The following is a 56,602-nucleotide window of genomic DNA, read 5'->3' as shown; positions in this document are numbered from 1 at the left end:
TGGACCTCTTCGGTGCTCAGGTCGTGGTGGGTGCGTGCGCTGAGCATGGCGAGCACCCAATGGAATCGAACCTCCGCGCTGTCGTGGCCGCGGGAGATCGCATCAGTGATCATTTCTCGGGCTCGGCTGGGTACGCCGTCCTCCAGGAGCTGCACGCCGACCCGGTACCTCTCCTGCGGCGAGGCGTCCGGGTGGACGATGTAGATGTTGGAGTCGTGTACGGTCTCGGCCTGGATCCCAATGGTGGAGTTGTATGCGGCCGAGCTGTACGTGGCACCTTCGGTGGGGCTCATGCCAGGTCACCAGCCGCTGCGACCATGGAAGCCAACGTGGCCACCAGCGCGGGGCACTCCGCGACCAGCCCACGTAGCCTCTTGAGCGTCATGACCGTCCGTTTCGACGATTCAGGTGTGCGCTCCTCGGCCGACCGGAGGGCGGAGTCCAGATCGTTCAGAGCCTCCCGGTAGCTGTCCTCATCGAGGGCGCCCTCGGCGCGGTGCCACCCCAGCTGATCGCGGAAGCTGTTCAGTTCCGTGATCAGCTCCGCCGGTCCGGATGCCTTAGGGGCCGCATTCATGTGGACACTGCTGCCAGTGACTGAGCTGGCCATGATGCCGACGGTGCTGTTGTGGACGGTGTTGCTGACGTTCCGGTCAAACCGGTCGGACGAAGGGGCCCTGCCATCCTGGGGCATTGCGGCCTCCTCCTGCTCGCGTATCAGTTCCACTGCCAATCGGACGGCGAACGCCGCCGCGTTCGCCGCGGCCCGCGGCTGCCACCGGCGGTCCTCCGAGCTGCTCTTCGTGCCGTCCGCCCGGTCGCTGATCCCCCGGACGATGGCCACCGGCGCTCCGCTGAGATGGCCGGCCTGGGCCACACCGGCCGCCTCCATCTCGATGGCGAGGGCGTCGTTGTAATGCTGTCGGATCCATTTCGCCTCGGCCGAGAGCCGCGAATTCTGGACGATCTCGCCTGCGGCGATCGCTCCGAAACGCACCTGCGGTCCATCTTCGTGACCGGGTGTGGGGTCGGTCCAGTCGCCCAGACGGGCCAGGTGCGAGGCGACCTGACTGATGCCGTGCGGCGCTTCCCACGCTCGGGGGCGGGCTTTGAGTCCGTCGTCCTCGCTGGTCCCGCCGTGGTAGGCATACACGTGTGACGCCATCACCACGTCACCCAGCCTGGTGGCGTCCCACAGGGCGCCGGCGACGCCGACGAAGATTACGGTCAACGGCGAGAACTCCTGGATCGCGCGCTCTGCGATCACCGCGGCGGAATGGTTCCCCTTGTGTGTCAGGCCGAGCGCTACGCGGCACGATGTGCCGCGTACGGTGCCCACTTCGAACCGGGTACCGCGCTCATGGCGATGCACCTGAAGATCTGCCAGTCGCTGGCGCACGGACTGATATTCAAGATTGAGGGCGGTGAGAATCACCACCGGGCCTTTCGGCATCTACTCCTCTTCCCGTCTCGTGTTCTCTTCCGTCGCAGTTGGCGCGGGTCGGATCAGCGGTGGGAACAGCACGGTGTTCGGACCGGCCCGGTACAGCCGTGCGGGCCGTCCTCCCGTGGTCCTGCGGTCAGTGCCGGTGGGGACGATGAATCCCTTCGCGGCTTGGACCTTTCGATAGAAATTGCGGGTGTCGAGCGGTGTGCCCCAGACGGCTTCGTACACCTGCTGAAGCTCTGCGATGGTGAAGCTCTCCCCGCAGAACGCAGTCGCCAGCGCTGAAAATTCGATCTTGGTGCGCGCCCGTTCGATCGCATCTGCGGCGATTCGACGGTGATCGAAGGCGAGGGCAACCTCGCCGGACAGGACGGCTTCTGCGGGAGTCCAGGCGGCGTCGGTGGCATCCGTCCCCGCGACAGGGTCGGGCAGCCCTGGTGCGATCGCCAGGTGAGCTACGGAGACGACTCGGCCCCGCGGGTCGCGACCCAAGCTTCCGTAGACGGCCAGCTGTTCAAGGTGCACCGAGCCGGAGGTCAGGGCCGTTTCCTCCCGTAGTTCGCGGTGGGCGGCGTCCAGGATCTCCTCGCCGTCGTGGCTGAGGAATCCTCCGGGTAGCGCGAGCATGCCCCGGAAGGGGTCCTCGCCCCGCTCCACCAAGAGGACATGCAGACGACTCTCGCGCAGCGTCAGGATCACGAGATCGACCGTCAGTAGGACAGCAGGCGGTGACCAGGCCTCATCTTGCATGCGCAGCAGGGTACTTCAGTTACTGTCACACGTACAAGAAGTGGGTTGTGGAGGCCGGCCCATCGCTCGATGCTGGGGTTATGGTGCACCCGGATGGTCACTGGTGGTCGGAAACGTCAACCCGCACCCGCCCGCGACGGCGCGCGACTGGCGGTGCTGGTGGAATCAATAGAGCGGGGCGGCCGTAGCGCTTCGCGTCGATGAACCGCGACCAGATCCTGAAACTTGGCGCGGTTGCGTAAGGAGCTGCTCCGTGGGTGAAATCTTCCGTCGGTGCGACTCAGATGTCGACAGAGGGCCCCCTTCGTCCTTGCGTGTCCCCGACGAGACTCGGCAGGTCCGGCGCTGCTGTGCCCAGCCTGCTGAGGGGTCGGGCAGCCCGGTTCGAAGGAGGCATAGGCTGGCCGCCACGAGATGGCCCACACGTGCGAGTCGGCCAAGCCAAGCGATCCCCGTGAAGGCTTCGCCGGACGCGCCGGACGTTGTGAGAGGCTGGGTCTCATGAACCGGCTGGCTGGTGTGACCTCGCCTTATCTGCTTCAGCACGCTGACAATCCGGTCGACTGGTGGCCGTGGGGACCCGAGGCGTTCGAGGAAGCGCAACGGCGCGATGTACCCGTTCTGCTATCGGTCGGATACTCTGCGTGTCACTGGTGTCACGTCATGGCGCACGAGTCCTTCGAGGACCAGGAGACCGCCGAGTACCTCAACGCGCACTACGTGAGCGTCAAGGTCGACCGGGAAGAGCGTCCCGACGTCGACGCCGTGTACATGGAGGCCGTGCAGGCGGCGACGGGGCACGGTGGCTGGCCCATGACCGTCTTCCTCACGCCGGACGCCGAGCCGTTCTACTTCGGTACGTACTTCCCGCCCGCTCCCCGCCAGGGCATGCCGTCCTTCCGGCAGGTGCTCCAGGGGGTGCACCAGGCGTGGGACGAGCGGCGGGACGAGGTGACCGAGGTCGCCGGGAAGATCGTCCGGGACCTGGCCGGGCGGGAGATCTCCTACGGCGACGCGCAGACCCCCGGCGAGGAGGAGCTCGCGCAGGCGTTGCTCGGGCTGACGCGGGAGTACGACCCGCAGCGCGGCGGTTTCGGCGGGGCGCCGAAGTTCCCGCCGTCGATGGTGCTGGAGTTCCTGCTGCGCCACCACGCCCGCACCGGTGCCGAAGGGGCGTTGCAGATGGCGCGGGACACCTGTGAGCGCATGGCCCGGGGCGGAATCTACGACCAGCTCGGGGGCGGGTTCGCGCGCTACTCGGTCGACCGTGACTGGGTGGTGCCGCACTTCGAGAAGATGCTGTACGACAACGCCCTGCTGTGCCGGGTGTACGCCCATCTGTGGCGCTCCACCGGTTCGGAGCTGGCGCGCCGGGTCGCCCTGGAGACCGCCGACTTCATGGTGCGTGAACTGCGCACCGCCGAGGGCGGGTTCGCCTCCGCGCTGGACGCCGACAGCGATGACGGCACCGGCAGGCACGTCGAGGGCGCGTACTACGTGTGGACGCCCGCGCAGCTGCGGGAGGTTCTGGGTGAGGAGGACGCCGAGCTCGCGGCCCGGCACTTCGGTGTGACCGAGGAGGGCACCTTCGAGGAGGGCGCGTCCGTGCTCCAACTGCCGGTGCGCGACGGTGTGTCCGACGCCGGGAAGGTCGCCTCGATCCGTGAGCGGCTGTTCGCCGAGCGGGCCGAGCGGCCCGCGCCCGGCCGGGACGACAAGGTCGTGGCCGCCTGGAACGGGCTGGCGATCGCGGCGCTGGCCGAGACCGGTGCCTACTTCGACCGGCCCGATCTGGTCGAGGCCGCCGTCGCCGCCGCCGACCTGCTGGTCCGGCTGCATCTGGACGAGCAGGCCCGGCTCACCCGCACCAGCAAGGACGGGCACGCCGGTGCCAACGCCGGTGTCCTGGAGGACTACGCGGATGTCGCGGAGGGTTTCCTCGCGCTCGCGTCCGTCACCGGCGAGGGCGTGTGGCTGGAGTTCGCCGGGTTCCTCCTCGATCACGTCCTGGAGCGCTTCACCGATGCCGAGTCGGGCTCGCTGTACGACACGGCCGCCGACGCCGAGCGGCTGATCCGCCGCCCGCAGGACCCGACCGACAATGCCACTCCCTCGGGCTGGACGGCGGCCGCGGGCGCCCTGCTGAGTTATGCCGCGCACACCGGCTCCGAGCCGCACCGCACCGCCGCCGAGAGGGCGTTGGGTGTCGTCAAGGCGCTGGGGCCGCGGGTGCCGCGCTTCATCGGGTGGGGTCTCGCCGTCGCGGAGGCCGTGCTGGACGGGCCGCGCGAGGTCGCGATCGTGGGTCCGTCCCTCGACCACGAGGCCTCAAGGGCTCTGCACCGCACGGCACTTCTGGGCACCGCGCCGGGTGCGGTGGTCGCCTTCGGCGCCCCGCAGAGCGAGGAGTTCCCGCTGCTCGCGGACCGTCCGCTGGTGGGTGGTGAACCGGCCGCCTATGTCTGCCGTAACTTCACGTGTGATGCCCCGACGACCGAGCCTGACCGGCTGCGTACGGTCTTGAGTGGCTGAAGTCACGTATCAACGGAAACATGGTCTTTATCTGAACAGCCCCCCTGCTTCACAGTTCCCCCCTAATCTCTGCACAGTGACGTGGTGGACGAGGCCGCACCGGCCCTCCGCCGCGTCAGGGGGCTCTGGGATCTGGGGGGATCTGCTTGCTGACGTCTGTCTTCATCGCTGCCGTTTCACTGGCCTTGTTCTGGATGGCGGCGTTCACCCTGTGGTGGCAGATGCACGCCTGGCGTACGCCGGAAGTGCTCGCCTCCACCCGGTTCAGCAGTCCGGACGGGGACGAGCACGTCTCGTTCTCGCTGTTACTGCCCGCCCGGCACGAACAGGCGGTGCTGGACCACACGATCCAGCGGCTGCTGGAGTCGAGCCACACCGACTTCGAGATCATCGTGATCGTCGGGCACGACGACCCGGAGACCACGGCGGTGGCCGAGCGGGCCGCCGCGCGTGACCCCCGGGTCCGGGTGGTCGTCGACACGCATGAGAAGAAGAACAAGCCGAAGGCCATGAACACGGCGCTGCCGCACTGCCGCGGCGATGTCGTCGGGGTCTTCGACGCGGAGGACCAGGTCCATCCCGAGCTCCTCGCGCACGTCGACCACGCCTTCCGCACCACCGGCGCGGACGTCGTCCAGGGCGGGGTGCAGTTGATCAACTTCCACTCCAGCTGGTACAGCCTGCGCAACTGCCTGGAGTACTTCTTCTGGTTCCGCTCGCGGCTCCACCTGCACGCGCAGAAAGGTTTCATTCCGCTCGGCGGCAACACCGTGTTCGTCCGCACGGACGTCCTGCGGGAAGCCGAGGGCTGGGACCCGGACTGCCTCGCCGAGGACTGCGACCTGGGCGTGCGCCTGTCCAGCGTCGGCAAGAAGGTCGTGGTCGCCTACGACTCCGACATGGTGACCCGGGAGGAGACCCCGGGCTCGCTGATGTCCCTGCTCAAGCAGCGCACCCGCTGGAACCAGGGCTTCCTCCAGGTGTACCGGAAGGGGGACTGGAGGCAACTGCCCACGCTCGGGCAGCGGTTGCTCGCCCGCTACACCCTGATGACGCCGTTCATGCAGGCCTTCACCGGCCTGATCATCCCGCTCAACGTGGCGATCGCGCTGTTCCTCGACGTGCCCGTCGGCATCGCCTTCATCACCTTCCTGCCGGCCGTCACCGCCCTGGTCACCTTCGTCTTCGAGGTCGTCGGACTGCACGACTTCGGCAAGCAGTACGGGCTGCGTGTCCGCTTCGCGCACTACCTCAAGCTGATCCTGGGCGGCCCCTTCTACCAGGTCCTGCTCGCCGGCGCGGCCGTGCGGGCCGTCTGGCGCGAGCAGCGCGGCCGCAACGACTGGGAGCTGACCAGCCATGTCGGGGCACACCTCGACGAGACGGCCGCGCACCGGCAGGACGTTCCCGTGACCCGAGAGGACGTTCCCGCGTGACCTCCACCCTTCCCGCGGTGACCGCCCCGAAGGTCCCCGCGCAGCGCCGGCCCGCGCCCCGCACCGGTGCGCACCGCCGCGTGGAGCCGCCGAGCCGGCTGCGCTCCTCCCGGCCCGACCTGCTCCTGTGCGGTGTGCTGCTCCTGGCGATCCTCGTCGTGCAGGGCTGGAACATCGCCGACTACCCCGCCCTCAGCGACGACGAGGGCACCTACCTCGCCCAGGCCTGGTCGGTCCAGCAGGGCAATGGGCTGGCCCACTACACCTACTGGTACGACCACCCGCCGCTGGGCTGGATCCAGCTCGCCGTGCTGACCTGGATCCCCGCGCTGATCAGCCCCGAGTCGATGACCGTGGGCACCATGCGCGCCACGATGCTGGTGATCAGCGGCATCAGCGCGGTCCTGGTCTTCGTGCTGGGCCGGCGCCTGGCGCTGCCCCGCTGGGCCGCCGCGCTCGGCATGGTGTTCTTCGGGCTCTCGCCGCTGTCCGTCGTGCTCCAGCGGGAGATCTTCCTCGACAACCTCGCGGTGATGTGGACGCTGCTGGCCTTCACGCTGGCCGCCTCCCCGAGCCGCCACCTCTGGCACCACTTCGGCGCGGGCATCGCGGCCGCCACGGCCGTGCTCACCAAGGAGACGATGCTCGTCGTCCTGCCCGCCCTGTTCCTCACCATGTGGCGCCACAGCCACCGGGACACCCGCAAGTTCGCCCTCACCGGAGCCGTCACGGCCTGCGCCCTGATCGGCTTCTCGTACCCCCTGTTCGCCCTGCTCAAGGGCGAGTTGCTGCCGGGCGCCGGGCACGTGTCCCTCTGGGACGGCGTCAAGTACCAGATGACCAGGCCGGGTTCGGGCTTCATCCTCGACCAGGGCTCCGGCTCCTGGGGCGTGCTCCAGTCGTGGCTGTACTACGACAAGATCCTGCCCCTCGGCGGCCTGGCGGGCGCCCTGCTCCTGCTCGTCACCTGGCGCTGGTCGGTCACCGCCCGCGCCCTGGCCGGGCCGGCCCTGGCCGTGGCGATCTTCGCCGCGCTGGCCCTGCGCCCCAACGGCTACCTGCCCGCGATGTACGTCATCCAGGCCCTGCCGTTCCTCGCGCTGGTCCTCGCCGGAGGAACCGCCTCCGTCGCCCACGCGGTGCTGAGCCGCTGGCGCGGCCAGGCGGAGCGGCGGTACGTCAGCGTGGGCCGGTACGCGCTCGCCGCCGTGCTCGCCCTGGCCGCCGGTGCCTACGTGGTGCCGCGCTGGTACGACGGCGCCCGCACGGCCGTCACCACCGACGCCAACGCCCCCTACGTGGCGGCGTCCAAGTGGCTGGCCACACAGGTCGAGGACCCGGAGCGCACCCGTGTGCTGGTCGACGACGCGCTCTGGCTGGACCTGGTGCACCAGGGCTACCGGCCGGGTCTCGGCGTCATCTGGTTCTACAAGGCCGACCTCGACCCCGCGGTGACGAAGACGATGCCGCGCGGCTGGAAGGACCTCGACTACGTCGTCGCCTCGCCGACCGTGCGGCGTGACGCGGCCGACCTGCCCAACGTCAAGGCCGCCATGGAGCACTCGGACCCGGTCGCCACCTTCGGCACCGGCGAGGACCGCATCGAGATCCGCCAGATCCAGACCACCGCCGGAGGCGCGCGATGAGCCAGGAGTCCACCGTCCCCGGCGAGGTCGTCGAAACCGCCGAGATCCCCGAGCCCGGCGCGGTCACCATCGTCGTACCGACGTTCAACGAGGCGGCGAACGTACGGCAGTTGCTGCACCAGATCACCGAGGCCGTGCCGGCCCGGCTGCCCTGCGAGGTCGTCTTCGTGGACGACTCCACCGACGACACGCCCGAGGTCATCGAGAAGGCGGCGCAGGACTGCCCGTTCCCGGTGACCGTCCTGCACCGCGAGGAGCCGGTGGGCGGGCTCGGCGGCGCGGTCGTCGAGGGCCTGAAGGCGGCCACGTCCGACTGGATCGTCGTGATGGACGGCGACTGCCAGCACCCGCCGTCCCTGGTGCCCGACCTGGTCGCCACCGGCGAACGGGCCAACGCCGGACTGGTCGTCGCCTCCCGGTACATCAAGGGCGGCAGCCGGGCCGGACTCGCGGGCAGCTACCGCGTGTTCGTCTCGCGCGGGGCGACCTGGCTGACCAAGGCGCTGTTCCCGCGCCGGCTGCACGGCATCAGCGACCCGATGAGCGGTTTCTTCGCGATCCGCCGCAGCGCGGTCACGGCGGAGGTGCTCCAGCCGCTCGGCTACAAGATCCTCCTGGAACTCGCCGTCCGCAGCCGCCCGGGCCGGGTCACCGAGGTGCCCTTCGTCTTCCAGGACCGGTTCGCCGGGGAGTCCAAGTCGACCGCGCAGGAAGGCTTCCGCTTCCTGCGCCACCTGGCCGGGCTGCGCGCCGCCTCCCCGGTGGCGCGCATGATCGGCTTCGGCCTGATCGGGCTGACCGGCTTCCTGCCGAACCTGGTCGGCCTGTGGGCGCTGACCGCCGTGGGCATGCACTACGTACCGGCGGAGATCCTCGCCAACCAGCTCGGTGTCGCCTGGAACTTCGTGCTGATCGAGCACCTGCTGTTCCGCGAGCGGCGCCGCCACCGTCGCTGGGGGGACCGCGCCGGGCGGTTCGCGCTGCTCGCCAACGCCGATCTGGTGCTGCGCATCCCGCTGATCGCACTGTTCGTACACCAGTTCCACCTGGGTGTGCTGTCGGCCACCGCGCTCGCGCTGGTGACGACGTTCGTCCTGCGCTTCGCCGGGACCGAAGCGCTGGTCTACCTGCCGCGCCGGGGGCGTGAGAAGCCCGCGCGCGGGAGCCGCACCGCGAGGAGAGCCGTGTGAACAAGTACCGGAGAAGAACCGCACTCGCCGGCGTGGGCGCCCTCACGGCCGGTCTGCTGATGACCGCGCCCCAGCCCGCGTCCGCCGCCAACCTCATCAAGAACCCCGGCTTCGAGACGGCCGGCGGCGACGGCATGCCGTACTGCTGGGAGAAGTCCGGCTGGGGCGACAACGACTTCACCTTCACCACCACGGCCGACGCGCACACCGGTTCGAAGGCCATGAAGGTCGAACTGACCCGCCGCGTCGAGGGCGACCGCAAGGCGCTGATCACCGAGTCGGCCGCCTGTGCGCCGGTGGTGACGGCGGGCAAGCAGTACGACCTCGGCCTCTGGTACAAGACGACCACGCCCGACGCGGCGATCACGCTCTTCCGGCACGACACCACGGCCGGCTGGCAGTACTGGACCGACCTCAAGACCCTCGACATGGCGGCCGGCTGGACCGAGGCCACCGTCCGCACCCCCGAGGTCCCGGCCGGCACCGACCGCATCTCCTGGGGCGTGTCCGTCTACGGCACCGGCTCCGCCACGACCGACGACTACACGATGGACCAGGTCCCCGAACCGGCCCTGCCGCCGCAGTGCACGGGCACCGCCGAGCAGTGCGCCGACGGCAGGTGGGACGTACTTCCCACGCGGAACCCCGTCCGCTCCATGCACTCGGTCGTCCTGAACAACGGCAAGGTGCTGCTGATCGCGGGCTCCGGAAACGACGAGTCGATGTTCAAGGCCGGCACCTTCACCTCGGCGGTGTACGACCCGCAGAAGGGCACCTACAAGGTCATCCCCACGCCGAAGGACATGTTCTGCGCCGGCCACGTCCAGCTCCAGGACGGCCGGGTGCTGGTGATGAGCGGCAACAAGGCGTACCCGGTCCCGGGCGGACACGGCTACGAGGGCTTCAAGGACTCGTACGTCTTCGACCCGGCAACCGAGACCTACTCCAGGACCAACGACATGAACGACGGTCACTGGTACCCGTCGGCGACGATCCTCGGCAACGGTGACGTCATCTCCTTCGGCGGACTGCGCGAGGACTCCACCGGCTCGGTCACCGCCGAACTGTTCTCCGAGGCCGAGCAGCGGTGGCAGCCACTGTGGAAGGTCAACCAGACCTGGTCGTACTGGGGCCTGTACCCGTCGATGATCCTCATGCAGGACGGCCGCCTCTTCTACTCGGGCAGCCACGTCTTCGGCAACAACATCCCCGGCACCGGCTCGGCGATCTACGACTACGCCGCCAACACCACCACCCAGGTCCCGGGCCTGCGGAACAAGGACGAGCGCGACCAGTCGGCGAGCGTGCTGCTGCCCCCGGCGCAGGACCAGAGGGTCCTCACCCTCGGCGGCGGCAACATCGACTCCAACCCGGAGGCGAACCGGCTGACCGACATCATCGACCTCAAGCAGCCGAACCCGTCGTACGTGGCCGGTCCGCCGATCCCGCAGGGCACGGTCGACCTGGGCAACGGCCGGGTCCCGCAGACCGGGAACCAGGGCAAGATGTACGTCTCCGCGGTGCTCCTGCCCGACGGCAAGGTGCTGGAGACGGGCGGCGCCCTGCACAACCGGGCCGACCCGGTCCACGAGACGTCGATCTTCGACCCCGCCTCGGAGACCTTCGACCCGGTGGCCGCCGACCCCGAGGCCCGCGGCTACCACTCCTCGGCGTTCCTGCTCCCCGACGGCCGTGTGATGACCACGGGCGACAACCCGGGCAACGGCACGTGGAACCACGACGTGTCGGTCTACAGCCCGCCCTACCTGTTCAAGGGCCCCCGTCCGGCCATCACTTCCGTCATCGACACCGAGTGGAACTACGGCGACACCCAGCGGATCACCGTCGACCGGCCCATCGCCAAGGCCGAGCTGATCCGCCCGGCCGCCGTCACCCACTCCTCGGACCCGAACCAGCGGTTCGTGGACCTGCCGCTGTCCATCGACGGCAACAACGTCGACCTGAACGTGACGAGCAACCCCAACCTGGCCCCGCCCGGCTGGTACATGCTCTTCGCGGTCGACGCGAACGGGGTGCCCTCGGTGGCGAAGTGGGTGCACCTGGCGGGCCCGCAGGCACTCAAGGCGACGGACGCCTCGGCCCATGTCCACGACTTCGCGGACCGGCCCACGGGCAAGGTGACCGAGCCCGGCAGGAAACGGGTGTCCCAGAAGGTCAGCCCGACGATCTCCGGCTGCGACCGGCACTACGGCTCGGTCAACGTCTGCGTGCCGACGAACTTCCCGGCGGAGGTGAAGAAGTCGGCGACGGCGCGCTGCGCGTGGCTCAAGGCCAACGACTACGGCCGCCTGAAGGTCAACGGCAAGGACGACCCGCTGGGCCTGGACAGGAACCGGGACGGCGTCGCCTGCGCCGAGGGGGACCTGACCAGGCGCTGAGACGTCCCTCAGGGGCGTGGGGAACCGCACGGCCGGTCACGACGGCCGCGCGGTTCCCCGCGGCGCCCGACCCTCAGCGGCGCTCGGAGCGAAGCCCGACAGCCCGCTCCACGATCGCCTCCAGCTGATCGTGGTGCGCACCCTTCCAGTACGCCCGACCGCACTGCGCGCACTGCGCGAACACGTCGTACGTGGCGTGCGTGCCGTGCTTGAGCTGGTCGGCGACCTCGTCCTTGGTCGCCTCGCGCAGCAGCCCGTTGCAGGCCGTGCACCGCGTCCAGGGGCGCAGCTCCGGATGGAACCGGTCCAGGATGTCGTCGAGTTGCTCCTCGGGCCGCGTGCTGTACACGAACGCCCCGGCCCACAGCTCGCGCCTGCGCAGCAGCCCCCGGTCGCGGCTCAGCATGACCCGCTGCTCGGCCGCCGAACGCGCGGCCAGCGCCGGGTCGCCGATGTCGGTCGACTCGTACGCCGTGTCCACGCCGAGCAGGCGCAGGCGGCGGGCCAGCGTGCCGAGATGGACGTCGAGGAGGAAACGGAGAGGAGCCCCGGGCACCTGCTGGGGGCGGGCGACGGCCCGTACCGTCACCGCCTCACCGGCGGCCGGCACGTGCGAGAACGGCACCTCCCGGCCGTCCACGACCAGCGGGCCCACCTCGGTCAGCGGCACCCCCAGCGACTCGATGACATGGCCGAGGCTGGAGACGCCGTCGGTGGGCGCCCGCACGGTGCCGTCCCTGCGGGCCCGGGTGACGAAGACGTGCAGCTCGGGGGCGAACTCGACGTGGATCTCGGGACCGTTCACCCGGTCAGGATGCCACGGTGAGGGGCGCCGGAATCAGTGTTTTCCGCTCGGCAGGCCCTGCTCCATGACGTCCAGCGCGCGGTCGACCAGGTCCCGGATGTCGTCCCGGTGGCCGGTCTCGGCCCAGTAGCGGGAGACCTCCATGAGCCCGCCCATCACCGCCATGGAGAACACCCGCAGCTCCAGGCTGTCCGGGTCCAGCCCGGAGCGCTCGGCCAGGGCCTGGCGCAGGAGGTGGCCGGTGGCGGCCATGCTCTCCGTCATCCGGGCGCGCACGGCCGGCACCTCGACGCCCAGCCGGGTCCGCAGCCGCGTCACCTCGGGTTCCTCGGCGAGGCTCAGGTCGAGGGCCGTGCGCATCACATGCCGCAGGACGTCCGCCCACGACTCGTCCCGGGGCCGGGCCCGCAGCTCCGCCAGCATGAACGGATCCCACTCGTCGGTGACGACGATGTCTTCCTTGGTGGGGAAGTACCGGAACACCGTCGACGGCGACACCTCGGCGCGCTCGGCGATCTGCTCGACCGTCGTGGCGTCGTAGCCCCGCTCCTCGATCAGCGCGTAGGTCGCGCTGCGGATCGCCTGGCGGGTCTTGATCTTCTTCCGCTCCCGGAGCCCCGGCTGGGGGCGGTCGGCGGGGGTGGTGCGTGGGGCCGTCATGAAGGTCATTGTCGGGCATCGGCCTCGGGCGGGACCAGGGCCGTCAGCGCACATCAGCGACAGGGATCGGCGAAATGACAGTGGCTGTGAAATATCAGTGGCTCTCAAAAGAGAGGGCATAGCAAAAGGCCACGGCCGGAAAGCCGTGGCCTTGGGGGCCTGGGGGCCCAGGAGGCGGGGCAGCCCTAACCGTGCTGGTACGCCACCAGCGAGATCCCCACGTAGTGCGCGATGAAGGCCGCGAGCGTGAAGGAGTGGAACACCTCGTGGAAGCCGAACCAGCGCGGGGACGGGTTCGGCCGCTTGATCCCGTAGACCACGCCGCCCGCGCTGTAGAGCACACCGCCGACGACGACCAGGACGAGGACCGCGACGCCGCCGTTCCGCATGAAGTCCGGCAGGTAGAAGACGGCCGCCCAGCCCATCGCGATGTAGCACGGCGTGTACAGCCAGCGCGGGGCGCCGACCCAGAAGACGCGGAAGAGGATGCCGGCCGCGGCCGCGGCCCAGATGCCCCACAGCAGCCACTCACCCTTGCTGCCCGGCAGGAGCAGCATGGCCAGCGGCGTGTAGGTGCCCGCGATGATCAGGAAGATGTTGGCGTGGTCCAGCCGGCGCAGGACGCCGTCCATGCGCGGGCTCCAGTCGCCCCGGTGGTACAGCGCGCTCACGCCGAACAGCAGGCATGCGGTCAGGGCGAAGATGCCGCAGGCGATGCGCGCTCTGGAGGTGTCGGCGAGGGCGGTCAGCACCAGGCCGGCGATCAGGGCGGCCGGGAACATGCCGAGGTGCAGCCAGCCGCGCAACTTCGGCTTCACCGGATGAGGCAGGGAGAGCGCCTGTGGACCGTGGCCGTCGGCCGCCGAGTCCGAGGGCGCGTCGGGGACGAACGCAGTCATGGCCGAATGGTAGCTACGGAACCGTAAGTGACCCATCAGTGGCTCGGTTTGACCGTCGAAGAGTGGCCATCCTCTCACCCACGCCCGACGGCGGTCACGCAAATGAACCGTCAGGTGAACGCAATGTGCACGTAAAGAGGGCCCGAGAAACCGTGGCGAGCCTCACGTCGCTCACTTGTGCACTCCTCTGGACAGATGGGCGCGAGCATCGGATGATCAAATGAGTGCGGTCGGCACCGGATGAGCGCCAAGATCCACCTGAAGCATCCGGGTCGCAGCCCCCACGGGGCCTCCACATCACAAAAAATCCCTCATTTAGGAGCAATCGTGGCGCGCGACATCGCGGCTCCCACCGTCCCCACCACTCATCAGGGGCTGATCTCGTGGGTCAACGAGATCGCAGAACTGACGCAGCCGGACAACGTGGTCTGGTGTGACGGGTCCGAGGCCGAGTACGAGCGACTGTGCGAAGAGCTCGTGGAGAAGGGCACCTTCCGCAAACTCGACCCGATCAAGCGCCCCCACTCGTACTACGCGGCCTCCGACCCCACCGACGTCGCGCGCGTCGAGGACCGGACGTTCATCTGCTCCGAGAAGGAGGAGGACGCGGGCCCGACCAACCACTGGAAGGCCCCCGCCGAGATGCGGGAGATCTTCCAGGGCTCCGGGGGCCAGGGCGGTCTGTTCCGCGGCTCGATGCGCGGCCGGACCATGTACGTCGTGCCCTTCTGCATGGGCCCGCTCGGCTCGCCGCTGTCCGCACTCGGCGTGGAGATCACCGACTCCGCGTACGTCGCCGTCTCCATGCGCACCATGACGCGCATGGGCCAGGCCGTCCTGGACGAGCTCGGCTCCGACGGCTTCTTCGTCAAGGCCGTCCACACCCTGGGCGCCCCGCTGGAGCCCGGCCAGGCGGACGTCCCCTGGCCCTGCAACCAGACCAAGTACATCTCGCACTTCCCCGAGGACCGCGAGATCTGGTCCTACGGCTCGGGCTACGGCGGCAACGCCCTGCTCGGCAAGAAGTGCTACGCCCTGCGCATCGCCTCCGTCATGGCCCGGGACGAGGGCTGGCTCGCCGAGCACATGCTCGTGCTGAAGCTGACCCCGCCGCGCGGCGAGGCCAAGTACGTCGCCGCCGCCTTCCCGAGCGCCTGCGGCAAGACCAACCTCGCCATGCTGGAGCCGACCATCCCCGGCTGGACGGTCGAGACCATCGGCGACGACATCGCCTGGATGCGCTTCGGCGAGGACGGCCGCCTCTACGCCATCAACCCCGAGGCCGGCTTCTTCGGCGTCGCCCCGGGCACCGGCGAGCACACCAACGCCAACGCCATGAAGACGCTGTGGGGCAACTCCGTCTTCACCAATGTCGCCCTCACCGACGACAACGACGTGTGGTGGGAGGGCATGACGGAGGAGACCCCGGCCCACCTCACCGACTGGAAGGGCAACGACTGGACGCCCGAGTCCGGCGTCCCGGCCGCCCACCCCAACGCCCGCTTCACCGTCCCGGCCTCGCAGTGCCCGATCATCGCGCCCGAGTGGGAGGACCCCAAGGGCGTGCCGATCTCGGCGATCCTCTTCGGCGGCCGCCGCGCCACCGCCGTACCGCTGGTGACGGAGTCCTTCGACTGGAACCACGGCGTCTTCCTCGGCGCGAACGTGGCCTCCGAGAAGACCGCCGCCGCCGAGGGCAAGGTCGGCGAACTGCGCCGCGACCCGTTCGCCATGCTGCCGTTCTGCGGCTACAACATGGGCGACTACATGGCCCACTGGGTCGACGTGGCCAAGGACAAGGACCAGTCCAAGCTGCCGAAGATCTACTACGTCAACTGGTTCCGCAAGGACGACGAGGGCAAGTTCGTCTGGCCCGGCTTCGGCGAGAACTCCCGCGTCCTGAAGTGGATCGTGGAGCGGCTGGACGGCCGGGCCGAGGGCGTCGAGACCCCGATCGGCATCCTGCCGACCAAGGAGGCCCTCGACACCGACGGCCTGGAACTGGCCGAGTCCGACCTGGAGTTCCTGCTCACGGTCGACAAGGAGATCTGGCGCGAGGAGGCCGCCCTGGTCCCCGAGCACCTCAACACCTTCGGCGACCACACGCCGAAGGAGCTGTGGGACCAGTACCGCGCCCTGGTGGAGCGCCTGGGCTGAGCCCACTCCCTGAACTCCGCGGCCGGCTGGAACCGACAGTGCCCTGACCAGCAACATCGTCACGGCCGGCCGCGGGACCGACAGGCGGGGCCCGCACAACGGCGTGCGGGGTTTCCGGGCCCGTCGCCGCCCTCCGATCGCCTCGACGGAAACCGGCGGCGACAGGCCCACTCCCGCCCGCTTCGGCGCGGCCCGCTCCGCGGGCTCACGAACGTGCCGATGGATGACCGAGCGCTCCGGCCGACCGCCTACGTCGACCGGGGCGCTCGGGCGTTTCCTCCGGAACCTCGGGCGTTTCCAGCGTTCTCAGAGCACGGACGAGCAGCTCGCACCACACCGTCTTGCGGCCGGCCTCCTGCTCCACACCCCACCGCACGGCCAGCGCGTCGAGCAGTGCCAGCCCGCGGCCCGACTCGTCCTCGGCGCCGACGGCCCCGACCAGGACGGGCAGGGCCCGCGGGTCGGGATCGGTGACCCCGAGCCGGACGCGTCCGCCCTCCTTCTCCCACACCCGTACCGTCACGGGGACGCCCTCTCCGACGTGCCGGATCACATTCGTGACCAGCTCACTCGCGCAGAGCTGCACGTCAATGCCGTGCGCGCGCAGGGCCCGCCGCACGCCGGACACCGCGGCCGGAGCCGCGAGCAGCTCCAGCGTCACCACCGGCCGCATCACGCCGCGCCCTTGCGCAGGGCGGCGGTCAGGGCCCGCGCGGTCAGGAGGTTGCAGTTGCCGAGCGCGATCAACGGCCGTGTGGGGCAGCGGGAGGCGAAGGCCGGGAGGTCGATGCCGAGGGACGGCAGGGTGATGCCGTGCGCGGCGAGCGCGGCCCGCAACTCCTCGACGCAGGCGTCGGCTTCGGCTTCTGCTTCGGCGGGGCTGTGCATGGGGTTTCACACCTTCCAGTGCGCTGAGTGACGAACTCCTCACACTCTGGCGCCGACCGCCGTAGCGTGACAGCCCATCGGCATCCCGCGCCTGAACTGCGCGTACGCGCGGCCGGCTCCGGTAGCGGGCGGTAACGGCACACCAAGGACGGTGAACGATGGGTCAGCGCAAGGACATCGACGGTTCGACGGGCGTCCCGACCTTCTACGGCAGTGAGTTGCGCTGGAAACGGGAGGAGGCGGGCCTCACCCTCCAGCAACTCGTCGAGGGCAGCTTCTACGGCCCGAGCCACCTCAGCGAGATCGAGCGCGGCACCCGCCGGATGCCGGCGGAGCTCGCGGAACACGTGGACAAGGTGCTCGGCACGGACGGCTTCTTCAGGCGGCGGTGCGAGGACGTGCGGCGGGCGAAGCGGCGGGGGCATGCGAGTTACTTCGAGAGGGTGCTGGAGGCGGAGCAGCACGCCAAGTCCATCGAAGAGTGGTGTCCGACCTTGATCCCCGGCTTGCTGCAGACGGATGCCTATGCCCGGGCGCTCGTCCAGGCGGCCATGCCACTGGCTCAGGAGGAGGAGGTAGAGGAGAAGGTCAGTGCCCGACTGGCGCGGGCGCGCCTATTCGAGGACGACCACAAGACGCCCATGTACTGGGCGATCCTTTCCGAGGTGCTGCTGCGGCAACCGGTTCTTCCCCCGGAGCAGACCGCCGAGCAGTTGGAACACATCGCTGCGCTGGCACGTCGCCGTCGGATCGTTCCCCAGGTTCTTCCGTGGAACTGTGGGCCGCACCCACTCATGATGGGGATGGCCAAGGTCATGACCTTCGTCGACGCCCCACCGTTGGTCTACTTGGAGTCTCAGCACAGCGGGGACACAATCGACGATCCGGCTCTCGTGGAGGAGTACCGCCGGTCGTACGATCTGCTCAGGGCCGCCGCACTGCCACCCGAGGCGTCCCTCGCCCTGATTCGACAAACGGCTGAGGATGTACGAAATGGCAAGCAGCGCGATTGATTTGAGCACTGCCGTCTGGCGTAAGAGCACCTACAGCAACGGAACGGGCGGCGACTGCGTGGAGGTGGCCGAGGCCTTCCCCGGCGCTGCCCCCTGGCGCAAGAGCACCTACAGCAACGGCGACGGCGGCGACTGCCTCGAAGTGTGCGACGCTCACACCGCCGTCGTCCCCGTCCGTGACTCCAAGGTCCCCCACGGCCCGGTCCTCACGCTCACGGCCCCCGCATGGACGTCCTTCGTCACGTCCCTCAAGTCGCCCGTCACCGGCGTGTGCGGAGGCCCTGCGCCAGGCAGATGACGGCCATCATGATGACTCCGGTCTCTGCCGCAGCACCAATTCTCTAGGCGGCCGACGGTCCCGGTGGCGGGTGGTCGTCGCCCGCGAGAGGCGTGACCGGCTTCGGGTGGGGGTACCCGGGGGCCCTCACGGAGGGGTTAGTGGCGCCCGGTCCGCGCGTCGCTGCGGGTGCGCGCGGACCGGGGCCGTCAAGGGGAGCCCAGCGGGCTCAGTGGGACGCGAGTTCCCGGGGCCCCAGCGCCGCGGTGTGGGCGTCCATCCGCTCGGCGGCCAGGATCGCGGCCGCCGTGTCGGCACGGGAAGCGGCCACGACCAGTGCCCGGCCCGCCAGGGCGTGCGCCCGCCGGTGCAGGGCGGCGGCGTTCTTCTCGCGTCGGCCGCTCAGCGGCGCCCGTACGGGGGTGCGGCCTCCCCGCAGCCTGCTCACCTGCTTCGCGAGCCGCTCCGCCGCCGTGTCCAGGTCGGCCGAGGCCTGCGTCGCCCGCAGCTCGTCGGTGACGGCGAGCAGCGCGGCGAGGTGGCCCGCGAGCTGGATGTCCAGCTCTTCCTCACGCGAACGGTGGGGGAAGTCCGGGTTGGGGCCGTCCACCGTGCTGTGGACCGACTTGGTGCGGATCGGTTCGTACATGGGAAGGCCTCCTGAGTCCTTGCAGGAAACCATCCTAGCTTAGAATTCGTCTAAAGTTGAGTTGTTCACAAGACCGGACTGCCCGCGCACATAGCGTGAGCGGGCAGGTCGGGGAGGTGTGGCCTGGGTGGATCAGGGCTGGCTGTAGCCGTCCAGGAAGTGCCCGATCCGCCCCATCGCGTCGGTCAGGTCCCCGACCGTCGGCAGGGTCACGATGCGGAAGTGGTCGGGCTCCGGCCAGTTGAAGCCCGTGCCCTGCACGACCATGATCTTCTCGCGCCGGAGCAGGTCCAGGACCATGCGGCGATCGTCCTTGATCTTGAACACCTTGGGGTCGAGGCGCGGGAAGAGGTACAGCGCCCCCTTCGGCTTCACGCAGCTCACACCGGGGATCTGGGTCAGCAGCTCGTACGCCGTGTCCCGCTGCTCGCGCAGCCGCCCGCCGGGGAGCACCAGGTCGTTGATCGTCTGCCGTCCGCTGAGGGCCGCGACGACTCCGTGCTGCCCGGGCATGTTCGCGCACAGGCGCATGTTCGCCAGGATCGTCAGACCCTCGATGTAGGAGTCGGCGTGGGCGCGCGGCCCGGAGATCGACATCCAGCCGACCCGGTAGCCCGCCACCCGGTACGCCTTCGACATGCCGTTGAAGGTGAGGGTGAGCAGGTCGGGGGCGACGGAGGCGGTGGGGGTGTGCGTGGCGCCGTCGTAGAGGATCTTGTCGTAGATCTCGTCGGAGCAGACGAGCAGGTTGTGCCGGCGGGCGATGTCGGTCAGGCCCTTGATCATCGCCTCGTCGTAGACGGCACCCGTCGGGTTGTTCGGGTTGATGATCACGAGCGCCTTGGTGCGGTCGGTGACCTTGCGCTCGATGTCGGCGAGGTCCGGCATCCAGTCGGCCTGCTCGTCACAGCGGTAGTGCACGGCCGTGCCGCCGGAGAGGGAGACGGCGGCGGTCCACAGCGGGTAGTCGGGCGCGGGCACGAGGACCTCGTCGCCGTCGTCCAGCAGGCCCTGCATCGCCATCACGATCAGCTCGGAGACGCCGTTGCCGATGAAGACGTGCTCGACGTCCGTCTCGATGCCGAGGGTCTGGTTGTGCATGACGACCGCCCTGCGCGCGGCCAGCAGGCCCTTGGCGTCGCCGTAGCCGTGGGCGGAGGAGACGTTCCTGAGGATGTCCTCCAGGATCTCCGGGGGGCACTCGAAGCCGAACGCGGCCGGATTTCCGGTGTTCAGTTTGAGGATGCGATGCCCGGCAGCCTCCAGTCTCATCGCCTCCTCGAGGACCGGGCCCCGGATCTCGTAACAGACGTTGGCGAGCTTGGTCGACTGGATCACCTGCATGTCTGGGAGCTTACGGCCCGGTAATGCCTCTCGGGCCGTGTTTTCCGCCACGTGAGACGCGGGGATTTGCGGCGATATCGGTGCGCGCTGTCCCACCAGCACCTTCGGTCCCTAGAATCCCCCGGCATGTCCAAGCCATTCGATTACGCCGAGCGAGCGACGGGCGGCGAGCCACAGGGCCCGCCGAACGTGTACCTGCCGCAGGGGGTCGCCCCTCCGGTGTACGACGCCTACGCGGATCCGGCGGCGGCGCACGGATGGCAGGACGTGTACGGCCACGGCGGCGGCCCGGCCGACGCCCCCGATCTCCATGCGTATCCGGGGGAACCGGGGAATCCGGGTGGTCCTGTGTACTCCGGGGGTGGCGCGGGTGCCGCCGGTGGTGCGCATGGTGCCCCTGGTGCGTACGGGGGTGTCGGCGGCGGTCATGGGACTGCGGGGAACGCCGGGGGCTCCGGCGCTCCCGCGTACTCCGGCGATGCCGACGGCGCCCATGAGGGGCGTGCGTACCCGGGGGACCCCGGCGTTCCCGCGTACTCCGGCAGCGATGTGGACGGCGCCGCCCAGGGCGCTCGCTCCGACGGCATCGGGGAAACCCGTGAGCTGCCGGTGATGCCGGTGCCGGGCGGCCGGTCCGGGGCCGGACACCGGGCCCGGCGCAAAGCCCCTGCCTCGCGGTCGCGCCGCGTGGCGGTCGCGGCCGGTGCCGTGGGGGCCCTGTCCGTGGCCGTGCTCGTCGCCGGGTTCTCCTTCTCGGGCGCGCCTTCCGGCGGGCCGCGGGGCGTTGAGAGCGGCCGTACGGATCCGGCGACGGAGGACTCCCCGACGGCTTCTGTCTCGGACACCGGTCCGGTGGCGAGCTCTGGCGCCCCGCTGGCGGCCCGCCCGGAAGGCTCTGACGACCCGTCCGGTGCGGCGTCCCCGACTCCGCCTCCCACGGTGAGCCGGACCCCGTCCGCGTCCCCGTCCCCGTCCGCCACGGAAGACGCGCCGCCCCCGGCCGGTGACTCCACGACCACCGCACCCGTGAACTCCGGCCCCACCGCCACGACCTCGGCGCCCGGCAGGTGGGACGGGAAACCGGGACATGGACCCGGCGGCACCAAGGGCCCCAAGTGAGCGCCGTGTAAGGGCGGTTGAGTAGGGTCGGTACAGGACTCCGGGATTCCGGTTGTGGAACGGGTTCTTGTGCCACTCCCTTGCGACGATCACAATGCACATGACAACAGTGCAGGCGGCCGGAAGATTTCCGGCCGCCTCCGTCGCAAGAGGGGACCCCCCATGAGAAAACCTCTCGCCGCCGCGTTCTTCGCCCTGGCGATAGCCGGGGCCGGCGCGGCCCCCGCGGCCGCTGCCGATGCCGCCCCCACGGGCGTCGGCAAGACCGCGGACACGGGCTCGGCCACGTCCGCCGTCTCGGGAGTGGTCACGTCCGTGGAGCAGACGCTGTCCGGGCTCACCGCCCCGTCGGCCAAGGCCGTGAACTTCGCCGGCACCGTCGCGCTCAGCAACTGCTCCGGCTCGGTCGTCCGGATGCCGGACTCCGAGGCCGACGACCCGGCCCTGGTGATGACCAACGGCCACTGCCTGGAGTCCGGCTTCCCCGGCCCCGGCCAGGTCCTCGTCGACAAGGCCTCCAGCCGCACCTTCAGCCTGCTCAACTCCTCCGGCTCGCGCGTCGCCACCCTGCGCGCCGCCAAGCTCGCCTACGGCACGATGACCGACACGGACGTCGCGCTGTACCAGCTCACCACCACGTACGCGCAGATCAAGAGCTCGTACAACATCAACGCGCTGACGCTGAACGACACCCACCCGGTCGCCGGCACCGCCATCAGCATCCCCTCCGGCTACTGGAAGCGGATCTACAGCTGCTCCATCGACGGGTTCGCGTACCGCCTGAAGGAGGGCGACTGGACCTGGAAGGACTCGGTCCGCTACACCTCCGCCTGCAACACCATCGGCGGCACGTCCGGCTCGCCCGTCGTCGACCAGGCCACCAACAAGGTCGTGGCCATCAACAACACCGGCAACGAGGACGGTGAGCGCTGCACGGTGAACAACCCGTGCGAGGTCGACGCCAACGGCACCGTGACCGTCCGCAAGGGCATCAACTACGCCCAGGAGACCTACGGGATCCCGGCCTGCTTCGGGATCGACAACAAGCTCGACCTGAGCGCGAGCGGCTGCACCCTGCCCAAGCCGTAAGGCAGGGTGCCGGCCGGGCGGTCACGGGGGAGGAGTCCCGCGGATCGCCCGGCCCGCCAGCACGTCGGTGCGCCGGCCGTCCTCGATCACGAACCGGCCGTCGACCAGGACGTGCGGGATGCCCGTCGGGAGCGTGCGCGGCTGCGCGAACGTGGAGCCCGCCGCGATGGTCGCCGGGTCGAACAGGACCAGGTCGGCCACGTACCCCTCGCGGACCAGGCCCCGGTCCGGCAGGCGGAGCCGCGCCGCCGGGCGGGACGTGAGGTGCGCGACGCACTCCTCCAGCGACAGCACCCCCGACTCCCGCACGTAGTGGCCGAGATAGTGCGGGAACGTGCCGTAGGCGCGCGGGTGCGGCTTCGCGCCCTGGAGGATGCCGTCCGAGCCGCCGGTGTGGACCCGGTGGCGCATGATCGCGCGGACGTTCTCCTCGTGGCCCACGTGCTGGAGGATCGTCGGGGCCAGCCGGTCGGCCAGCAGCAGTCCGCGGGCGGTCACCCAGGGTTCCTCGCCCCGGACGGCCGCCGACTCGGCGATGGTCCGGCCGACGAAATCGGCCAGGGCCGGATCGCCCACGCCTGAGATCTCGACGGTGTCCCATTCGATCGGCACACCGTGGCAGCCGTCCGAGCCGGTGACCTCCAGGTGGTGGCGGATGCGCTCCGCCGTGCCGTCGTCCGCCAGCCGCCGGAGGGTCTCCTCCGGGCCGCCCTCGCTCGCCCAGCTCGGCAGGACCGCCGCCAGCGTCGTGCAGCCCGGGGTGTACGGGTAGGTGTCGAGGCTGATGTCCGCCCCGTCGGCGAGGGCCTCGTCCAGCAGGGACAGCAGCTCGGGCGCCCGGCCCCTGTTCACGCCGAAGTTCATGGTGGCGTGGGCGAGATGGAGGGAGCAGCCCGCCTCACGGCTCAGCGCGATCATCTCCCGGTAGGCCTCCAGGGCGCCGGCCCCGTAGGAGCGGTGGTGCGGGCAGTAGTAGCCGCCGTAGGAGGCCACCACCCGGCACAGCTCCGTCAGTTCGGCGTCGCGCGCGTACATGCCCGGGGTGTACGTCAGCCCCGAGGACATGCCGACGGCGCCCTGCTGCATGCCCTCCGCCACCAACCGCCGCATCCGGTCCAGCTCCTGCCCCGTGGCCTCGCGGTCCTCCCAGCCGACGGCGAGCGCGCGGACCGTGCCCTGCGGGATCAGGTAGGCCGCGTTCACGGCGATCCCGCGGTCCAGCCGGTCGAGGTACTCGCCGACCGTGCGCCAGTCGAAGTCGATGTCGTCGCCCGGGCCGTTCCACCCGGCGATCGCGCGGCGCACCTCGGCGAGCGTGCGGTCGTCGACGGGCGCGTACGACAGGCCGTCCTGGCCGATGACCTCCAGTGTGACGCCCTGCGCGGCCTTGGCGCTGTGGTCGGGGTCGCGCAGCAGCGCCAGGTCGCTGTGCGCGTGCATGTCGATGAAGCCGGGGGAGAGGACCAGGCCCTCCGCGTCCAGCTCCCGGCGGGCCTTCGGCCGCTGGCAGCCCGCCGCGGCGGCCTCCTTCACGATCCCCACGATCCGGCCGCCGTCCACCACGACATCGGCGCGGTAGGAGTCCCCGCCCGAGCCGTCGACGACGTCCGCGTCCCGGATGACGAGCTCTTCCATCGCTCCCGGCCTCCTAGAAGAACGTGCGCACGTAGTCGACGACCGTGCCGTCCGCCTCGGCGACGGGGATCAGCTGCCACTTGTCGAACGAGGTGCACGGGTGGGACAGGCCGAGCCCGACCCAGTCGCCGACCTCCAGGTCCGCCTCCGGCGCGGTGGCGAGCCAGGCGTGCTGGTCGGACAGGGCCGTCACCGAGACGCCGGTGGCCGGGCGCTCGGCGCCGTCGCGGCGGATCACCTGGGCGAAGGGCAGGCCGAGGTCGTAGGCGGCGTCCCGCTTGCCCGCGTTGACGAAGGCCTGCTCGGCGCAGGGGCGTGACACCACCTGGGTCCACAGGCGGAACGCCGGCTCCAGCGCGCCCTCCTCGGGGACCCGGTTGAACGGGGTCAGCTTGCGGTAATGACCGTCGTCGTGCGAGACGTAGGCGCCCGAGCGGAGCAACTTCAGGACGGGGGAGGAGAGTTCGGGGATCTCGGCGAAGACCTCGGCGACCGCGTCGAACCAGGCGCTGCCGCCCGCGCTGACCACGATCTCGTCCAGGCCGGTGAAGCGCCCGCCCTTGTCGAAGTCGGCGGCGAGGGCGACCAGCCGTCGCAGCCACGCCGTCACCCGCTCGGTGTCGGCCTTCGGCACCTCGCCCTCGTAGCCCGCGACACCGACCAGACGCAGGGTGCGGGTGCCCGCCACCGCGTCCGCGACCGCCGCGCACTCCGCCTCCGACCGCACCCCGGTCCGGGCGCCCTCACCGGCGGCGAGCTCGACGACGACGTCCACCGGCCGCGAGGCGTCCCGCAGGGCGGCGTCCATCAGCTCGACTGCGCGCACGGAGTCGACGTAACAGACGAACCGGAACTCCGGGTCGGCGTCCAGCTCGGCGGCGATCCAGCGCAGGGCCGCCGCGTCGACCAGCTCGTTGGCGAGGAACACACGCCGGGTGCCGAACGCCCGCGCCACCCGCACCTGATGCGGCACGGCCAGCGTGATGCCCCACGCCCCGTGCTCGATCTGCCGCTGGAACAGCTGCGGTGCCATCGAGGTCTTGCCGTGCGGCGCGAACGCCAGGCCGTGCCGGGCCGCGTACGTCTCCATCAGCCTCAGGTTGTGCTCCAGCCGCTCGGCGGACAGCGCGAGCACGGGCGTGGCGAAGCCGCCGGTGAACAGGTTGCGACGCTGTCCGGCCAGCTCGGCGACGGTCAGGCCGTCGGCGTCCGGCGGGAGGCCCTTGAAGCGGTGATCGACGCGCTCGGCGGCGAGCCGGGCGAGGGACTGGGCGGAGTCGGCCGTCATGGAGCCTCCCTGATCTGCGGTGTTGCAGTAGATGCAACATCCATTGCGTATGTCGCTGACCGCTGTCTAACATCTCGGCCACCGCCGGTCAATGAAACCGCCCCCCACCGACCTCGCCGAGGAGCTACGAGCATCGTGACCCCCACCGGACCCCGCGACGCCCCCGATGTCGTGGACGTCGTCGCGCTCGGCGAGTCCATGGTCACGTTCCTGCCCTCCCGGCCGGGACGCCTCGCCGACGTGCCGTCCTTCGCGCGGGGCATCGGCGGGGCGGAGTCGAACGTGGCCTGCGTACTGGCGACGGCGGGGCACTCCGCGCGGTGGGTCAGCAGGGTGGGGGCCGACCCGTTCGGCGATCATCTGGTGGAGGCGATCGGCGGGTACGGGGTCGACGTGGCGCACGTCCGGCGCGACCCCGACCGCCCCACCGGCATCTACTTCCGCACCGCCGGGGACCGGGCCGGCGACACCCACGAGGTGGCGTACTACCGGGCCGGTTCCGCGGCCTCCGCCATGAGCGCGACCGATCCTGACCCGGCGGCGGTGCGCGCCGGGCGCGTGCTGCACCTGTCCGGCATCACTGCGGCGCTCTCCGGAACCTGCCTCGACCTGATGCGCGAGCTGACCACCCGCCGCCCCGGCCGCCCGCTCGTCTCCTTCGACGTCAACCACCGCCCCGGCCTGTGGCGCGGCGCGGACGCCCCCGAGGTGCTGCGCGACCTCGCCCGCGGCGCCGACCTCGTGTTCGTCGGGCAGGACGAGGCGTGGGGACTGCACAGCGCCGAAGCCGTCCGCGCCGCCCTTCCCGAACCCGAGGTGCTGGTCGTCAAGCAGGGCGCCGCCGGAGCCACCGTCTTCCACGAGCGGGACGTCACCTTCGTCCCCGCGCCCCGCGTCGACGTCGTCGCCGCCGTCGGTGCCGGGGACGCCTTCGCCGCCGGGTTCCTCTCCGCCACCCTGCGCGGACTGCCCGTGCGGCAGCGGCTGCGGCACGGGCACCTGATGGCCGCCGCCGCGCTGACCGTGCCCGGCGACCTCGCGACCCCGCCCGCCCGCGACCACGCCGACCGCCTCGCCGCCCTGGACGACGGCACATGGGGGAGACTGCGACTCGGCCCGGGCTGGACCGAGGGGACACAGCGGGCCGACGAGGAGGTACGTACGTCATGAGCCAGACCGTCGACCGCGCGCTCAGCATCCTGCCGCTGCTCGCCGAGGGACCCGCCGACCTGGGGCAGGTCGCCGACCGCCTCGGCGTCCACAAGTCCACGGCCCTGCGCCTGCTGCGCACCCTCCACGAGCACGGCCTCGTCTACCGCCAGTCCGACCAGCGCTACCGCCTCGGAGCCCGGCTCTTCGCCCTCGCCCAGGAGGCGATGGAGAACCTCGACGTCCGCGAGATCGCCCACCCCCACCTGGTCCGCCTCAACGAGGCCTGCGGGCACACCGTGCACCTCGCCGTGTACGAGGAGAACGAGGTCCTCTACATCGACAAGGTCGACAGCCGCTACCCGGTGCGGATGTACTCCCGCATCGGCAAGCCCGTCGCCATCACCGTCGCCGCGGTCGCCAAGCTGCTGCTGGCCGACCTGCCCGAGCAGGAGCGGCGCGCGGTCGCGGAGAAGCTCGACTACCCCGCCTACACGTCCCGTTCGACCCCCGGCGCGAGCGCGTTCCTGCGCGAGCTGGAGAAGGTGCGCGAACAGGGCTGGGCCACCGACCTCGGCGGCCACGAGGAGTCCATCAACTGCGTCGCGGCGCCCATCCGCGGCGCCGACGGCCGGGTCGTCGCCGCGATGTCGGTCTCCGCGCCGAACGTCGTCGTCACCGCCGACGAACTCCTCACCCTCCTGCCGCTGGTGCGCCGCACGGCGGACGCCATCAGCGGGGAGTACTCCGGCAGATCACCAGTGAAGGGCACCGTATGACGGACAAGACCGCACTCACCCCGAAGACCCACACCACCCCGCCGGCGAAGTTCTCCCACGGTGTGAAGAAGGGCAACATCCTCCAGGTCGCCGGCCAGGTCGGCTTCCTGCCCGCCGAGGAGGGCAAGGCCCCCACGCCCGCCGGGCCGACCCTGCGCGAGCAGACCCTCCAGACCCTCGCCAACGTCAAGGCCGTCCTGGAGGAGGGCGGCGCCTCCTGGGACGACGTGATGATGATCCGCGTCTACCTGACGGACGTGGCCCACTTCGCCGAGATGAACGAGATCTACAACGCGTACTTCGAGGAGCAGGGCCTGACCCAGCCGCCCGCCGCGCGCACGACGGTCTACGTCGGCCTGCCCGCGGGTCTCCTCATCGAGATCGACGCGCTGGCCGTCCTCGGCTGACCCACCCCCGCACCCGCACGTCCGTGAGGCGCGGCGCCCCGATGCGCCGCGCCGCGCTCCCCCCTGCCCAGAAGCCGTATGCCTTTACGCAGAGGACCCCCGCATGTCCCATCCGCTCGCCGCGTCCGCCCCCGCCGAAGCCCCGCCGCACACCGGAGGACTGCTCCTCCTCGTCGACGGCACCGCCGGACTCCTGCTCACCGCCGCGCTCGGCATCGCGCTGCTGCTCCTGCTCATCATCAGGCTGAGACTCCAGCCCTTCGTCGCCCTGCTGGCGGTCTCCATAGCCGTCGGCCTCGCCGCCGGTCTCTCGGTCACCGAACTCTTCGGCACGGTCCAGAGGTCGGACGCCGTCTCCACCATCGAATCCGGCATGGGCGGCATCCTCGGCCATGTCGCCATCATCATCGGCCTGGGCACCATGCTCGGCGCGATCCTCGAAGTCAGCGGCGGGGCCGAGGTCCTGGCGGGCCGTCTGCTCGGCCTGTTCGGGGAGAAGCGCGCACCCCTCGCCATGGGCCTGACCGGCCTGATCTTCGGCATCCCGGTCTTCTTCGACGTCGGCATCTTCGTCCTCGCCCCGATCGTCTACGCCGCGGCCAAGCGGTCGGGCAAGTCGATCCTGCTGTACTGCCTGCCGCTCCTCGCGGGCCTGTCCGTCACGCACGCCTTCCTGCCGCCCCACCCCGGCCCGGTCGCCGCCGCCGGTCTGCTCCACGTCGACCTCGGCTGGGTCATCCTCATGGGCGTCGTCTGCGGCCTGCCCGCGGTCCTGGCCGCCTGGGGCTACGCCGCGTGGATCGGCCGCCGCATCTTCGTCCCCGTGCCGCAGGACATGGTCGAGGCGGCGGAGGAGGCCAGGCAGGCCGTCGTCGACGAGCAGCGGGCCGCCGGGGTCGCGCCCAGCGAGCAGCCGGTCTCCCTCGGCACGGTCCTCGGCATCATCGGCACGCCCCTGGTGCTCATCCTCGCCGCGACGTTCTCCTCGATCGCCCTGGACCCTCCCCCAAGCTCTCCGACAGGCTCCGAGCAGGGGGTACCCCCATCACTCCGCTCGGTGATCGAGTTCTTCGGCAACCCGTTCGTGGCGCTGACGATCGCCCTGTTCCTCGCGTACTACCTGCTGGGCATCCGCCGCGGCTGGTCCCGCAAGTCCCTGGAGAGGGTGTCGACCGCATCCCTCAAGCCGGTCGGCAACATCCTGCTGGTGGTCGGCGCGGGCGGCGTCTTCGGCGCCGTCCTCAAGGCCAGCGGCGTCGCCCAGGCCCTGTCGGACACGTTCAACGGCGTGGGCCTCCCGGTGCTCGTCCTGTCCTACCTGATCTCCGTCGTCCTGCGCGTGGCCCAGGGCTCGGCGACGGTCGCGATCGTCACCACGGCGGGCATCGTGGCGCCCCTGCTCTCCGAGGGCGACCACTCCCAGGCGTTCGTCGCCCTGGTCATCATGGCCATCTCGGCCGGTTCCATTTTCGCCTCGCACGTCAACGACGGCGGCTTCTGGATGGTGGCGAAGTACTTCGGCATCAGCGAGCGGGACACGCTCAAGACCTGGACCGTGCTGGAGAGCGTGCTGTCGGTGGCGGGGTTCGCGGTGGCGGCGGTGCTCAGCCTGTTCGTGTAGACGGCCGAATCTTGTAGGCGTCTGATAACGAAGTCGGGGTCGACTGTGTGCCGCACAGGTTTGTCGACCATACTGCTGCGCTGTGGAGCAGCGCATAGGTTCGAGCAGCCAGCCCCTGGAAGGCGCCGGGTTCGACCCGGCCTTCGTTCCCGGGCTCACGTCACCCGTGTCCGGACGGACGGAGGAGGACGCGCCCGAGAAGGAGCCCGAGGTCGCGGACGCCGAGGCGGCCGAGGAGGCCGCCGACGAGCCGGAGGACACGGCCGAGGCGGCCCCCTCCGAGCAGGAGGAGGACACCGAAGCCGTCGACGGCCCCGTCTTCGAGGCGTCCGACCGCCGCGCCAGGCTGGTCGCCGACCACCGGGGCGTACGACTGTGCCTGGACGACCAGGAGTGCGAGTTCCGCTGGGACGAGATCGGCGCGGTGGAGACGGAGACGGCCCGCTTCGGCAAGCGGTACACCGTCACTGTCCACACCCCTGACCGGCGTTGGTACCCGATCGAGATCGAGGCGCCGGCCAGGAGCCACTTCAAGGTGTGGGACGAGCAGCTGGACGCCGTCCTCGACGCCTACTTCGAGGACGGCGAACCCGAGGCGGGCGAGGAACCGCGCGCCTAACCGCAGTACTGGCTCTCCTTGCCGATCGACCGGTACATGCAGTCCGCGTTCTCCAGCAGTTGCAGCACCGCATCGCGGTTACGGGAGGTCTCCCGCTCGATCACCTCGTCGGGCGGGTAGAACCCGCCTCCGCCGGAGCGGGGGTACATCTCGAAGGTGTACGCGAAGATCTTGTGCGCGCCCCAGAGGTAGTCGTCGATCGACCCGTCCGTGATGTACAGGTCGCTGGACTGCTCGGCCGTGTAGCCGTTGCTCGCGGCCATCTTCCGGCCGACCGCCTTGAACGCGGCGTTGTCGTCCGCGGTCATCCCCGTCGCCGTGTCGGAGTACGTGTAGCCGAACGGCCACAGCACCAGCTCGCTGTAGGTGTGGAAGTCGACGCCGGCCTTGATCTGCTGTGTGCCGCCGACGACCCGGCTGCGCACGAAGTCCGCCACGACCTTCACCTCGGGCGCGGACTCGGCCGACGGTCCCCGGTAGGTCTCCGACGACGTGGAGCCCGAGGAGCCGCCGCAGCAGCCCCAGCGGTAGTTCCAGTTGCGGTTCAGGTCCGTACCGACGTATGAGGAACCGGAGTTGGGCTGCCGGTTCTTGCGCCAGGAGCGGTACGAGCCGGTGGCGATGTCGTACTCGCCGCCGTCGGGGTTGATGTCCGGGACGATCCAGATCTCACGGTTGTTCACCATGCTCGTGACGCGTGAGTCGGAGCCGTAGCCGGAGGTCAGCTCGCGCAGCAGGTAGAGCGCCATCTCGACGGTCAGGTGCTCGCGGGCGTGCTGGTGGTGCGTGAACAGCACCTCGGGCTCGGACTCGTCGGAGGCCACGTTGTCGCTGATCTTGACGGCGACGATGTTCCGGCCCTGGTACGACTTGCCGATCACGCGCTGGCTCGCGATGGACGGGTTGGCCGCCACGATCGCGTTGATCTCGCTCGTCATCTCCGCGTAGTTGTGGTACTTCGAGTCGCCCGAGGGGAAGTCGAAGAGCCGGAGGCCGTCCTCTCCCGCGGAGCGGTCGGGGACCGCGCCGAGCCGGGTGACCTCGTAGCCCAGCGCGCGCAGCTTCTTGATCTGGTCCGCGCGGCCGGAGACCACGACCCCGTGGCCGTGCACCTCGTCGACGGTCACGCCGGTGCGCTGAAGTGCCGTGCGGTCCTTGGCCGTCGAGTGCAGATGGACCTCGTACTGCCGGATGTCGTCGGCCGAAGCGGCCGTCCTGCGGGCGCCGTCGGCGCTGGCGTCGGTCGTGGTCGCGGACAGGGGCGCCGCGAGCGCGAGGGCGAGGAGGCCGGCGAGGGCGGCGGTGCGTCTGCCGGTGCGGGCACCGGATCCTCGGATGCGAAGTCGCATGAAATCTCCTTGTGGGAGGTGGGGTTGCTCCGTGCGACGTACGTGGTGCGGGTGGCGCACATCGTTCTGCCAATGGCATGAGCAGGTCAAGACCGAAAGCAGCCGCGCAGTGTACGCGCGCCGCTCCGACGCTGAGGGGTCCCGGCGGAAGTGCACCCGCAGGGGTGGCTCCGGCGTGCATATATGTACGGAACGGGAGAAGGTGTGGGTCCGCGTAAGGGGAGCCGGAGTGTCCGGATCCCCCGGACCACACCCCCTCAGAGGACTGGCTGATCATGGGCGGATCAGCGCCACGACGGGACCACCATCTGCCGGCCGAGACGACCAGCTTCGTCGACCGGCGTGGCGAACTGACCCTGGGCCGCGAGCTGCTGGCCCACGCACGGCTGGTGACGCTCACCGGGCCCGGCGGCGTCGGCAAGACCCGGCTCGCCGGGCGCATCGCGGCCCGGGTGCGGCGGGCCTTCCCGGACGGCGTGCGTTTCGTGCACCTGTCCGGACTGCACGACCCGGCCCTCGTCCCGCTCGCCGCCGCCGACGCGCTCGGGCTCCACGACCGGTCCAGCCGGCCGACCCTGGACGTGCTCGTCGAGCAGGTACGGGACCGGCGGCTGCTCCTCGTCGTCGACAACTGCGAGCATCTGGCGGGCGCGTGCGCCCGACTCGCGGGCGCCCTGCTGCACGTCACCGAGGGCGTGCGGATCCTCGCCACCAGCCGGCACCGCCTCGGTCTCACCGAGGAACACCTGCTGGAGGTACGGCCGTTGCCGGTGCCCGACCCGGACGGCGACCTGTCCGCCGCCGAGGGCTACCCCGCGCTCACCCTCTTCGCCGACCGGGCCGCCGCCGTCGTCCCCGGCTTCCGGCTCACCGCCGCCAACCGGGCCTCCGTCGCCCGCCTGTGCCACCGCCTGGACGGACTGCCCCTCGCCATCGAACTGGCCGCTGTCCGCATGCGCGTCCTGGACGTCGACCAGATCCTTCAGCGCCTCGACGACCGCTACCGCTTCCTCACCACCGGCAGCCCCACCGCCCTGCCCCGCCACCAGACCCTGCGGGCGGCCGTCTCCTGGAGCCACGACCTGTGCACCGCCACCGAGCAGACGGTGTGGGCCCGGCTGTCGGTGCTCGCGGGCAGCTTCGACCTGGAGACGGCGGAAGCGGTGTGCGCGGACGGCACGAACAGCACCGAGCACCCGGCGAGCGGGGAGCGCCCCGCCCACCAGGGGGCCCGGACCGAGTCCCCCACCCGGCCCCCGAACAACTCCGGCACGCACACGCCGTTCGGGGCGGCGGCCCCGGCGGTCGCCACCCAGTCCGCGGCGGCGCCCCCCGGGGCCGCCGCCCCGGCCCTGCGTACCGAGGACGTGCTGGAAGCCGTCGCCGGGCTCGTCGACAAGTCCGTGCTGTGCCGGGAGTCCGGGCCCGGCGGGGTGCGTTACCGGATGCTCGACACCCTGCGGCAGTACGGACTGGAGCGGCTGCGGCGGGGCGCGGGGGAGGAGGAGGCCGCCCGGCGGCGGCAGCGGGACTGGACGGCGCGGCGGGCCGAGGCCTGTGAGCGCGGCTGGTTCGGGCCCGGGCAGCCCGAGACCGCCGCCCGGCTGCGCGCCGACCGGGACAATCTGCGCGCCGCCCTCGACTTCAGCCTCAGCACCCCCGGCGAGGCCCTCGCCGGGCTGCGCCTGGCCGGCACGCTCTGGTTCCACTGGCACGCCTGCGGGGCCGCCCGTGAGGGCCTGTACTGGCTCGACCGGGCCCTGACCGCCGCCCCCGGACCGACCCGGGAGCGGGCCCGCGGCCTCTGGGTCGCCGGGCTGCTGGCCGCCGCCACCCGGGACTTCCCCCGGGGCCGACGCCACGCGGAGGACGCCCTCGCCCTCGCCCGCGCGCTCGGCGACCCGGCCGAGGCCGCCCACGCCGAGTACGTCATCGGCGTGATCCGGCTGTTCGGCGACGACCTGCCCGGGGCGCTGGAGCACTTCGAGGCCACCGTCGCCCGCGGTCCCGTCCCCGGACAGCACCTCAGCCTCTTCGGCCTCGACCAGGTCGAACTCGCCTGCGCACTGGGCTTCCTGGGCGAGGCCGAGCGGGCCGTCGAGGTCTGCGAGCGGACCCTGCGACTGTGCGAGCGGCACGGCGAGCAATGGGTGCGGTCCTATGTGCTGCGGATGCTCGCCCTCGCGCACACCGTGCGCGGCGACCGGCCCCGGGCCGAACGGCACGCCCGCGAGGCCCTGCGGCTCAAACTCGCCGTCCACGACGTCACCGGCATCGCCCTCACCCTCGACCTGCTCGCGTCCATCGCGGCCGGACGCGACGCCCACCAGCACGCCGCCCTGCTGCTGGGCGGCGCCGACCGCGTCTGGGCCGACATCGACACCGGCCGCTGGGGCGCCCACACCCTCAACTCCGTCCGCAGGGACAGCGAGGAGCGGGCGGCCCGGGCCCTGGGGCGCGAAGGGTTCGAGCGGGCCCACCGGCGGGGCGGGGCGCTCGGCCTCACGGAGCTGGTGGGCCATGCCCTCCAGGAGACGGGCCGGCCCCCCACCGAACCCGCCCTCCCGGCGTCGCACGACGACACCGCGGTCCGGCTGACCCGCCGCGAGACCGAGGTCGCCCGGCTCGTCGCCGAGGGGCTCGCCAACCAGCAGATCGCCGACCGCCTGGTGATCGCCCGCCGCACCGCCGAAGGCCATGTGGAACGCATCCTCAGCAAGCTCGGCTTCAGCAACCGCACCCAGATCGCCGCCTGGGTGACGGCACAGCGCTGACCGGCCCGACCCGCCCCCGCACCCCCGTCCGCACCCACCCGAGGGGATCATGTGACCACCGCAGCACACAGCCCGTTCGACCACCGCATGGCCGTCTTCGACTCCGACGACGGCTTCCTGGCCGCCGCCCTGCCCTTCCTCGGCGAAGGACTCGGCGCCTGCGGGGAACCCCCGCCGGTGGCCATCGCCTCCCCGCGCAACCTGGACCTCCTGCGGGACGCCCTCGGCGGTGACGCCGACGACGTCATCCGCATCCCGCACACCGACTGGTACACGGGGTCCGCGGCCAACGCCGTCGCCCGGGCCGCCGCGTACCTCACCGCGCACGCCGGTCCCGGCGGGAGGATCCACCTCGTCATGGAACCCGTCTGGAGCGGCCGCGCCGGCCGCTCGGCCCGCGAGACCACCGAGTGGATCCGCTACGAGGCCCTCGCCAACCTCCTCTTCGCGCCCATGGCCACGACCGCCCTGTGCGCCTACGACACCCGCACCGCCGGGCCCGCCGTCGTCGCCGCGGCCCGCCGCACCCACCCCGACACGGAGGTGTACCAGGACCCGCTGCGCCTCGCCGCCGAACTCGACGCCGTACCCCTGCCGTTGCCCCCGGCCGATGTACGTCGCCTGGAGGAGCCGCACGCCGCGGCCGTGCAGAGCTGGGCGGCGGGCCGGGGGCTGCCCGCCGCCGACGCCGAGCTGTTCGGCGCCGCCGTGGCGGAGACCGCCGCGGCCCTCGCGCCCCTGGGCGGCGACACCCTGCTGTGGGGCGAGGCGCCCGCCTGCGTCTGCGAACTGCGCTCGTCCCGCCGTCTCGACGACCCGCTCGCCGGTTTCGTCCCGCCGCCCGCCGCGGACCCGGAACCGGGCCCGGGACTGTGGTACGCGCGTCAGGTCTGCGCGTACGTGGACATCCGCGACGACGCCGAGGGGGCGACGGTCCGTCTCCAGTACGCCTGACCCCCCACCCGGACCCCTCACCTGCGCGAGCAGGTAGGGAATCGGGTAGTCCTCCCCCTGTGCCGGACCGCCCCCGCGGATCACCCTGGACGCATGCTGCAACTTTCCGGGCGGCACCTCCCGGACCCCGACGCCCACTACGGACCGTTCCCGCAACCACCCCTGGGAGCAGGTCATCTGAGTGTCGAGTACGCACCGCGGCTCTCCGCCGTCCGCGAGGCACGCGCGGAGGTCCGCAGGCAGTTGGAGGGATGGGGGTTGGCCGAGCGCGGCGAGGTCGCGGACGTGGCCGAACTGCTCGTCGGTGAACTGGCCACCAACGCCCTGGTGCACGCCGGGAGCCGCTTCCGGCTCACGCTCTTCGCCGCACATGGCGTCCTGCGCTGCGAGGTCGCGGACACCGAACGCCGTGTGCCGCGGGTGCTGGACGCGGGCACCGGGGAGAGCGGCCGTGGGATGTTCCTGGTGGACGCGCTCGCCCAGCGCTGGGGCTGCCACCGGGACGGGTCGGGCAAGACCGTGTGGTTCGAGCTCGGCACGTGCGGATCGGACGGCTGCGGTCGGCGACAGCCGTGACGCTCCGCCGGGTTCGGCCGTCCCCGGGGGCTCGCCCGTCCGCCGGGGGGCCGTTCCCGTCCGCCGGGGGCCGGAGGCGCGCTTCCCCGTGGACCTCCGGGGTCGGCCCGCTCGTGCCCTCTTGTCGGCCCGGGCTCTTTGCGGTTTCTTGATCTGCATGGCGGACACCACGGAAAACACCACGGAGAACGAAGCCCACCACCCTCCCCGGCCCCGGAAAGCGAGCTGGAAGTACATCGGCCCAGGCATCGTCGTCGCGGCGACCGGTGTCGGCGCCGGTGACCTGGTCGCCACCCTCATCGCTGGCAGCAACTTCGGCTACACCCTCCTGTGGGCCGCGATCATCGGCTGCCTGGTGAAGATCTCCCTGGCCGAGGCGGCCGGCCGCTGGCATCTGTCCACCGGCCGCACCCTCTTCGACGGCTGGGCGAGCCTCGGCCGCTGGACCACCTGGTTCTTCGCGGTCTACGTCGTGGTCTGGGGCTTCGTCTACGGCGCCGCGGCCATGTCGTCGAGCGCGCTGCCGCTCCAGGCGCTGTTCCCGGACGTGATGGACCTCAAGTGGTGGGGCATCGTCTGCGGCCTGGTCGGGCTGGTCTTCGTCTGGTTCAACAAGTACGCGGTGTTCGAGAAGGTCATGACCGTCCTGGTGGGCGTCATGTTCGTGGTGACGGTGTACCTGGCGATCCGGGTCACGCCGAACATCCCCGACGCCTTCGCCGGGCTCCTTCCGGTGCTGCCGGACGAGAAGGACTCGATCCTCAACACGCTGGGCCTGATCGGCGGGGTGGGCGGCACCATCACGCTCGCCGCGTACGGCTACTGGGTCAACGCCAAGGGCTGGACCGACACCGGCTGGATGAAGGTCATGCGGCTGGACAACCGCGTCGCCTACGCCACCACCGGCATCTTCGTCATCGCCATGCTGTTCGTCGGCGCGGAGCTGCTGCACTCGGCGAACGTCGCGATCGCCAGCGGTGACAAGGGCCTGGTCCAGCTGGGCGACATCCTGGAGGAGGAGTACGGCTCGGCGACGGCGAAGTTCTTCCTGATCGGCTTCTTCGCCACGTCCTTCACCTCGCTGATCGGCGTCTGGCACGGCGTGAGCCTGATGTTCGCCGACTTCGTGGCCCGCCTGTCGGGCAGGGGCCAGGCCAAGGGCGAGGAGGTCGCCTCGGGCACCCGTGAGCGCTCCTGGCCGTTCCGCGCCTATCTGCTGTGGCTGACCTTCCCGCCGATGATCCTGCTCTTCGAGGGCCAGCCCTTCCGCCTGATCATCATCTACGGCGTCCTCGGCGCGGCGTTCCTGCCCTTCCTCGCCGCCACCCTGATCTGGCTCCTCAACTCCTCCCGCACACCCCGCGAGTGGCGCAACGGCCCCCTCAGCAACGCGATGCTCGCCGTCGCGGGCCTGCTGTTCCTCATCCTGTGCGTGAAGCAGATCTGGGACCAGCCGTGGGGGGAGTTCTTCTAGGGGAGGGGGCAGGGAGAATGGCCGGATGACCCAGCAGCCCCCACCACCCGGCCCCGGCTTCGGCCCGCCCCCGCCGCAGTACGCGCCGACGCCGCCCGCGCCGCCCCCGTACGTGGCCCCGCAGCAGCCGCCGTACGCCCAGCCGCCGTACGCACAGGCTCCGCAGCAGCCGCCGTACGCCCAGGCTCCGCCGCAGCCGGCGGCGGAGGGCCCGGACTTCCTGGCCGTGGACAAGCGCAACGCGGTCGTCGTCGACGCGTCGGGCGTCGCCTTCGAGTCGTCCGGTCTGTCGATCGAGTTCCGCTGGCCCGAGATCCGCAGCGTCCACTACCAGGCGAGCCCGAGCGGCAAGGCGCTGATGGTCGCCGTGATCCACATGGACGGCCGGTTCTTCGAGTGTGTGGTGGAGGCCAAGCCCAGGTCGCGGCTCCAGGAGTGGTTCCCGCAGCTGGCCTGGGTGCTCGGCCACTACCGTCCGGCGGGATAGGGGCTGTTACGGCAGCCCGTGCACATGCGGCCCCACCGTGCCGGACCACGCGTTGCCCGCCGTCGCGTCCCAGTTGGTCGACCACGTCATCGCGCCGCGCAGGCCGGGGTAGGTCCGCGGCGGCGTGAAGGTGCCGCAGTGGGTGCCCCTGGTCAGGCAGTCCAGGGCGTTGTTCACCACGGTCGGGGAGACGTAACCGCTGCCCGCGCCCCGGGTGGAGGCCGGGAGGCCGAGGCCCACCTGGGACGGGGCGAGGCCGTTCTCCAGCTGGATGCAGGCCAGCGCCGTGAGGAAGTCGACCGAGCCCTGGCTGTAGACCTTGCCGTCGCAGCCGAGCATCGAACCGCTGTTGTAGTACTGCATGTTGACGACCGTGAGGATGTCCTTCACGTTCAGTGCGGTGCGGAAGTACCCGCCCGACGTCGACTGCATGTCGATGGTCTGCGGAGCCATCGTGAGGACGAGCGACGGGCCCGCCTTCGCCGACAGCGCGCGCAGGGCCTGCGTCATGTAGGTGGCGTTCAGGCCGTTCTCCAGGTCGATGTCGACGCCGTCGAAGCCGTACGTCTGCATCACGGAGTACACGCTGTTCGCGAAGTTGGCCGCCGACGTCGCGTCGTTGACCGACACCGTGCCGCGCTCGCCGCCCACCGAGATGATGACCTTCTTGCCCGCGGCCTGCTTCGCGCGGATGTCCGCCTTGAACTGGTCGACCGTGTAGCCCTTCAGCCCGGCCGAGTCCAGGGTGAACGACACCGCCCCGGGTGTGCCCGTCGCGTCCGCGAAGGCCACCGCGATGATGTCGTAGGCGGCGGGGACGTCCGAGATGCGCTGCACCGTCGCGCCGTTGTCGAAGTTCTGCCAGTAGCCGGTCAAAGCGTGCGCGGGCAGGGCCGGGCCAGGCCCGTCGGCTTTGTTCGTGGTCGCCGTCACCGCCGTGGACTTCGGTGACTCACCCGCCGCGTTCGTCGCCGTGACCTGGAAGGAGTACGAGGTGGAGGCGGCGAGCCCGGTCACCGTCGCCGAGGTGCCGGAGACGGCCGTCACCTTCGTGCCGTCGCGGTAGACGGTGTAACCCGTCGCTCCCGAGACGGTGTTCCAGGCGAGGGAGACCGACGAGGACGTCGTGCCGGACACGGCCAGGCCGCCCGGTGCGGACGGGACCGTGGGGCCCGGGTCCGTGCCGCCGCCCCCGTCGGGGCCGAACACCGACACGTCGTCCGCCTGGTAGGCCGCCTGCCCGTACCAGCCGTGGGTGTACACCGTCACCGAGGTCGTCGACGAGCCGGTCCTGAAGGTCGTCGACAGCTGCTTCCAGGAGGAGGAGTCCGGCGTCCAGGTGGACACGTCCGTGGTGCCGGTGCCCGTCACGCCGAGGTAGGCGTAGCCGCCCCGGACCCAGGCGCCCAGCGTGTAGGTGGAGTCCGGCCGCACCGCCACCGTCTGGGCGCAGCGCGCGTTGTCCTGCCCCGACGGGGTCGCCCGCAGCGCGGCCGATCCGGAGTGCACCGGGGAGGAGACCGTCGTGCCGCTGCCCGCCGAGCAGGTCCAGTCGCTCAGGCCCGCCTCGAAGCCGGCGTTCCTGGCGTTGTTGACGTCGGCGGCCGAGGCCTGGCCGACGGTCGTGACAGTGAGGGCCAGGGCAGCCGTGAGGGCGCCCGACCACAGCCGCAGGGATCGTCTGTGTCTGGACATGACAAGAAAATGGTCCAGACCAGAGGTGTGTCAAGAGGTCCAGACCAACCTGTCGAGCAGCAGTCCCACCGCGCAGCCCGCCAGCAGCACACCCAGGGACATCCACAAGGCCGCGCCCGCCGGGTCCAGCACGTCCGGCCGCAGGGTCAGCAGCAGCACCTGGGCCGCCGCCGGAGCCGCGCACGCCGCCACCAGGTGACGCACCGGCATCTCCCGCCACGGCTGCGGGTGCACCCGCGCCGCCGCCCAGGTGGCCAGCACGACACAGACGAGGTTGGGCAGGTGCACCAGCGCCAGCGCGGCCCCGAACGAGCCGACGCCCTCCGGGCCGACCAGCGGATCGTGGACCAGCGTCATCTGGACGTACTCGGTGACGACGAGCACGACGATGCCGACGGCCCAGCAACGCACGAGAGTCATCGACCACCCCCGGTGATCTCGAAGAAGAGCAGGATCGCGAAACCGGCCGCGGCCATGCCGCACCCCGAGACCAGGGCCAGTGCCTGGAGCACCGGGGACCAGCTGCCCCGGCCCGCCACCGTCGCCGTGCCCGCGGGGTCGCGCGGGTCGTAGGTGACCATGACCGCGCTGCCCCGCGTCGTCGACCAGCCCGCCAGGTCCTCGAACTCGACCCGCGCGCCGTCGGCCGTACGGAAGGCGAAGAAGTGCCGCCGGGCGTCGGAGCGCTGGTACGGCTCCGTCTCCACCCGGACGCACTCACCCCGCGCCCGGACGCCACGCCGCAGCACCCGCGTCACGGTCACCAGCCGGCGCGCGTACCTCCACGCCAGAGCGCCGAACAGGGCGACGAGCGACCCGAGCACGACGTAGCCGGCCCCCGGCACCTCCACGGCTAGTGCACCTCGACCGAGTCGATGATCCGGTCGAGGTCCCCGTCCGGCAGGGCACCTCGTGCGGCGTCGATCCGGATCGCGAAGGCGGTGTCGCCGGAGTCCAGCCCGGCCAGGATGACGCCCTCGACCGGGGTGCCCTTGGCCGGACCGCCGTCCTCGCCGATCGCCTCGAACGAGAAGTCGATCCGCTTCGCCTCGTCCGTGCCGGCCAGCTCCACGTCCTTCTGTCCCTGGACCTTCGCGCCCAGCTGGATGCCCGCCTCGGCGGCGATCGCGGCCTGCTCGGCCGAGTTCGCCTCGGTGAAACCGAGCTGGACGGTGAGGACGGAGACCTTCTTCCCGCCCCGCGTACGCACCGCCGCCGCGGCGTTGTGCTTCCCGCGTTCGGCGGCGCTCTGCTCCTCGAACCCCTTCGGGTAGGACACGTCGACGCCCTTCGTCTTCAGCGTCCCCCAGCCCTCGGGCACGCCGGCCGCGCCGGAGTCGGAACTCCCGCAGCCCGTCAGGGCCACGGCGGTCGTCAGCAGGGCGGCGGCCAGGCAGGCACGGCGGGTCTTCATCGGTGGGGCTCCCGTCTCGTCAGTTCGCACAGTAGCTGTAGGGAAGGTAGGAGCGGCCGTCCCCGCGTGGGGCGCCCAGGAACTGGGCGTCGGTCAGGGTCTCCGCCTTCTTCTCCGTGCTGATCGTCATGCCCAGACTGAGCCCCAGATTCAACTCGAAGCCGTACTCGGCCGCGTTCACCTCGCCCGTGTACGTCATCCGGCTCGACCTGCCCCGGTCGAACATCAGCTGCCCGAAGGGGTCGTCCGCGCCCGGCCGGGCCGTCGGCGCGTGGTCGGCGAACATGTACTGGAAGGGCGTCGCCACCTGCTCGTTGCTGCTGTCGAGCCACTGTTCGGCCACCGCCCGGTCCCGGTCACCGGCCGGGCCGGGGTCGAAGGTGAGGGTGTTGGTGACGACCTCGATGCCGGTCCGCGAGTCGGTGCCCTTCACACCGGCGTTGCCGCCCCGCTTGTCGCCGTCCTTCTTGCCGTTGTCACCGCCGGCCTTGGCGCCGTCCTTCTGGCCGCCCTCCTCCACCGTGCGGGTCATGTCGACGCGGACCAGCTTGCCGGTCTTCTTGTCGTAGGTGACGGTGATGGTGCCCGTCTGCGTCGTGTTCGCCGTGTACTCACCGCTGAGCGGACCCGCCTCGTAGCCCACCTTGGAGCCGTACTCGACGGACGAGGAGTAGGTGTACGACTTGGTGTTCTTGTAGGCGTTGTCCGTCCAGGTCACCTCGGGGGCGTACTTGAAGGAGCCGCCGAGTGCGGCGCTGAGCTTCTTCTCGTCGCCCGCGGAGATCTTCAGGCCCGCCGACGCCGAGGCCTCCAGACCCACCTTGCCGTACGTGATCTTCCGGTTGTCGCCGAGGTGCTCCTTGATGCGGTTCTGGGTGTCCTCCTCGTCCTTGAGGGCGCCCTTGCCGAAGAGGTAGAGGATGCTGTCGCCCAGGCTCGCCTCCGCGCCGCCCGGCATGGTGCGGCGCATCTCGTACATCTGGAGCTTCTCCACGTCGTCCCGGAACCGCTGGGCCTCCTCGGGGCTCTGGAACACCCAGGTGTCGCCGTTGGTGACCTTGATGCCGAGCCCCAGCTCCACCTTGTCGGCGCCGAAGCGGCCCACCTTCATGCCCGGCTTGAAGTCCTTCTTGGCGGCGACCGACGCGGCGTCCGTGAAGGTCAGATAGACCAGCTGGTCGCTGTCGTCGACCTTGCCGTCCCCGTTCACGTCCGTCCTCGCCTTCAGACGCTGCTCCTGGAAGCCGTACTCCTTGCCGATCTCCCAGAAAAGGATCTTCGCCTTGGATCCCGCCTTGTCGGTGACCGAGGAGACCTGGCACAGCGCCGGCTCGAAGTCGGCGTCGGTGAGCGGCCGGTCCTGGCCGGTGCCGCCCGACCCGCAGTCACCGCCCCCGGCGACCCGGCAGACCTGCGCGGCGATCCTGTCGTAGAGCAGCTGCCCGACCCCGGTGGCCGACACCGCCAGCACGATCGCCGCGCTGACCACGACCATCCCCAGGTACTCGGTGCCGGTCGCCCCGCGGTCGTCGAAGACCGGTCTGCGTCCGTACGTCCGTATGCCACCCCCGTCGGCCATACGGCACCCCTCCTCGCGGCCAACCACCTCTGTGTGGACCGCGAGCGTAAGGAGGCGCCACCGCCCGGGGCGTGGGCCTCAGGACCCAAACGAAGGCCCACCGTCAACTCCGGACCCACTGGGACCACCGACCGGGACCCACTGCGACCACCGGCCCGAACCCACCGGGACCGCCGCCCGAACACCGGCCGGACACCGTCGGCGACCGGCAAGATGCTCAACCTGCCCCGTTTTGACGCCTCTTGTGCAACGACAGTTGCTATCCAGCTACACAAACGCTGTTCTCCGGCCACAGAGCCGTGGATACAGTGCTGAGGTAGTCACGCAGTGAAGTCGACACGGTGCGCCGGAGTGACACCCGGCGCTCCGACGGGCATGGGGAAACGGGGAGCTGCGCGTGCCAACTGCCATTGCCGTGACCAGCGCCGACATGGCGCTGCCGCCACAGGACGAACGGACCCTGCCCGCCGTCGTGCTCCGGGACATCGACAGCCGTCCGCTGGAGCAGGCACTCGCGGAGATGCAGGCCCTGGTCGAGCATCACGGCCATGTCATCGTGGTCTGCTCACCGGCCGCGCCCACCGCGGTGCAGCGACGGCTGCACACCCTGCGCGCCCTCATGGAGAGCGACCGCATCGCGCTGTTCCGGCCCGATCTGCCACCGCTCGGACTCGCCGTCCTGGCCCGGCAGTTACGGCAACTCGCCTCCTGCGACATCAGCCCCGGCGTGCTCGCCTCGGCCGGCCGGCTGCTCGTCCACTACATCCACGCCGGCGCGCTGCTGAACTCGGTCACCCGGCTCGACCGCGTCCCCGTCGGCCTGAAGTCGCACGCCAAGTCCTGGGTGCCGGGCAGCCAGTTCGCCGTCCTCGCCCACCCCGAGCCGCACCTCGTCAGGATCACCCCCGAAGCGTCCCTGCCCGGCCCCGAGTTCGGCACCTGGATGCTGGTCGCCAAGGGGCAGCTCCCCTCCGACTGGGTCACGGGCACCCTCGCCCCCTCCTGGAAGGCGCAGGGACTGCGCGAGGTCCCGCTCCCGGCCGAGTCACCCGGCTGGTGGGGCACCGGCAAGCTCGTCGAGTTCTGCAGCTACCTGCCCGACCTGTCCGTCCTCTATCAGCTGGTCACGTCCGTCCGGCGCGGCCAGTGCCACTGGTGCGGCATCGACGTCATCGGCGACCGCTGCGTGTTCTGCTCGGCCATGCCACCCGTCCACGACGGCCCGCCCCGCAAGCAGCTCGAGAACCGGACGGCCGTCGGGTGAGGCCTGACCCCGCCCATCAGCACTGCTCCGATCCGGCTCGACCGATATCCCCAACGAGGTTGTACGGTTCATGAACTCCCGTCAGCGCCGCGGCGTGATTCTCCTGCTCCTGTCGGTGGTCTGCGCCCTCGGCGCCTTCGCCGGCGTGCTCTCCGTCATCAGTGACGTGAAGTCGAAGGTCGGCCCCGAGGTCACCGCCTACCGGCTCAAAACCGAGGTGCCGCCCTACACCACCCTCACCACGGGCCAGTTCGAGAAGATCAAGATGCCCGAACGGTGGCTGTCCGACAACGCGGTCACCGACCTGCGGGAGATCCAGGGCAAGATCGCCGTCACCACGCTGCGCGCGGGCTCCCTGCTCCAGTCCGACATGATCGTGCGCCAGCCGGCCCTCCAGCCCGGTCAGCAGGAGGTCGCCATCATGATCGACTCTGCCACCGGTGTGGCCGGAAAGATCACGCCCGGTGCCTCGGTCAACGTCTACGCCACCTTCGAGGGCGCACGCGAGGGCGACCCCGACCAGTCGAAGATCATCGTCACCAACGCCAAGGTCCTCGACGTCGGCGAACTCACCGCGCTCAAGCCCGACGAGGGCAACCGCACCCAGCAGCCCACCGACGCCGTACCGATCACGTTCGCACTGTCCGCCCTCGACGCCCAGCGCATCACCTACGCCGAGTCGTTCGCCAAGCGGGTCCGGCTCGCCCTCGTCGCGCCCGGCAGCGACACCACCGTCCCCGAGCGGGACCGGACGTACGAACTCGCGAAAGACAAGTGAGAGGCTGCCATGCCCACGAGGATCCTCCCGGCAGTCGGTGACGCGGACGCGGTCCGCTCGGTCACGACACTGCTCAGCCAGCTACCGGACGCCGAGCCCGTCGCCCCGGTGGTCGACTCCACGCAGCTCATCGACACCCTCGCCCGGCTGGCCGCCGAGTCCGTCGACGAGCTGCCCGAGGTCGTGGTCGTGCACGAGCGGATCGGCCCCGTCCCCGCGCTGGAGCTGATCCGCGAAGTGGCCCTGCGCTTCCCGGCCGTCGGCGTCATCCTCGTCACCTCCGACGCGAGCCCCGGCCTCTTCCAGGCCGCCATGGACTACGGCGCTCGCGGCCTGGTCGCCCTCCCGCTCAGCTACGAGGAACTCGCCAGCCGCGTCCAGGCGGTCGCCCAGTGGTCCGTCGGCGTACGACGCCACCTGGGCGCCGGAGGCGACGTGTTCACCGGCGTCGGCGGCACCGTCGTCACCGTCAGCGGGGCCAAGGGCGGCGCCGGGACCACCCTGACCGCCATCCAGCTGGCCCTGGCCGCCCAGGCCTCCGGCCGCAGCACCGCCCTGGTCGACATGGACCTCCAGACCGGAGACGTCGCCTCCTACCTGGACGTGCAGTTCCGGCGCTCCGTCGTCGACCTGGCCGCCATCACCGACATCTCGCCGCGCGTCCTGGCCGACGCGGTCTTCCGCCACGACTCCGGCCTCGCCCTGCTGCTTGCCCCCGCCGAGGGCGAACGCGGCGAGGACGTCACCGACCGCGCAGCCCGGCAGATCGTCAGCGCCCTGCGCTCCCGCTACGAGATCGTCGTCATCGACTGCGGCGCCCAGCTCGGCGGCGCCGGGGCGGCGGCCGTGGAGATGGCCGACCGGGCCCTGCTGGTCACCACCCCGGACGTGGTCGCCGTACGGGGCGCCAAACGCGCCGTACGGATGTGGGACCGGCTCCAGATCCGCAAGGCCGAGGAGACCACGGTCGTCGTCAACCGGCACAGCCGCGCCACGGAGATCCAGCCGCCCCTGATCCAGAAGATCACCGGCACCGCGGTCGCCGCCACCGTCGTCCCCGCCAACTTCAAGGAACTCCAGAGCGTCGTGGACGCGGGCCGTGTCCACGAACTGGAGAGCAAGAGCTCGGTGAAACAGGCCCTGTGGGGCCTCGCCGGGGAACTGGGCCTGGTCAAGGCCGCGGACGGAACCCACAAGGGGGGCCGGGGACCGGTGAGCTTCCGACGGAGGAAGGAGGGGGGATGAGAGTGCCGCGTGCCGGACGGGAGCGGGACCGGGGCCAGGTCACCATCGAGTTCCTCGGGATGACACCGACGATCATCGTGACGCTGATCGCGCTGTGGCAGGCCGTCCTCGTCGGCTACACCTACATCCTCGCGGGCAACGCCGCGGACGAGGCCGTACGGCAGGCGACGGCGGCCGAGCCGGGGGCGCGGCAGGGCGCGTGCGAGGCGGCCGGACTGAAGCACCTGTCCGACGCGTGGCGATCCGGGGCCGAGGTGACCTGCCAAGGCTCCGGCTACGTGACGGCCGACGTGGGCCTGGAGGTTCCGGTCCTCTTCCCCGGCACGCTGTCCTTCGGGTTCACGGTCCACGGCCACGCCGGGGCGGTCGAGGAGGCGAAACCGAGATGACCGGTATCCGCAAGGGCCGCGACCGCGGCCAGGTCGCCATCGAATACATCGGCTTCCTGCCGATCCTGCTGATCGTCGCCCTGGGGGCCGTACAGCTCGGCCTGATCGCCTACACCGCCCAGCAGGCCGGCACGGCGGCCCGGACGGGGGCGCGCAGCGCGTCGCTGGACGGACCGTACGAGGCGGACTGCCGTGCGGCGGTGAGCAGTTGGCTGGCCGACCGGACCAGTTGCCTGTCGTCGCCGGGCGGGGACGAGGTGACGGTCACGGCCACCGTACAGATCCCGTCCCTCGTGCCGGGCTGGACCTTCGACCCGGCCGTCAAGACCGCCACGATGCCGCTCGACCACTGAGCGACGAGCTAGGAGCACCGCACTCATGAGCCTGCGAGCACGGATCAACACCCCCGAGGAGAACGGCAACCGGGGCGAGGACGGCCACATGGTCGCCTCCTACCGGGCCAAGCTCCTGGAGGAGATCGACCTCGCGGAGATGAGTTCGCTGGCCGCCGCCGAGCGCAGGGCCCGGCTGGAGCGGGTGCTGGGGCACATCATCAGCCGCGAGGGCCCGGTCCTGTCGACCGTGGAGCGCTCGCAGCTGATCCGCCGGGTGGTCGACGAGGCGCTCGGCCTCGGCATCCTGGAACCGCTCCTGGAGGACGCCTCCATCACGGAGATCATGGTCAACGGCCCCGACGCGATCTTCGTGGAGCGAGGCGGCCGGGTCGAGCAACTGCCCCTGCGCTTCGCCTCCAACGACCAGCTCATGCAGACGATCGAGCGGATCGTCTCCACGGTCAACCGCCGTGTGGACGAGTCCAACCCGATGGTCGACGCCCGCCTGCCCTCCGGGGAGCGCGTCAACGTCATCATCCCGCCGCTGTCGCTGACCGGCGCCACCCTCACCATCCGCCGCTTCCCGCGCTCCTTCACGCTCCAGGAGCTGATCGGCCTCGGCTCGCTCGACGAGCACATGCTGTACCTGCTGGCAGGCCTGGTGCAGGCCAAGTTCAACATCATCGTCTCGGGCGCGACCGGCACCGGCAAGACGACGCTGCTCAACGCGCTCTCCGGTCTCATCCCCGAGGGCGAACGCATCATCACCATCGAGGACTCCGCCGAACTCCAGCTCCAGCAGCCGCACGTCATCCGCCTGGAGTCACGCCCGCCGAACGTCGAGGGCAAGGGCCAGATCACCATCCGCGACCTCGTCCGCAACTCCCTGCGCATGCGCCCCGACCGGATCGTCGTCGGTGAGGTCCGCGGCGGCGAGTCCCTCGACATGCTCCAGGCCATGTCGACCGGCCACGACGGCTCGCTGGCCACCGTCCACGCCAACAACGCCGAGGACGCGCTGATGCGGCTCCAGACCCTGGCGTCCATGTCGGACGTGGAGATCCCCTTCGTGGCGCTGCACGACCAGATCAACAGCGCGGTCGACGTCATCGTGCAGCTGACGAGGTTCGCGGACGGCGCCCGCCGCATCACCGAGGTCGCGCTGATGGACAGCCACGGCAGCGACCCGTACCGCCTGGTCACGGTCGCCCGCTTCAACGCGCGGCCCATGACCTCCGACGGCCGTATCCACGGCGCTTTCGAGTACTTCCCGCTACCGCGCCGCACCGCCGACCGCCTCTACATGGCGGGCCAGCCCCTCCCGCAGGCGTTCGGCATCGCCCGGTCCGCGGACCAGCTAGCCACCCGAGAAGCCAGGTAGGACCGACCGATGGAACTGCAATCGCTCATCACGCTCACCACCGGCATCACGCTGCTGACCTGCGTCCTCGTGGTCGCCGGCCTGCACTCCTACGCCACGGGCAAGGCACAGCGGCAGGCCCTGGTCGACCGCCTGTCCGCCACCGGCCAGGTCCACACCGGCGGGCGGCGCCGCTACTTCCCCGGCATCGACCGCCGACTGCGGCGCACCAAGCTCGGCAAGAAACTGGAACTGCGCCTGGCGGCGACCGGACTGGACATCACCCCGGGCGAGTTCTTCGTCTACATGCTCGCCACGGTCGCCGGCCTGTGGCTGATCGGCCAGGCGGCCCTGGCGCCGTTCTTCGGGCCGCTGGCGGGGCTGCTCGGCATCGGGGTCGCCGTGCAGTTCCTCAACTGGCAACGCCAGAAACGCATCGAGAAGTTCATCAACCAGCTTCCCGAAATGGCCCGGATCCTCGCCAACGCCACCCAGGCCGGCCTCGCCCTGCGCACGGCGATCGGCATGGCGGCGGAGGAGATGGAGGCTCCGGCCGGCGAGGAACTGGGCAAGGTCGCCGCCCAGTTGGCGGTCGGCGCCTCGATGGACGACGCGCTGGGCGAACTGGCCGACCGCCTCCCGTCCCGCGAACTGGTCGTCCTCGTCACCACGCTGGTCCTGTCGAACCGGGCCGGCGGTCAGGTGGTGAGCGCCCTGCGCAACCTGACGGAGACGCTGGAGGAACGCAAGGAGACCCGGCGCGAGGTCCGCACCCAGCTCTCCCAGGTCAACATGACGTCGTACGCCGTCCCGGTCCTGGGCGTCGGCTCCCTCTTCCTCATGAACGGGGTGAAGGACGGCGCCCTGGACCGCATGACCGGCTCCGCCTTCGGCCAGGCGGCGGTCATCATCGCCTTCTCGCTCTACGCCGTCGGCTTCGTCCTCATCCGCCGCCTGTCCCGCATCGACGTCTGAGCCCGGAGGCAACCATGGGACTGCTCCTCGCCCTGCTGATGGGCCTCAGTGTCTGGGGCGTCTTCGCCGGCATCCGCATGTACCGCGCGGAGGCGAAACTGCCCGGCGACCTCGCCCTGGCCCTGGAGGTCGGCTCCACCCGCACCGGCGCGGTCGACTCCCTCGTCGACCGCCTGGGCATGCGCTACGCCCCCGCCGTGCTGCGCCTGATGGGCCCCAAGCAGGTGGCGAAGTACCGCCGCAAGATCGACCTCGCGGGCAACCCCGGCGGCCTGACGATCGACCGGTACGGGGCGCGACGGGCCGTCTACGGCTTCCTCGGGGCCGTGGGGTTCCTCGTCTTCCTCCTGCGCGGCCAGCTCTTCGTCGCGCTGCTCCTGCTGGCCTTCGGCGCGTTCTGGACGGAGGTCGGCATCTGGTCGGCCATCCGCATCCGCAAGGACGTCATCGAACGGACCCTGCCGGACTTCCTGGACGTCCTGGCGGTCGTGGTGAGCGCCGGACTCGGCTTCCGCCAGGCGCTGGACCGGGTCGCGTCCCGCTACGAGGGCCCCTGGGCCGACGAACTGCGCATCACCCTGCGCCAGATGGACCTCGGCATGAGCCGCCGCCAGGCCTTCACGGAACTGCGCCGCCGCAACGACTCCGAGCAGGTGGCGATGTTCGTGACAGCGCTCCAGCAGGGCGAGGAACTCGGCGCGCCGATCGTCGACACGCTGGTCTCCCTCGCCAAGGACATGCGCCGCACGGACGCGCAGAACGCCCGCCGCAAGGCGGCCCGGGCCGTCCCGAAGGCCACGATGATGATCACGACCTTCATGGTCCCGGCCACGATGCTGCTGCTCGGCGCGGGCCTGATCCTCGGCTCGGGCACGGACTTCGGCTCGGTGACGGGCAAGTGAGGAAGGGGGCGACAGCATGTCGATGACAGGGGAGCGCACGGGGCTGCTGGGGCGTCGCCGCCGCCGGGCCGAGCGGACACCGGAGATCACGACGCCACCGGCGGGGACGGTACTGCCCGCGTATGTCCGCACGGGCGCGCCGGACGTACCCGTGACCTCGGTGACCCCGGCGCTGCCACCGGGGTGGGAGGCGGCGGTGGGCGGAGAGCCGACGCTGCGGATCAAGTTGGGCGGGCGACGGAAGGCCGGGGGGCCGCGGGGGACACCCGCGGCGAACGCCCCCGCGCCGGGCCCGATGCCGACGGTCGCGGGCGACAAGCCGAGGGAACAGGCGGTGGCCGCCTCCGCGGCGGGTTCGATGCCGGTCGGGGGTGGTGCACCGGAGGATCAAACGCACGGTGAGTCGCAAGCGTCGGAGAACGGCCGCTGGGCCGCCGGTGGGGGCGCGTCCGCGCAGGGGCGGCTGGCAGCGGACGGTGGCGTGCCTGCGCGGGGGCGGTTCGTACCGGACGGTGGCGTGCCTGCGCAGGGGCGGCCGGCACTGGGCGGTGGCGTGCCTGCGCAGGGGCGGCCCGTATCGGACGGTGGCGCGTCCGCGCCGGGGCTACGGGCACCGGACGGTTCCGCGTCCCCGCAGGGGCGGCCCGCACTGGACGGTGGCGCGTCCGCGCAGGGGCGGTCCGTATCGGACGGTGGCGGGTCCGCGCAGGGGCGGCCCGTACCGGACGGTGGCGCGTTCGCGCAGGGACGGCCCGCACCCGACGGTTCCGCGTCCCCGCAGGGGCGGCCCGTACCCGATGGCGGCGCGTCCGCGCAGGGGCGGCCCGCACCGGACGGTGGCGTGCCTGCGCAGGGGCTACGGGCACCGGACGGTTCCGCGTCCCCGCAGGGGCGGCCCGCACTGGACGGCGCCGCGCCCGCGCAGGGGCGGCCCGCACTGGACGGCGCCGCGCCCGCGCAGGGGCGACCCGCACCCGACGGTTCCGCGTCCCCGCAGGGGCGGCCCGTATCCGATGGCGGCGCGTCCGTGCAGGGGCGGCCCGTACCGGACGGTGGCGTGCCTGCGCAGGGGCGACCCGCACCGGACGGTTCCGCGTCCGCGCAGGAGCGGCCCGCACTGGACGGCGCCGCGCCCGCGCAGGGGCGACCCGCACCCGACGGTTCCACGTCCCCGCAGGGACCGTCCGCACCGGACGACGACGGCGGCCCGGGTGGGGCGGTCGCGCATCGGCTCCCGGGCGAAGGCCAGGACACCGCCCAGCCCGCGGGTCCCGCGATCGACATCCAGGTCAACGCCCTCCAGGCCATGTGCCGCCAGGTCTTCGGCTTCCGCCTGGCCATGATCGCCCTGGCCACCCCCACCGCCCTCGTCAACGCGAACGAGGGCCTCCCGACCCGCCTCGTCGGCGCAGCCGTGGTCGTCACCTTCATGACCTCCTACGTCCTCTTCCGGGACTGGGAGCGCTTCGGCCCCCTCCTCCTGCGCCACCCCTCCCTCCTCGCCGTGGACACCCTCTTCGGCGCCCTGCTCCTGATCGCCGCCGGCCCAGACAGCACCCTCGCCTACGTCAGCGTCTGCACCCCGCTCCTGGCGGGCCTGGTCTACGGCTGGCGCGGTGCGGCGGTCTTCGCCTCCAGCCAGGCGCTCGTGCTGCTCCTCATCCACGCGGCACAGCAGGACCCGGCCCCCGGCATCACCGAATCCGCCCTCCTGCCCGGCCTCTGCGTCATCGCCGGAGCCGTCGGCTCCAGCCTCCGCAACCTCATGCTCCGCTTCGGCGCCGCCACCCAGGCCCTCACCACCGTCCAGGCCCGTCTCGCCGTGACAGAGGCGGTCAGTGCCGAACGCGCCCGACTGGCCCGCGAGATGCACGACTCGGTCGCGAAGACCCTGCACGGCGTGGCCCTGGCCGCCGACGGTCTGACCACCTCGGCGAACGCCGACCGCATGGACCCGGCCCTGGTGAGACAGCAAGCGGCCCTGGTCGCCCGCTCGGCCCGCCGGGCCGCCGCCGAGTCCCGCGAACTCCTGGCCGACCTGCGCCGCGAATCGGACCCCGGCCAGGGCACGGACGTTCTGGTGGAACTCGCCGCCCGGACGCGCGACTTCAGCAGCCGCACCGGCCTCCCGGCGGTCTACCGCCCCACCGGTGCCCACGCTGTCCCACCCGTCCCCCCGGCCGTGGCACGCCAGCTCCTCACCATCGCGTCGGAGGCCATGGAGAACGCCCACCGCCACGCACACCCGACCCGCGTCGACGTCCGCGCGGGCGTCCACGGCGACCTGCTCCGCATCAGCGTCCACGACGACGGCCGCGGCCTGCCGCCGGGCACCAGCCTCGAACAGCTGCGCAGGGCCGGTCATTTCGGCCTGGTCGGCATGGTCGAACGGGCCGCCTCGGTCGGCGCTCGCATCCGCATAGGCCGCGGCAGTCACCCCCAGGGCACGGAGGTCCGCCTGGAACTCCCCCTGGCCGCCCTGACCACCCCCGGCGCATGACCCCACCACTCGAGAGGAGGCCCTGATGCCGGACCACACGCCCCACCCCACCGGCGCCCCACAGCCGCCGCCGCACGACCCGTTCGCCGACCTCCCGCAGGCGGCGCAGCCGGTCCGCCGCCTCCGGGTCGTCGTGGCGGACGACAACCCCGTCGTGCGCGCCGGCCTCACCGCCCTGCTCTCCGGCCGCGCGGACATCGAGGTCGTGGCGGAGGCCGCCGACGGCCGCCAGGCCTACGAGGCCGCCCACCAACACCGCCCGGACGTCGTCCTCCTGGATGTCCGCATGCCAGGGGTGGACGGCATCTCGGCCCTGCCGCACCTGGTGCGGATCGCTCCTGTCGTGATGCTGACCTACAGCAGGGAGTCGCAGATCGTCCAGGAGGCCCTGCGCCGAGGGGCGGGCGGCTACCTGGTCCACGGCGAGTTCACGGCCGACCAGCTGGTCGACGCCGTGCGGGACATCAAGGACGGCCGGGCCCACTTCACCCCGACGGCGGCGGGCGCGCTGCTGGCCCAACTGCGCCAGGGCCAGACCCCGGCGCCGCCCCTGCCGGACGGCCTTGGTGGGTCATCGAGTGCGACTGCATACGGAATATCCGCTTCCGGGCAACCGTATATGCAGACTCAACCACCGCCACCACCAGGCAATTTCACGGGCGCCCCACCCCACTTGCCCTCCATTTCTTCAGAAAACCTTTCGCAAGTGCAACCGCATGTGGGACAGTCTTCGTCTGGGTGGACGAGTGGCCGTCCGGCCGCTCCCGACAAGTCGCGGTTCCAGCTGAGCACGAGGGAGGCGGAGATCATGGACCTCATCGCGTCCGGCATGAACAACCAGCAGATCGCCGCCACGTGCTTCATCAGCGAGAAGACCGTCAAGAACCACATCAACCGCATCTTCGCCAAGCTGCACAGCACCAGCCGCTCCGAGGCCGCCGCGAAGTGGATCGGCACGGCACCGGACACGCACCGGGGACGGGGGTGACCTCCGATGACGCGATGGGGGAACAACCCGCTGGGCCCGAGCGATTGGGCCCGCGATTGGGCCCAGGGGCCCTCTGGCGGAGGGGGCGTGTCGCCGTACGTTCCTCGTGTCGAAAACGACACAGCCGAAACCGGAGGGGAACACCATGAGCGACCTGATGCTGAAGACCGCCGTCGCGACCAAGGTCCGTGTGAACGGCTGGAAGAACACGACGGTCGAGGCGATGCAGCGCCGCGCCGGGGACAAGGGACAGACGGCGGTCGAGTACCTGGGCATCATCGCGGTGGTGGTGGCGATCGTGCTGGCGATTACGGGTACCAGCATCGGCACGACGATCCTCAACAAGATCACGACGTTGATCGGCCGGGTCGGGAATTGACGCGACCTCGCAGGTTCGGCGACGCAGGGCAGGCCTTCCCCATCTACATCACGGTGGTGGGGGGCCTGCTCTTTCTTGCGCTCGCCTACTTCGCGGTAGGTCAGGCCACGGTGAACCGGGGTGGCGCTCAGACGGCTGCTGACGCCGCGGCGCTCGCAGCGGCTCAGGACGCCCGGGAGCAGCTTGCAGGCAAGTGGGTCGAGGCAGTTCTCGATCCTGACAAGTGGCAGGACATCTTCAACGGCGACGTTCAGCTGGCGGGCGATCCGTGCTCACGCGCACATCAGCTCGCGGATCGGAACGAGGCCGATGTCCAGGGGTGTTCGGGCACGGGAGTGCCCTTGGGGTACCAGGTTCTCGTGCAGACCCGTAAGCCTATGGGCGAGTCCATAGTCCCCGCCACGGCGCAGAAGAAGTCGAGTGCCACTGCCACGGCTGTCATCGAACCTCTCTGCGAATTCAAGCCCATCGCCGAGGATGCAGGGGATGACGTACTCCCTCGCCTCACCTGCGACGGCAAGAACTGGGACCTGAAGCCGGACGATCTCACCGAGCTTCCGGAACCCGAGGATCTTTTCGACGTCCACCTGGCTGACTGAGTAGCGAACGACGAGTGATGAAGGAAGCGGAGAGATGAGCATGCGGTTCACTGAGAGGGCCCGCAGGAGGATGGTCGCGTTGACCATGGCGGCCGGACTGGCCCTGGGCGCCGCTGGCTGCGGCGGTGGTGGTGATGACGACAAGAAGCCGGATACCTCTGCCTCCGCTTCCAAGGACCGCGGCTCTGCGCCCAGTGCTCAGGAGGGCAGCTCCGAGGCGCCGCTGACCGAACTCAAGGGGAGGGACGGGCTGCTGCTTCAGATCACGTCGGCCCAGCGAGACGCGGGCGGCTTTCTCACTGTGAACGGCCAGTTCAAGAACGACGGTTCCGGTTCTGTGACCATCCCTGCCGAACTGCGCGGTGACGAGACGGAGATCCTCAAGCATGGCACGTCACTCGGCGGCGCGACGCTTGTGGACTCGAAGGGCAAGAAGCGCTACTACGTGCTGCGCGACACCGACGGTCGGCCGCTGACGACCACAGGTCTCACCACGATCGAGTCGGGACAGACTATCCCCGTCTTCATCCAGTTCCCCACACCGCCTGCGAGTACAACCGACGTCACCCTCCAGGTCCCGACGTTCTCCAGCGGCACCATCAAGATCTCCGGGTGAGGACGGCCATGAAGACCCGCACCCGAACGGCGACTCCACGGCTCGCCCTGGTCCTCACCGCCGCCGGCCTCATGGTGGCCACGAACCTCTACGGCGCCGTCTCGGCCCACGCCGACGAAACCCCCGGTGTGCCCCCCGGCACCGAGGCCTCCGCCTCCGCCCCCGTGGAGGTCGACCCCAACGACCCCGACCTCAAGATCCCCGAGGGCGCCACCCTCGCCGAACCCAAGGTCCTCGACATCAAGCAGGTCGTCGAGGACCAGAGCGGTGACGAACGGCGTGAAGACACCAATGCCGACGTCAAGTTCGCCCTCCAGGCCGAGGTCCTCTTCGGCAAGGACAGCGCGAAACTCAGCGGCGAGGCGAAGGCCCGTATCTCCACGATCGCCGAGGAGATCAAGACCCAGAACGCCACGAAGGTCCGCGTCTTCGGCTTCACGGACAACCTCGGCTCCTCCGCCCACGGCGACGTCCTGTCAAGGAAGCGGGCTGACGCCGTCCAGAACGTCCTCGACCAGGAACTGGCCGACTCCGGCGTCACGTACGAGGTGCGCGGCTACGGCGAGCAGTACCCCATCGCCGACAACTCCACGGAGACCGGCCGCAAGAAGAACCGCCGGGTCGAGGTCTCCTTTCCGCGCACGGGGAGTTGAGTGACCGAAAGTGGGCCCGGGGTTGGGGCCACGGGCCCATGCGTGACTGATCGACGTTCCTTAGCCTCGGCTCGATGTCCGTCCTGAACGGCCGTTTATCGAGCTGAGCTGAGGTCGCGCATGTCCCATGCCGGTGACTGGATACCCCCGTCCGGGACGGGGGGTGCACAGAACGCCCCGTCCTGGGAACGGCATGTGCCGTTGCCGAGGGCGCTGGGCTGGGCGCAGGTACTGCTGTGGGTGCAGTTCGCGCTGACCGTGCTGTACGTGATCACCGTGCTGTCGGTGGTCACGTACTACTCCGGCGAGATCTTCGGCATCCTGGCGTACGACTCGCTGCCCAGCGTGGCCGGCGTCTACCTGGCCCGGCGCCTGTGGCGGGGCGGGGTGTGGACGAGCCGCGCACTGATCGCCGTACAGGCATGGATCGTGTGGCTGTCTCTCGGCACGCTGCTGCACGGTGATCCGCGGGGCGTCACGCAGGCGGCGATGCCGGTGGCGGTCATCGTGCTGTTGCTCCGGGCCCGGTCGCGTGAGTGGTTCGCGACCGCTCCTGAGGACAGGGAGCCGCGGCGGGCGTTCAGCCTGGAGAGGATGATCCTCTGGCGGCGGGACGAGGGCCAGACCGCGGTCGAGTACGCGGGGCTCATCGCGGTGGTCGCGGCGATCATCGTCGCAATGTCGGTGGGCGGCCTCGGCGGGCGTATCGCGGACGGCATCCAGTCGGCGGTCTGCTCGGTGACGGGCACGGCCTGCCCCGCTCCGCAGGGCGACGGTACGGAGACGGGCGCGGCCGGGGACAACGACGCCGCGGAGCAGGGCGATTCGGACACCGGCGTCGACGGCGGCGATGGCGCGGGCCCGGACGGCGGTGCTCACGCGGACGGCGGTACGGGCGCAGACGGCGGCACGGGCACGAACGGCGATGCGGGCACCCAAGGCGACTCGGAAACCCAGGGCGACGCGGGCGGCCAGGAAGGCACGGAAGCCGACGGCCGCACCGAAGCCGGCGACGGCACGAACACAGGCACGGGCCTCGGTGGCACAGGCGGCAGCGACATCCCCGCGTCGGCCCAGCTCATCACCTACGAGGGCGCCGGTCCGAACGACACGATCCCGCTCGCTCCGGGCCCGTTCGAAGACAAGTCGCTCTGGGACGACGTACATGACCAGGAACGCCACGACAAGACCTTCATGGACCACGTCCGGGGCTTCTTCGTCGCCCCGACCAAGAGCTTCCTGGCCGACACCATGGACGTCGTCAGCGACCCGGTCGGCTCGGTCAAGGACACCTGGAACGGTCTGAAGGGCTACACCACCGACTGGTGGGGTGACAAGTCCGACGAGCTGGGCGAGAAGTGGGACAAGGGGGACTACGTCTCCTCCGTGTGGGGCTGGGTCAATTCGCCCGAGGACTTCGTCTCCGACCTGGCGACCGACACGCTGGTCGACAAGGAGAACTGGGAGAAGGGCAACTACGGCGCCTCCATCGGCAACACCGTGGTCAACGTCGTCGGCA

At 70.9% G+C, this 56,602-nt stretch carries 51 protein-coding genes and 1 pseudogene (1 of these 52 cut by a window edge); 34 read left to right on the top strand and 18 right to left on the bottom strand.

Annotated elements, in window-relative coordinates:
- The 3 genes in view from AB0I06_RS10590 to AB0I06_RS10580 are tightly spaced (each overlapping or abutting the next) and all read right to left on the bottom strand, a layout consistent with a single transcriptional unit that may run on beyond the window.
- Positions 1-293 carry the 5' end (the start) of a hypothetical protein gene (locus AB0I06_RS10590; protein WP_363118389.1) on the bottom strand. The gene continues 1,687 nt to the left of window position 1, outside the view, so 293 of the gene's 1,980 nt are visible here — the first part of the coding sequence; its start codon is at positions 291-293; the stop codon falls past the left edge of the window.
- The gene (locus tag AB0I06_RS10585) at positions 290-1,453 is read right to left on the bottom strand and encodes a 5'-methylthioadenosine/S-adenosylhomocysteine nucleosidase (protein WP_363118388.1); all 1,164 of its coding nucleotides are present in this window, start codon (positions 1,451-1,453) and stop codon (positions 290-292) included. Before AB0I06_RS10585 ends, AB0I06_RS10590 begins: the two co-directional genes overlap by 4 nt.
- Positions 1,454-2,197, bottom strand: a complete 744-nt coding sequence (locus AB0I06_RS10580) for an NUDIX domain-containing protein (RefSeq protein ID WP_363118387.1) — start codon at positions 2,195-2,197, stop codon at positions 1,454-1,456.
- 501 nt (positions 2,198-2,698) lie between these two features.
- Between AB0I06_RS10580 and AB0I06_RS10575 the strand changes: the two genes are divergently transcribed.
- The 5 genes from AB0I06_RS10575 (at position 2,699) to AB0I06_RS10555 (ending at position 11,400) form a co-directional block, all read left to right on the top strand.
- The gene (locus AB0I06_RS10575) at positions 2,699-4,729 is read left to right on the top strand and encodes a thioredoxin domain-containing protein (protein WP_363118386.1); all 2,031 of its coding nucleotides are present in this window, start codon (positions 2,699-2,701) and stop codon (positions 4,727-4,729) included.
- Between the two features lie 146 nt (positions 4,730-4,875).
- Positions 4,876-6,165 carry a glycosyltransferase gene (locus AB0I06_RS10570; protein WP_363118385.1) on the top strand — a complete coding sequence of 430 codons (1,290 nt, stop codon included), beginning with the start codon at positions 4,876-4,878 and terminating at the stop codon, positions 6,163-6,165.
- On the top strand, positions 6,162-7,811 hold the full coding sequence (locus tag AB0I06_RS10565) for a phospholipid carrier-dependent glycosyltransferase (RefSeq protein WP_363118384.1): 1,650 nt from the start codon (positions 6,162-6,164) through the stop codon (positions 7,809-7,811). The genes AB0I06_RS10570 and AB0I06_RS10565 overlap by 4 nt, the downstream gene beginning before the upstream one ends.
- A complete protein-coding gene (locus AB0I06_RS10560) occupies positions 7,808-9,001 on the top strand; it encodes a glycosyltransferase family 2 protein (protein WP_363118383.1) in 1,194 nt (397 codons plus the stop codon). Before AB0I06_RS10565 ends, AB0I06_RS10560 begins: the two co-directional genes overlap by 4 nt.
- Positions 9,002-9,060: 59 nt before the next feature.
- Positions 9,061-11,400, top strand: a complete 2,340-nt coding sequence (locus AB0I06_RS10555) for a galactose oxidase early set domain-containing protein (protein ID WP_363118634.1) — start codon at positions 9,061-9,063, stop codon at positions 11,398-11,400.
- A 73-nt stretch (positions 11,401-11,473) separates the two neighbouring features.
- Here AB0I06_RS10555 and AB0I06_RS10550 read toward each other — a convergent pair whose 3' ends face one another.
- The 3 genes from AB0I06_RS10550 to AB0I06_RS10540 form a co-directional block, all read right to left on the bottom strand.
- On the bottom strand, positions 11,474-12,205 hold the full coding sequence (locus AB0I06_RS10550) for a Mut7-C RNAse domain-containing protein (RefSeq protein ID WP_363118382.1): 732 nt from the start codon (positions 12,203-12,205) through the stop codon (positions 11,474-11,476).
- Positions 12,206-12,238: 33 nt separating this feature from the next.
- Positions 12,239-12,865 carry a TetR family transcriptional regulator gene (locus tag AB0I06_RS10545; protein WP_363118381.1) on the bottom strand — a complete coding sequence of 209 codons (627 nt, stop codon included), beginning with the start codon at positions 12,863-12,865 and terminating at the stop codon, positions 12,239-12,241.
- Between the two features lie 185 nt (positions 12,866-13,050).
- Positions 13,051-13,764 (bottom strand): hemolysin III family protein, encoded by a 714-nt coding sequence (locus AB0I06_RS10540; protein ID WP_363118380.1) that lies wholly within the window; start codon positions 13,762-13,764, stop codon positions 13,051-13,053.
- Between the two features lie 327 nt (positions 13,765-14,091).
- Between AB0I06_RS10540 and AB0I06_RS10535 the strand changes: the two genes are divergently transcribed.
- Positions 14,092-15,921, top strand: a complete 1,830-nt coding sequence (locus AB0I06_RS10535) for a phosphoenolpyruvate carboxykinase (GTP) (protein ID WP_363118379.1) — start codon at positions 14,092-14,094, stop codon at positions 15,919-15,921.
- Positions 15,922-16,126: 205 nt separating this feature from the next.
- On the opposite strand, the gene AB0I06_RS10530 is transcribed toward AB0I06_RS10535, so the two are convergent.
- A complete protein-coding gene (locus AB0I06_RS10530) occupies positions 16,127-16,594 on the bottom strand; it encodes an ATP-binding protein (RefSeq protein WP_363118633.1) in 468 nt (155 codons plus the stop codon).
- The gene (locus tag AB0I06_RS10525; protein ID WP_363118378.1) at positions 16,594-16,809 is read right to left on the bottom strand and encodes a hypothetical protein; all 216 of its coding nucleotides are present in this window, start codon (positions 16,807-16,809) and stop codon (positions 16,594-16,596) included. The genes AB0I06_RS10530 and AB0I06_RS10525 overlap by 1 nt, the downstream gene beginning before the upstream one ends.
- Positions 16,810-16,967: 158 nt before the next feature.
- Here AB0I06_RS10525 and AB0I06_RS10520 point away from each other — a divergent pair, with 158 nt between their 5' ends.
- Entirely contained in the window at positions 16,968-17,822 is an 855-nt protein-coding gene (locus tag AB0I06_RS10520) for a helix-turn-helix transcriptional regulator (RefSeq protein ID WP_363118377.1), read from the top strand.
- Positions 17,803-18,120, top strand: a complete 318-nt coding sequence (locus AB0I06_RS10515; RefSeq protein WP_363118376.1) for a DUF397 domain-containing protein — start codon at positions 17,803-17,805, stop codon at positions 18,118-18,120. The genes AB0I06_RS10520 and AB0I06_RS10515 overlap by 20 nt, the downstream gene beginning before the upstream one ends.
- Before the next feature lie 208 nt (positions 18,121-18,328).
- Here AB0I06_RS10515 and AB0I06_RS10510 read toward each other — a convergent pair whose 3' ends face one another.
- Together AB0I06_RS10510 and AB0I06_RS10505 are read right to left on the bottom strand one after the other, a co-directional pair.
- Entirely contained in the window at positions 18,329-18,748 is a 420-nt protein-coding gene (locus AB0I06_RS10510) for a hypothetical protein (protein WP_363118375.1), read from the bottom strand.
- Positions 18,749-18,880: 132 nt separating this feature from the next.
- Positions 18,881-20,092, bottom strand: coding sequence for a pyridoxal phosphate-dependent aminotransferase (locus AB0I06_RS10505; protein ID WP_363118374.1), 1,212 nt, complete (start codon positions 20,090-20,092; stop codon positions 18,881-18,883).
- Between the two features lie 1,281 nt (positions 20,093-21,373).
- Between AB0I06_RS10505 and AB0I06_RS10500 the strand changes: the two genes are divergently transcribed.
- Positions 21,374-22,300, top strand: coding sequence for a serine protease (locus AB0I06_RS10500; RefSeq protein WP_363118373.1), 927 nt, complete (start codon positions 21,374-21,376; stop codon positions 22,298-22,300).
- A gap of 21 nt (positions 22,301-22,321) precedes the next feature.
- On the opposite strand, the gene AB0I06_RS10495 is transcribed toward AB0I06_RS10500, so the two are convergent.
- Entirely contained in the window at positions 22,322-23,935 is a 1,614-nt protein-coding gene (locus AB0I06_RS10495) for a D-aminoacylase (RefSeq protein WP_363118372.1), read from the bottom strand.
- A gap of 13 nt (positions 23,936-23,948) precedes the next feature.
- Entirely contained in the window at positions 23,949-25,223 is a 1,275-nt protein-coding gene (locus AB0I06_RS10490; protein WP_363118371.1) for an amino acid deaminase, read from the bottom strand.
- A gap of 135 nt (positions 25,224-25,358) precedes the next feature.
- Here AB0I06_RS10490 and AB0I06_RS10485 point away from each other — a divergent pair, with 135 nt between their 5' ends.
- The 5 genes from AB0I06_RS10485 to AB0I06_RS10465 all read left to right on the top strand — a co-directional run bounded on the left by AB0I06_RS10485 (position 25,359) and on the right by AB0I06_RS10465 (position 29,798).
- The gene (locus AB0I06_RS10485) at positions 25,359-26,393 is read left to right on the top strand and encodes a sugar kinase (RefSeq protein ID WP_363118370.1); all 1,035 of its coding nucleotides are present in this window, start codon (positions 25,359-25,361) and stop codon (positions 26,391-26,393) included.
- Complete coding sequence (locus AB0I06_RS10480) at positions 26,390-27,151, top strand: IclR family transcriptional regulator (protein WP_363118369.1); 762 nt, start codon at positions 26,390-26,392, stop codon at positions 27,149-27,151. Before AB0I06_RS10485 ends, AB0I06_RS10480 begins: the two co-directional genes overlap by 4 nt.
- Positions 27,148-27,558 (top strand): RidA family protein, encoded by a 411-nt coding sequence (locus AB0I06_RS10475; RefSeq protein ID WP_363118368.1) that lies wholly within the window; start codon positions 27,148-27,150, stop codon positions 27,556-27,558. The genes AB0I06_RS10480 and AB0I06_RS10475 overlap by 4 nt, the downstream gene beginning before the upstream one ends.
- 103 nt (positions 27,559-27,661) lie before the next feature.
- Positions 27,662-29,179, top strand: coding sequence for a gluconate:H+ symporter (locus tag AB0I06_RS10470; protein ID WP_363118367.1), 1,518 nt, complete (start codon positions 27,662-27,664; stop codon positions 29,177-29,179).
- Positions 29,180-29,261: 82 nt separating this feature from the next.
- Positions 29,262-29,798, top strand: coding sequence for a hypothetical protein (locus tag AB0I06_RS10465; RefSeq protein ID WP_363118366.1), 537 nt, complete (start codon positions 29,262-29,264; stop codon positions 29,796-29,798).
- Here the strand turns inward: AB0I06_RS10465 and AB0I06_RS10460 are convergent.
- Complete coding sequence (locus AB0I06_RS10460; protein WP_363118365.1) at positions 29,795-31,147, bottom strand: M14 family metallopeptidase; 1,353 nt, start codon at positions 31,145-31,147, stop codon at positions 29,795-29,797. The genes AB0I06_RS10465 and AB0I06_RS10460 overlap by 4 nt on opposite strands.
- Positions 31,148-31,422: 275 nt before the next feature.
- Between AB0I06_RS10460 and AB0I06_RS10455 the strand changes: the two genes are divergently transcribed.
- The 5 genes from AB0I06_RS10455 (at position 31,423) to AB0I06_RS10435 (ending at position 37,412) form a co-directional block, all read left to right on the top strand.
- Entirely contained in the window at positions 31,423-33,921 is a 2,499-nt protein-coding gene (locus tag AB0I06_RS10455; protein WP_363118364.1) for a LuxR C-terminal-related transcriptional regulator, read from the top strand.
- Positions 33,922-33,972: 51 nt separating this feature from the next.
- The gene (locus tag AB0I06_RS10450) at positions 33,973-34,875 is read left to right on the top strand and encodes an MEDS domain-containing protein (protein WP_363118363.1); all 903 of its coding nucleotides are present in this window, start codon (positions 33,973-33,975) and stop codon (positions 34,873-34,875) included.
- Between the two features lie 93 nt (positions 34,876-34,968).
- Positions 34,969-35,451, top strand: a complete 483-nt coding sequence (locus AB0I06_RS10445) for an ATP-binding protein (RefSeq protein WP_363118362.1) — start codon at positions 34,969-34,971, stop codon at positions 35,449-35,451.
- A gap of 157 nt (positions 35,452-35,608) precedes the next feature.
- Complete coding sequence (locus tag AB0I06_RS10440; RefSeq protein ID WP_363118361.1) at positions 35,609-36,925, top strand: Nramp family divalent metal transporter; 1,317 nt, start codon at positions 35,609-35,611, stop codon at positions 36,923-36,925.
- Between the two features lie 25 nt (positions 36,926-36,950).
- Positions 36,951-37,412, top strand: a complete 462-nt coding sequence (locus AB0I06_RS10435) for a hypothetical protein (protein ID WP_363118360.1) — start codon at positions 36,951-36,953, stop codon at positions 37,410-37,412.
- A 6-nt stretch (positions 37,413-37,418) separates the two neighbouring features.
- Here the strand turns inward: AB0I06_RS10435 and AB0I06_RS10430 are convergent, their stop codons facing one another.
- From AB0I06_RS10430 to AB0I06_RS10410, 5 genes are read right to left on the bottom strand one after another with little or no spacing between them, the layout of a single operon-like run.
- Entirely contained in the window at positions 37,419-39,107 is a 1,689-nt protein-coding gene (locus tag AB0I06_RS10430) for a glycoside hydrolase family 18 protein (protein ID WP_363118359.1), read from the bottom strand.
- Positions 39,108-39,137: 30 nt separating this feature from the next.
- The gene (locus AB0I06_RS10425) at positions 39,138-39,527 is read right to left on the bottom strand and encodes a hypothetical protein (RefSeq protein WP_363118358.1); all 390 of its coding nucleotides are present in this window, start codon (positions 39,525-39,527) and stop codon (positions 39,138-39,140) included.
- On the bottom strand, positions 39,524-39,958 hold the full coding sequence (locus AB0I06_RS10420; protein WP_363118357.1) for a DUF3592 domain-containing protein: 435 nt from the start codon (positions 39,956-39,958) through the stop codon (positions 39,524-39,526). The genes AB0I06_RS10425 and AB0I06_RS10420 overlap by 4 nt, the downstream gene beginning before the upstream one ends.
- Before the next feature lie 2 nt (positions 39,959-39,960).
- Positions 39,961-40,521 (bottom strand): hypothetical protein, encoded by a 561-nt coding sequence (locus AB0I06_RS10415; protein ID WP_363118356.1) that lies wholly within the window; start codon positions 40,519-40,521, stop codon positions 39,961-39,963.
- Between the two features lie 19 nt (positions 40,522-40,540).
- On the bottom strand, positions 40,541-42,100 hold the full coding sequence (locus tag AB0I06_RS10410) for a hypothetical protein (protein ID WP_363118355.1): 1,560 nt from the start codon (positions 42,098-42,100) through the stop codon (positions 40,541-40,543).
- 430 nt (positions 42,101-42,530) lie between these two features.
- Between AB0I06_RS10410 and AB0I06_RS10405 the strand changes: the two genes are divergently transcribed.
- The 15 genes and pseudogenes from AB0I06_RS10405 to AB0I06_RS10335 form a co-directional block, all read left to right on the top strand.
- A complete protein-coding gene (locus tag AB0I06_RS10405) occupies positions 42,531-43,364 on the top strand; it encodes a hypothetical protein (RefSeq protein WP_363118632.1) in 834 nt (277 codons plus the stop codon).
- Positions 43,365-43,434: 70 nt separating this feature from the next.
- On the top strand, positions 43,435-44,142 hold the full coding sequence (cpaB, locus tag AB0I06_RS10400; protein WP_363118354.1) for a Flp pilus assembly protein CpaB: 708 nt from the start codon (positions 43,435-43,437) through the stop codon (positions 44,140-44,142).
- Positions 44,143-44,151: 9 nt separating this feature from the next.
- Positions 44,152-45,387: an AAA family ATPase gene (locus AB0I06_RS10395; RefSeq protein ID WP_363118352.1), complete on the top strand. Its 1,236-nt coding sequence runs from the start codon at positions 44,152-44,154 to the stop codon at positions 45,385-45,387.
- Positions 45,384-45,776 (top strand): TadE family protein, encoded by a 393-nt coding sequence (locus AB0I06_RS10390; protein ID WP_363118351.1) that lies wholly within the window; start codon positions 45,384-45,386, stop codon positions 45,774-45,776. The genes AB0I06_RS10395 and AB0I06_RS10390 overlap by 4 nt, the downstream gene beginning before the upstream one ends.
- Positions 45,773-46,129, top strand: coding sequence for a TadE family protein (locus AB0I06_RS10385; RefSeq protein WP_363118350.1), 357 nt, complete (start codon positions 45,773-45,775; stop codon positions 46,127-46,129). Before AB0I06_RS10390 ends, AB0I06_RS10385 begins: the two co-directional genes overlap by 4 nt.
- A gap of 25 nt (positions 46,130-46,154) precedes the next feature.
- Positions 46,155-47,492 carry a CpaF family protein gene (locus AB0I06_RS10380; RefSeq protein WP_363118349.1) on the top strand — a complete coding sequence of 446 codons (1,338 nt, stop codon included), beginning with the start codon at positions 46,155-46,157 and terminating at the stop codon, positions 47,490-47,492.
- A gap of 9 nt (positions 47,493-47,501) precedes the next feature.
- Complete coding sequence (locus tag AB0I06_RS10375; RefSeq protein ID WP_363118348.1) at positions 47,502-48,446, top strand: type II secretion system F family protein; 945 nt, start codon at positions 47,502-47,504, stop codon at positions 48,444-48,446.
- A gap of 14 nt (positions 48,447-48,460) precedes the next feature.
- Entirely contained in the window at positions 48,461-49,348 is an 888-nt protein-coding gene (locus AB0I06_RS10370) for a DUF5936 domain-containing protein (protein ID WP_363118347.1), read from the top strand.
- 1,117 nt (positions 49,349-50,465) lie between these two features.
- Complete coding sequence (locus AB0I06_RS10365) at positions 50,466-51,848, top strand: ATP-binding protein (RefSeq protein ID WP_363118631.1); 1,383 nt, start codon at positions 50,466-50,468, stop codon at positions 51,846-51,848.
- A 25-nt stretch (positions 51,849-51,873) separates the two neighbouring features.
- Positions 51,874-52,836, top strand: coding sequence for a response regulator transcription factor (locus AB0I06_RS10360; RefSeq protein WP_363118346.1), 963 nt, complete (start codon positions 51,874-51,876; stop codon positions 52,834-52,836).
- Between the two features lie 145 nt (positions 52,837-52,981).
- Positions 52,982-53,215 carry a hypothetical protein gene (locus AB0I06_RS10355; protein WP_363118345.1) on the top strand — a complete coding sequence of 78 codons (234 nt, stop codon included), beginning with the start codon at positions 52,982-52,984 and terminating at the stop codon, positions 53,213-53,215.
- Entirely contained in the window at positions 53,212-53,814 is a 603-nt protein-coding gene (locus AB0I06_RS10350; RefSeq protein ID WP_363118344.1) for a pilus assembly protein TadG-related protein, read from the top strand. The genes AB0I06_RS10355 and AB0I06_RS10350 overlap by 4 nt, the downstream gene beginning before the upstream one ends.
- A gap of 34 nt (positions 53,815-53,848) precedes the next feature.
- Positions 53,849-54,430, top strand: a complete 582-nt coding sequence (locus AB0I06_RS10345; RefSeq protein ID WP_363118343.1) for a hypothetical protein — start codon at positions 53,849-53,851, stop codon at positions 54,428-54,430.
- Positions 54,431-54,438: 8 nt separating this feature from the next.
- On the top strand, positions 54,439-55,083 hold the full coding sequence (locus AB0I06_RS10340) for an OmpA family protein (protein WP_363118342.1): 645 nt from the start codon (positions 54,439-54,441) through the stop codon (positions 55,081-55,083).
- Positions 55,084-55,278: 195 nt separating this feature from the next.
- Positions 55,279-56,602, top strand: a pseudogene (locus AB0I06_RS10335) (hypothetical protein); the annotation flags it as partial.

The organism is Streptomyces sp. NPDC050674, from assembly GCF_040654575.1.
In the GTDB taxonomy this organism is placed as follows: domain Bacteria; phylum Actinomycetota; class Actinomycetes; order Streptomycetales; family Streptomycetaceae; genus Streptomyces.
The sequence above is the reverse complement of the archived record's forward strand: the minus strand, read 5'-3'. Positions and strand labels throughout refer to the sequence as shown.

What these genes read in the sequence shown, in the direction of transcription:
- AB0I06_RS10445 (WP_363118362.1), top strand. Translation starts at nt 34,969, where the DNA reads ATGCTGCAACTTTCCGGGCGGCACCTCCCGGACCCCGACGCCCACTAC.
- AB0I06_RS10560 (WP_363118383.1), top strand. Translation starts at nt 7,808, where the DNA reads ATGAGCCAGGAGTCCACCGTCCCCGGCGAGGTCGTCGAAACCGCCGAG.
- AB0I06_RS10425 (WP_363118358.1), bottom strand. Translation starts at nt 39,527, where the DNA reads ATGACTCTCGTGCGTTGCTGGGCCGTCGGCATCGTCGTGCTCGTCGTC.
- AB0I06_RS10480 (WP_363118369.1), top strand. Translation starts at nt 26,390, where the DNA reads ATGAGCCAGACCGTCGACCGCGCGCTCAGCATCCTGCCGCTGCTCGCC.
- AB0I06_RS10415 (WP_363118356.1), bottom strand. Translation starts at nt 40,521, where the DNA reads ATGAAGACCCGCCGTGCCTGCCTGGCCGCCGCCCTGCTGACGACCGCC.
- cpaB (WP_363118354.1), top strand. Translation starts at nt 43,435, where the DNA reads ATGAACTCCCGTCAGCGCCGCGGCGTGATTCTCCTGCTCCTGTCGGTG.
- AB0I06_RS10475 (WP_363118368.1), top strand. Translation starts at nt 27,148, where the DNA reads ATGACGGACAAGACCGCACTCACCCCGAAGACCCACACCACCCCGCCG.
- AB0I06_RS10385 (WP_363118350.1), top strand. Translation starts at nt 45,773, where the DNA reads ATGACCGGTATCCGCAAGGGCCGCGACCGCGGCCAGGTCGCCATCGAA.
- AB0I06_RS10470 (WP_363118367.1), top strand. Translation starts at nt 27,662, where the DNA reads ATGTCCCATCCGCTCGCCGCGTCCGCCCCCGCCGAAGCCCCGCCGCAC.
- AB0I06_RS10370 (WP_363118347.1), top strand. Translation starts at nt 48,461, where the DNA reads ATGGGACTGCTCCTCGCCCTGCTGATGGGCCTCAGTGTCTGGGGCGTC.
- AB0I06_RS10345 (WP_363118343.1), top strand. Translation starts at nt 53,849, where the DNA reads ATGAGCATGCGGTTCACTGAGAGGGCCCGCAGGAGGATGGTCGCGTTG.
- AB0I06_RS10395 (WP_363118352.1), top strand. Translation starts at nt 44,152, where the DNA reads ATGCCCACGAGGATCCTCCCGGCAGTCGGTGACGCGGACGCGGTCCGC.
- AB0I06_RS10405 (WP_363118632.1), top strand. Translation starts at nt 42,531, where the DNA reads ATGGCGCTGCCGCCACAGGACGAACGGACCCTGCCCGCCGTCGTGCTC.
- AB0I06_RS10510 (WP_363118375.1), bottom strand. Translation starts at nt 18,748, where the DNA reads ATGTACGAACCGATCCGCACCAAGTCGGTCCACAGCACGGTGGACGGC.
- AB0I06_RS10390 (WP_363118351.1), top strand. Translation starts at nt 45,384, where the DNA reads ATGAGAGTGCCGCGTGCCGGACGGGAGCGGGACCGGGGCCAGGTCACC.
- AB0I06_RS10375 (WP_363118348.1), top strand. Translation starts at nt 47,502, where the DNA reads ATGGAACTGCAATCGCTCATCACGCTCACCACCGGCATCACGCTGCTG.
- AB0I06_RS10430 (WP_363118359.1), bottom strand. Translation starts at nt 39,107, where the DNA reads ATGTCCAGACACAGACGATCCCTGCGGCTGTGGTCGGGCGCCCTCACG.
- AB0I06_RS10455 (WP_363118364.1), top strand. Translation starts at nt 31,423, where the DNA reads ATGGGCGGATCAGCGCCACGACGGGACCACCATCTGCCGGCCGAGACG.
- AB0I06_RS10555 (WP_363118634.1), top strand. Translation starts at nt 9,061, where the DNA reads ATGACCGCGCCCCAGCCCGCGTCCGCCGCCAACCTCATCAAGAACCCC.
- AB0I06_RS10545 (WP_363118381.1), bottom strand. Translation starts at nt 12,865, where the DNA reads ATGACGGCCCCACGCACCACCCCCGCCGACCGCCCCCAGCCGGGGCTC.
- AB0I06_RS10585 (WP_363118388.1), bottom strand. Translation starts at nt 1,453, where the DNA reads ATGCCGAAAGGCCCGGTGGTGATTCTCACCGCCCTCAATCTTGAATAT.
- AB0I06_RS10360 (WP_363118346.1), top strand. Translation starts at nt 51,874, where the DNA reads ATGCCGGACCACACGCCCCACCCCACCGGCGCCCCACAGCCGCCGCCG.
- AB0I06_RS10530 (WP_363118633.1), bottom strand. Translation starts at nt 16,594, where the DNA reads ATGCGGCCGGTGGTGACGCTGGAGCTGCTCGCGGCTCCGGCCGCGGTG.
- AB0I06_RS10540 (WP_363118380.1), bottom strand. Translation starts at nt 13,764, where the DNA reads ATGACTGCGTTCGTCCCCGACGCGCCCTCGGACTCGGCGGCCGACGGC.
- AB0I06_RS10495 (WP_363118372.1), bottom strand. Translation starts at nt 23,935, where the DNA reads ATGGAAGAGCTCGTCATCCGGGACGCGGACGTCGTCGACGGCTCGGGC.
- AB0I06_RS10515 (WP_363118376.1), top strand. Translation starts at nt 17,803, where the DNA reads ATGGCAAGCAGCGCGATTGATTTGAGCACTGCCGTCTGGCGTAAGAGC.
- AB0I06_RS10355 (WP_363118345.1), top strand. Translation starts at nt 52,982, where the DNA reads ATGAGCGACCTGATGCTGAAGACCGCCGTCGCGACCAAGGTCCGTGTG.
- AB0I06_RS10460 (WP_363118365.1), bottom strand. Translation starts at nt 31,147, where the DNA reads ATGCGACTTCGCATCCGAGGATCCGGTGCCCGCACCGGCAGACGCACC.
- AB0I06_RS10380 (WP_363118349.1), top strand. Translation starts at nt 46,155, where the DNA reads ATGAGCCTGCGAGCACGGATCAACACCCCCGAGGAGAACGGCAACCGG.
- AB0I06_RS10440 (WP_363118361.1), top strand. Translation starts at nt 35,609, where the DNA reads ATGGCGGACACCACGGAAAACACCACGGAGAACGAAGCCCACCACCCT.
- AB0I06_RS10525 (WP_363118378.1), bottom strand. Translation starts at nt 16,809, where the DNA reads ATGCACAGCCCCGCCGAAGCAGAAGCCGAAGCCGACGCCTGCGTCGAG.
- AB0I06_RS10340 (WP_363118342.1), top strand. Translation starts at nt 54,439, where the DNA reads ATGAAGACCCGCACCCGAACGGCGACTCCACGGCTCGCCCTGGTCCTC.
- AB0I06_RS10580 (WP_363118387.1), bottom strand. Translation starts at nt 2,197, where the DNA reads ATGCAAGATGAGGCCTGGTCACCGCCTGCTGTCCTACTGACGGTCGAT.
- AB0I06_RS10575 (WP_363118386.1), top strand. Translation starts at nt 2,699, where the DNA reads ATGAACCGGCTGGCTGGTGTGACCTCGCCTTATCTGCTTCAGCACGCT.
- AB0I06_RS10410 (WP_363118355.1), bottom strand. Translation starts at nt 42,100, where the DNA reads ATGGCCGACGGGGGTGGCATACGGACGTACGGACGCAGACCGGTCTTC.
- AB0I06_RS10520 (WP_363118377.1), top strand. Translation starts at nt 16,968, where the DNA reads ATGGGTCAGCGCAAGGACATCGACGGTTCGACGGGCGTCCCGACCTTC.
- AB0I06_RS10505 (WP_363118374.1), bottom strand. Translation starts at nt 20,092, where the DNA reads ATGCAGGTGATCCAGTCGACCAAGCTCGCCAACGTCTGTTACGAGATC.
- AB0I06_RS10435 (WP_363118360.1), top strand. Translation starts at nt 36,951, where the DNA reads ATGACCCAGCAGCCCCCACCACCCGGCCCCGGCTTCGGCCCGCCCCCG.
- AB0I06_RS10500 (WP_363118373.1), top strand. Translation starts at nt 21,374, where the DNA reads ATGAGAAAACCTCTCGCCGCCGCGTTCTTCGCCCTGGCGATAGCCGGG.
- AB0I06_RS10490 (WP_363118371.1), bottom strand. Translation starts at nt 25,223, where the DNA reads ATGACGGCCGACTCCGCCCAGTCCCTCGCCCGGCTCGCCGCCGAGCGC.